The organism is Shewanella sp. ECSMB14101 (assembly GCF_000773485.1).
Taxonomy (GTDB): Bacteria; Pseudomonadota; Gammaproteobacteria; order Enterobacterales; family Shewanellaceae; genus Shewanella; species Shewanella marisflavi.
Genome location: NZ_JSFF01000023.1, coordinates 1 through 56149, shown reverse-complemented (window position 1 = coordinate 56149; position 56149 = coordinate 1). Strand labels below are relative to the sequence as shown.

Annotated in this window: 58 protein-coding genes (1 of these 58 cut by a window edge); 32 read left to right on the top strand and 26 right to left on the bottom strand. The window is 52.3% G+C overall.

The features are described 5' to 3' along the window. Window positions 1-508, top strand: partial view of an LTA synthase family protein gene (locus NY07_RS15645; protein ID WP_033540293.1) — the end only. Its footprint begins 1457 nt before the window's first position; only the last 508 of its 1965 coding nucleotides appear in the window; its start codon lies off the left edge, out of view; its stop codon occupies window positions 506-508. Here NY07_RS15645 and NY07_RS15640 read toward each other — a convergent pair. Both NY07_RS15640 and bioH read right to left on the bottom strand, forming a co-directional pair. Beyond that, complete coding sequence (locus NY07_RS15640; RefSeq protein WP_033540292.1) at window positions 501-992, bottom strand: hypothetical protein; 492 nt, start codon at window positions 990-992, stop codon at window positions 501-503. The genes NY07_RS15645 and NY07_RS15640 overlap by 8 nt on opposite strands. A 58-nt stretch (window positions 993-1050) precedes the next feature. Next, window positions 1051-1830, bottom strand: coding sequence for a pimeloyl-ACP methyl ester esterase BioH (gene bioH / locus NY07_RS15635; protein WP_033540291.1), 780 nt, complete (start codon window positions 1828-1830; stop codon window positions 1051-1053). Between the two features lie 32 nt (window positions 1831-1862). Here bioH and NY07_RS15630 point away from each other — a divergent pair, with 32 nt between their 5' ends. Next, the gene (locus NY07_RS15630; RefSeq protein WP_052125804.1) at window positions 1863-2621 is read left to right on the top strand and encodes a ComF family protein; all 759 of its coding nucleotides are present in this window, start codon (window positions 1863-1865) and stop codon (window positions 2619-2621) included. Here the strand turns inward: NY07_RS15630 and NY07_RS15625 are convergent. The 8 genes from NY07_RS15625 to hslR all read right to left on the bottom strand — a co-directional run bounded on the left by NY07_RS15625 (window position 2618) and on the right by hslR (window position 10580). Beyond that, window positions 2618-3100, bottom strand: a complete 483-nt coding sequence (locus NY07_RS15625; protein WP_033540290.1) for an MgtC/SapB family protein — start codon at window positions 3098-3100, stop codon at window positions 2618-2620. The genes NY07_RS15630 and NY07_RS15625 overlap by 4 nt on opposite strands. A 136-nt stretch (window positions 3101-3236) precedes the next feature. Continuing rightward, window positions 3237-3443 carry a helix-turn-helix transcriptional regulator gene (locus NY07_RS15620; RefSeq protein WP_033540289.1) on the bottom strand — a complete coding sequence of 69 codons (207 nt, stop codon included), beginning with the start codon at window positions 3441-3443 and terminating at the stop codon, window positions 3237-3239. After that, a complete protein-coding gene (locus NY07_RS15615) occupies window positions 3440-3865 on the bottom strand; it encodes a hypothetical protein (RefSeq protein ID WP_033540288.1) in 426 nt (141 codons plus the stop codon). The genes NY07_RS15620 and NY07_RS15615 overlap by 4 nt, the downstream gene beginning before the upstream one ends. 169 nt (window positions 3866-4034) lie before the next feature. Further along, window positions 4035-5258 (bottom strand): dicarboxylate/amino acid:cation symporter, encoded by a 1224-nt coding sequence (locus NY07_RS15610; protein WP_033540287.1) that lies wholly within the window; start codon window positions 5256-5258, stop codon window positions 4035-4037. Window positions 5259-5561: 303 nt separating this feature from the next. Beyond that, window positions 5562-7373: a hypothetical protein gene (locus NY07_RS15605; RefSeq protein ID WP_033540286.1), complete on the bottom strand. Its 1812-nt coding sequence runs from the start codon at window positions 7371-7373 to the stop codon at window positions 5562-5564. A gap of 209 nt (window positions 7374-7582) precedes the next feature. Then, complete coding sequence (locus NY07_RS15600; protein WP_033540285.1) at window positions 7583-9124, bottom strand: phosphoenolpyruvate carboxykinase; 1542 nt, start codon at window positions 9122-9124, stop codon at window positions 7583-7585. A gap of 189 nt (window positions 9125-9313) precedes the next feature. Continuing rightward, window positions 9314-10174, bottom strand: a complete 861-nt coding sequence (hslO, locus tag NY07_RS15595) for an Hsp33 family molecular chaperone HslO (RefSeq protein ID WP_033540284.1) — start codon at window positions 10172-10174, stop codon at window positions 9314-9316. Between the two features lie 13 nt (window positions 10175-10187). Continuing rightward, window positions 10188-10580, bottom strand: coding sequence for a ribosome-associated heat shock protein Hsp15 (gene hslR / locus NY07_RS15590; RefSeq protein ID WP_033540283.1), 393 nt, complete (start codon window positions 10578-10580; stop codon window positions 10188-10190). Window positions 10581-10840: 260 nt separating this feature from the next. On the opposite strand from hslR, the gene gspC reads away from it, so the two are divergent. The 12 genes from gspC (at window position 10841) to NY07_RS15530 (ending at window position 22461) form a co-directional block, all read left to right on the top strand. Further along, complete coding sequence (gene gspC, locus NY07_RS15585) at window positions 10841-11758, top strand: type II secretion system protein GspC (protein ID WP_033540282.1); 918 nt, start codon at window positions 10841-10843, stop codon at window positions 11756-11758. A 23-nt stretch (window positions 11759-11781) separates the two neighbouring features. Next, window positions 11782-13896: a type II secretion system secretin GspD gene (gene gspD, locus NY07_RS15580; RefSeq protein WP_033540281.1), complete on the top strand. Its 2115-nt coding sequence runs from the start codon at window positions 11782-11784 to the stop codon at window positions 13894-13896. Beyond that, window positions 13889-15460, top strand: a complete 1572-nt coding sequence (gspE, locus tag NY07_RS15575) for a type II secretion system ATPase GspE (RefSeq protein ID WP_033540280.1) — start codon at window positions 13889-13891, stop codon at window positions 15458-15460. Before gspD ends, gspE begins: the two co-directional genes overlap by 8 nt. Window positions 15461-15462: 2 nt before the next feature. Continuing rightward, the gene (gspF, locus tag NY07_RS15570; RefSeq protein WP_033540279.1) at window positions 15463-16683 is read left to right on the top strand and encodes a type II secretion system inner membrane protein GspF; all 1221 of its coding nucleotides are present in this window, start codon (window positions 15463-15465) and stop codon (window positions 16681-16683) included. A 71-nt stretch (window positions 16684-16754) separates the two neighbouring features. Continuing rightward, on the top strand, window positions 16755-17189 hold the full coding sequence (gene gspG / locus NY07_RS15565; protein ID WP_011867410.1) for a type II secretion system major pseudopilin GspG: 435 nt from the start codon (window positions 16755-16757) through the stop codon (window positions 17187-17189). A gap of 20 nt (window positions 17190-17209) precedes the next feature. Then, window positions 17210-17791, top strand: a complete 582-nt coding sequence (gene gspH, locus NY07_RS15560; RefSeq protein ID WP_033540278.1) for a type II secretion system minor pseudopilin GspH — start codon at window positions 17210-17212, stop codon at window positions 17789-17791. Beyond that, window positions 17784-18188, top strand: a complete 405-nt coding sequence (gspI, locus tag NY07_RS15555) for a type II secretion system minor pseudopilin GspI (RefSeq protein WP_081953852.1) — start codon at window positions 17784-17786, stop codon at window positions 18186-18188. The genes gspH and gspI overlap by 8 nt, the downstream gene beginning before the upstream one ends. Then, complete coding sequence (gene gspJ, locus NY07_RS15550; RefSeq protein ID WP_033540277.1) at window positions 18169-18930, top strand: type II secretion system minor pseudopilin GspJ; 762 nt, start codon at window positions 18169-18171, stop codon at window positions 18928-18930. The genes gspI and gspJ overlap by 20 nt, the downstream gene beginning before the upstream one ends. Window position 18931: 1 nt before the next feature. Then, window positions 18932-19921, top strand: a complete 990-nt coding sequence (gene gspK, locus NY07_RS15545) for a type II secretion system minor pseudopilin GspK (RefSeq protein WP_033540318.1) — start codon at window positions 18932-18934, stop codon at window positions 19919-19921. Between the two features lie 86 nt (window positions 19922-20007). Beyond that, on the top strand, window positions 20008-21198 hold the full coding sequence (gene gspL, locus NY07_RS15540) for a type II secretion system protein GspL (protein WP_033540276.1): 1191 nt from the start codon (window positions 20008-20010) through the stop codon (window positions 21196-21198). A gap of 1 nt (window position 21199) precedes the next feature. Further along, window positions 21200-21676, top strand: coding sequence for a type II secretion system protein M (locus tag NY07_RS15535; RefSeq protein ID WP_033540275.1), 477 nt, complete (start codon window positions 21200-21202; stop codon window positions 21674-21676). A gap of 23 nt (window positions 21677-21699) precedes the next feature. Then, window positions 21700-22461 (top strand): type II secretion system protein N, encoded by a 762-nt coding sequence (locus tag NY07_RS15530; protein ID WP_033540274.1) that lies wholly within the window; start codon window positions 21700-21702, stop codon window positions 22459-22461. Between the two features lie 69 nt (window positions 22462-22530). On the opposite strand, the gene NY07_RS15525 is transcribed toward NY07_RS15530, so the two are convergent. Together NY07_RS15525 and rsmD are read right to left on the bottom strand one after the other, a co-directional pair. Then, entirely contained in the window at window positions 22531-22818 is a 288-nt protein-coding gene (locus NY07_RS15525; protein WP_033540273.1) for a DUF1145 domain-containing protein, read from the bottom strand. Beyond that, complete coding sequence (gene rsmD, locus NY07_RS15520; protein WP_033540272.1) at window positions 22815-23405, bottom strand: 16S rRNA (guanine(966)-N(2))-methyltransferase RsmD; 591 nt, start codon at window positions 23403-23405, stop codon at window positions 22815-22817. The genes NY07_RS15525 and rsmD overlap by 4 nt, the downstream gene beginning before the upstream one ends. A 249-nt stretch (window positions 23406-23654) precedes the next feature. On the opposite strand from rsmD, the gene ftsY reads away from it, so the two are divergent. From ftsY to rpoH, 4 genes are all read left to right on the top strand, one after another. After that, the gene (gene ftsY, locus NY07_RS15515; protein WP_033540271.1) at window positions 23655-25247 is read left to right on the top strand and encodes a signal recognition particle-docking protein FtsY; all 1593 of its coding nucleotides are present in this window, start codon (window positions 23655-23657) and stop codon (window positions 25245-25247) included. A gap of 93 nt (window positions 25248-25340) precedes the next feature. Next, a complete protein-coding gene (gene ftsE, locus NY07_RS15510; RefSeq protein WP_033540270.1) occupies window positions 25341-26030 on the top strand; it encodes a cell division ATP-binding protein FtsE in 690 nt (229 codons plus the stop codon). Window positions 26031-26044: 14 nt separating this feature from the next. Further along, window positions 26045-27010 carry a permease-like cell division protein FtsX gene (gene ftsX, locus NY07_RS15505; protein WP_033540269.1) on the top strand — a complete coding sequence of 322 codons (966 nt, stop codon included), beginning with the start codon at window positions 26045-26047 and terminating at the stop codon, window positions 27008-27010. Window positions 27011-27266: 256 nt separating this feature from the next. Next, the gene (gene rpoH / locus NY07_RS15500; RefSeq protein ID WP_033540268.1) at window positions 27267-28124 is read left to right on the top strand and encodes an RNA polymerase sigma factor RpoH; all 858 of its coding nucleotides are present in this window, start codon (window positions 27267-27269) and stop codon (window positions 28122-28124) included. Window positions 28125-28150: 26 nt separating this feature from the next. Here the strand turns inward: rpoH and menE are convergent, their stop codons facing one another. The 5 genes from menE to NY07_RS15475 all read right to left on the bottom strand — a co-directional run bounded on the left by menE (window position 28151) and on the right by NY07_RS15475 (window position 33652). After that, window positions 28151-29575, bottom strand: coding sequence for an o-succinylbenzoate--CoA ligase (gene menE / locus NY07_RS15495; RefSeq protein ID WP_052125802.1), 1425 nt, complete (start codon window positions 29573-29575; stop codon window positions 28151-28153). Beyond that, complete coding sequence (gene menC / locus NY07_RS15490; protein WP_033540266.1) at window positions 29572-30630, bottom strand: o-succinylbenzoate synthase; 1059 nt, start codon at window positions 30628-30630, stop codon at window positions 29572-29574. Before menC ends, menE begins: the two co-directional genes overlap by 4 nt. Further along, window positions 30627-31412: a 2-succinyl-6-hydroxy-2,4-cyclohexadiene-1-carboxylate synthase gene (gene menH / locus NY07_RS15485; RefSeq protein WP_033540265.1), complete on the bottom strand. Its 786-nt coding sequence runs from the start codon at window positions 31410-31412 to the stop codon at window positions 30627-30629. The genes menC and menH overlap by 4 nt, the downstream gene beginning before the upstream one ends. Beyond that, window positions 31412-33115 (bottom strand): 2-succinyl-5-enolpyruvyl-6-hydroxy-3-cyclohexene-1-carboxylic-acid synthase, encoded by a 1704-nt coding sequence (gene menD, locus NY07_RS15480; RefSeq protein ID WP_033540264.1) that lies wholly within the window; start codon window positions 33113-33115, stop codon window positions 31412-31414. The genes menH and menD overlap by 1 nt, the downstream gene beginning before the upstream one ends. Before the next feature lie 108 nt (window positions 33116-33223). Beyond that, window positions 33224-33652 (bottom strand): Lrp/AsnC family transcriptional regulator, encoded by a 429-nt coding sequence (locus tag NY07_RS15475; protein ID WP_033540263.1) that lies wholly within the window; start codon window positions 33650-33652, stop codon window positions 33224-33226. 169 nt (window positions 33653-33821) lie between these two features. On the opposite strand from NY07_RS15475, the gene yjeH reads away from it, so the two are divergent. Next, the gene (yjeH, locus tag NY07_RS15470) at window positions 33822-35075 is read left to right on the top strand and encodes an L-methionine/branched-chain amino acid transporter (protein ID WP_033540262.1); all 1254 of its coding nucleotides are present in this window, start codon (window positions 33822-33824) and stop codon (window positions 35073-35075) included. A gap of 54 nt (window positions 35076-35129) precedes the next feature. On the opposite strand, the gene NY07_RS15465 is transcribed toward yjeH, so the two are convergent. Next, window positions 35130-35750 (bottom strand): energy transducer TonB, encoded by a 621-nt coding sequence (locus NY07_RS15465; protein ID WP_033540261.1) that lies wholly within the window; start codon window positions 35748-35750, stop codon window positions 35130-35132. A gap of 223 nt (window positions 35751-35973) precedes the next feature. On the opposite strand from NY07_RS15465, the gene NY07_RS15460 reads away from it, so the two are divergent. Continuing rightward, on the top strand, window positions 35974-36738 hold the full coding sequence (locus tag NY07_RS15460; protein ID WP_235363947.1) for a class I SAM-dependent methyltransferase: 765 nt from the start codon (window positions 35974-35976) through the stop codon (window positions 36736-36738). A gap of 11 nt (window positions 36739-36749) precedes the next feature. Here the strand turns inward: NY07_RS15460 and NY07_RS15455 are convergent, their stop codons facing one another. Together NY07_RS15455 and NY07_RS15450 are read right to left on the bottom strand one after the other, a co-directional pair. Beyond that, window positions 36750-37202: a tellurite resistance TerB family protein gene (locus NY07_RS15455; protein ID WP_033540260.1), complete on the bottom strand. Its 453-nt coding sequence runs from the start codon at window positions 37200-37202 to the stop codon at window positions 36750-36752. A 90-nt stretch (window positions 37203-37292) separates the two neighbouring features. Next, window positions 37293-37811: a DUF2780 domain-containing protein gene (locus NY07_RS15450; RefSeq protein WP_033540259.1), complete on the bottom strand. Its 519-nt coding sequence runs from the start codon at window positions 37809-37811 to the stop codon at window positions 37293-37295. Between the two features lie 164 nt (window positions 37812-37975). On the opposite strand from NY07_RS15450, the gene NY07_RS15445 reads away from it, so the two are divergent. The 3 genes from NY07_RS15445 (at window position 37976) to NY07_RS15435 (ending at window position 41537) form a co-directional block, all read left to right on the top strand. After that, window positions 37976-38689: a hypothetical protein gene (locus NY07_RS15445; protein WP_033540258.1), complete on the top strand. Its 714-nt coding sequence runs from the start codon at window positions 37976-37978 to the stop codon at window positions 38687-38689. Between the two features lie 55 nt (window positions 38690-38744). Beyond that, entirely contained in the window at window positions 38745-40163 is a 1419-nt protein-coding gene (locus NY07_RS15440; RefSeq protein ID WP_081953851.1) for a tetratricopeptide repeat protein, read from the top strand. Between the two features lie 75 nt (window positions 40164-40238). Next, window positions 40239-41537, top strand: a complete 1299-nt coding sequence (locus tag NY07_RS15435) for a DUF885 domain-containing protein (RefSeq protein ID WP_235363946.1) — start codon at window positions 40239-40241, stop codon at window positions 41535-41537. A 74-nt stretch (window positions 41538-41611) separates the two neighbouring features. Here NY07_RS15435 and NY07_RS15430 read toward each other — a convergent pair whose 3' ends face one another. Continuing rightward, window positions 41612-41962 (bottom strand): hypothetical protein, encoded by a 351-nt coding sequence (locus NY07_RS15430; RefSeq protein WP_033540255.1) that lies wholly within the window; start codon window positions 41960-41962, stop codon window positions 41612-41614. A 212-nt stretch (window positions 41963-42174) separates the two neighbouring features. After that, a complete protein-coding gene (locus NY07_RS15425; protein ID WP_033540254.1) occupies window positions 42175-43137 on the bottom strand; it encodes a LysR family transcriptional regulator in 963 nt (320 codons plus the stop codon). A gap of 111 nt (window positions 43138-43248) precedes the next feature. Here NY07_RS15425 and NY07_RS15420 point away from each other — a divergent pair, with 111 nt between their 5' ends. Next, window positions 43249-44451 (top strand): multidrug effflux MFS transporter, encoded by a 1203-nt coding sequence (locus NY07_RS15420; protein ID WP_033540253.1) that lies wholly within the window; start codon window positions 43249-43251, stop codon window positions 44449-44451. Between the two features lie 79 nt (window positions 44452-44530). Here NY07_RS15420 and NY07_RS15415 read toward each other — a convergent pair whose 3' ends face one another. Beyond that, on the bottom strand, window positions 44531-45484 hold the full coding sequence (locus NY07_RS15415) for an outer membrane beta-barrel protein (RefSeq protein WP_052125798.1): 954 nt from the start codon (window positions 45482-45484) through the stop codon (window positions 44531-44533). A 223-nt stretch (window positions 45485-45707) separates the two neighbouring features. Between NY07_RS15415 and NY07_RS15410 the strand changes: the two genes are divergently transcribed. Then, window positions 45708-46310, top strand: a complete 603-nt coding sequence (locus NY07_RS15410; protein ID WP_033540252.1) for a tRNA-uridine aminocarboxypropyltransferase — start codon at window positions 45708-45710, stop codon at window positions 46308-46310. A gap of 187 nt (window positions 46311-46497) precedes the next feature. Here the strand turns inward: NY07_RS15410 and NY07_RS15405 are convergent, their stop codons facing one another. Next, window positions 46498-48603 (bottom strand): putative bifunctional diguanylate cyclase/phosphodiesterase, encoded by a 2106-nt coding sequence (locus tag NY07_RS15405; RefSeq protein ID WP_033540251.1) that lies wholly within the window; start codon window positions 48601-48603, stop codon window positions 46498-46500. Window positions 48604-48854: 251 nt separating this feature from the next. Between NY07_RS15405 and NY07_RS15400 the strand changes: the two genes are divergently transcribed. Further along, entirely contained in the window at window positions 48855-49196 is a 342-nt protein-coding gene (locus NY07_RS15400) for a hypothetical protein (RefSeq protein ID WP_033540250.1), read from the top strand. Between the two features lie 17 nt (window positions 49197-49213). Then, window positions 49214-49858 carry a class I SAM-dependent methyltransferase gene (locus tag NY07_RS15395; RefSeq protein ID WP_033540249.1) on the top strand — a complete coding sequence of 215 codons (645 nt, stop codon included), beginning with the start codon at window positions 49214-49216 and terminating at the stop codon, window positions 49856-49858. Here the strand turns inward: NY07_RS15395 and NY07_RS15390 are convergent. After that, complete coding sequence (locus NY07_RS15390; RefSeq protein WP_033540248.1) at window positions 49855-50565, bottom strand: flagellar brake domain-containing protein; 711 nt, start codon at window positions 50563-50565, stop codon at window positions 49855-49857. The genes NY07_RS15395 and NY07_RS15390 overlap by 4 nt on opposite strands. Window positions 50566-50940: 375 nt before the next feature. Between NY07_RS15390 and NY07_RS15385 the strand changes: the two genes are divergently transcribed. The 4 genes from NY07_RS15385 (at window position 50941) to NY07_RS15370 (ending at window position 54932) form a co-directional block, all read left to right on the top strand. Next, window positions 50941-52272: a M16 family metallopeptidase gene (locus NY07_RS15385; RefSeq protein WP_033540247.1), complete on the top strand. Its 1332-nt coding sequence runs from the start codon at window positions 50941-50943 to the stop codon at window positions 52270-52272. Between the two features lie 53 nt (window positions 52273-52325). Further along, a complete protein-coding gene (locus NY07_RS15380; RefSeq protein WP_373681784.1) occupies window positions 52326-53714 on the top strand; it encodes a M16 family metallopeptidase in 1389 nt (462 codons plus the stop codon). Between the two features lie 155 nt (window positions 53715-53869). Next, complete coding sequence (locus NY07_RS15375) at window positions 53870-54433, top strand: hypothetical protein (RefSeq protein WP_033540245.1); 564 nt, start codon at window positions 53870-53872, stop codon at window positions 54431-54433. Next, window positions 54417-54932, top strand: a complete 516-nt coding sequence (locus NY07_RS15370; RefSeq protein ID WP_033540244.1) for a hypothetical protein — start codon at window positions 54417-54419, stop codon at window positions 54930-54932. Before NY07_RS15375 ends, NY07_RS15370 begins: the two co-directional genes overlap by 17 nt. Here the strand turns inward: NY07_RS15370 and trmL are convergent. Next, window positions 54929-55393 carry a tRNA (uridine(34)/cytosine(34)/5-carboxymethylaminomethyluridine(34)-2'-O)-methyltransferase TrmL gene (trmL, locus tag NY07_RS15365; protein ID WP_033540243.1) on the bottom strand — a complete coding sequence of 155 codons (465 nt, stop codon included), beginning with the start codon at window positions 55391-55393 and terminating at the stop codon, window positions 54929-54931. The two genes, NY07_RS15370 and trmL, sit on opposite strands and share 4 nt — an antisense overlap. A gap of 432 nt (window positions 55394-55825) precedes the next feature. Between trmL and NY07_RS15360 the strand changes: the two genes are divergently transcribed. After that, complete coding sequence (locus tag NY07_RS15360) at window positions 55826-56137, top strand: GNAT family N-acetyltransferase (protein ID WP_052125793.1); 312 nt, start codon at window positions 55826-55828, stop codon at window positions 56135-56137. Window positions 56138-56149 lie beyond the last annotated feature (12 nt).

Below are 56149 nucleotides of genomic sequence, written 5' to 3'. Positions count from 1 at the left end.
ACTCGCTAAGCAGTCCAGCTACTGGAAAGATACCCTGTTTGTGGTGGTGGCCGACCATGAGAGCCGTGTCGGCGGTGCATCGCTAGTGTCTGTTGAGCAGTTTAGGATCCCGGCGATCATTCTGGGGGATGATATTGCCCCTAAGATGGACCAGCGAGTGGTGAGCCAGATAGATTTGGGGCCGACGCTTTTATCGTTAATGGGGATATCGGGCAGCTATCCTATGCTAGGGCGAGATCTGACCCAGGTGGATGACAACTGGCCTGGCAGAGCCCTGATGCAATATGACAAGAACATGGCCTATCTGCGTGGCGATGATATGGTGATCCTCCAACCCGAGCGTGAGCCTACTGGTTATGTATATGACTTTGAGAGCAAGACGCTTACCCATAGCCCTCAAAGCGATGAGATGAAGCAGATGGCCCTGTCATGGGCGCTGTGGGGGAGCATGGCTTATCAGCAGCAGCTATATCAAACGCCGCAGCAGCAGGTAGCATCGATTAAATAAAGGTGGATAACTCAGGCTCTCCCTTAGGGAGAGTTTGGGTTTGATAGAAGTTGGCGACATGGGCCGACACACTCTGATAGAAGCTGGTGGCCTGATTGTCGAATCGAGTCTTGGGTTTCTGCGATTCCTGTGGTGATTCAGCCTGTGGCAAGCGTATGTCACGACGGGCCAGCGCAGGTTTCATGATCAAAGGCCGAATGATGCCCGCACCTTGTTTCGCCTGTTGCTGTTGTTGCTGACCTTCCTGCTGATGTTGGCCCTGACCCTGCTGTTTGGCCTGAACTTTTTCGTTGAGCCTAGCTTGTACATTGGCCTGATCGGCAGCGCGCTCGTTCTGCGGGTTAAAGGGGCGCTCTTCGTTGCTCTTGGCCATCTGAGGCGCAGGAATAATAGGCGGGCGTTGCTGACTTTCTACCCGTGCGCTATCGGTCGCGGCGTTGGTCGTCGCGATCGGCACTTGCGGATAGTTGGTCACCACTAACATAGAAAACTCCTAGACGGTTGCCTAAATAATAACCAAAAAGTGTTATGAATTAAAGTGATTATTCTTTAAGCGTCTGCAACCAAGTCTCTACCCCTTCGACAAACTCGCCTTTATGGGAAAAGAAGGGCGCGTGAGAAGCCTTGGGCAAGATAAGATCTTTATATAGCTCGGTATTCACCGGCATCAGCGGCTGTACCCGGCGAGACACCAAGCCATCTAAACGCCCCCATACTCTCAGCCAAGGCTGTTGAATTTCTTCGAGTTGCGGCCTGAGGTCCACCTCTTTGAGCATCTGCAAGCCAGCGCGCAGCGCGCTAGCATCCGGCAGCGGTTTGGCCATTACCAGATCCCTAAGCTGCTTGATATCCTGTTTAGCGGTTTCGCTACCCATGGCTTGTATGGCCAGGAATCGCTCGATCATCTTACCGAGATCTTGCTCCAGCTGATCGCCAAATTGCCCCAGAATCTGTGGCGGAATACCTGGCCAGCCTTCGGTATCACGCGCCATAAAGCAGGGAGAGGAGGCTATGGTGAGTAGTGCGTTGATACGCTCTGGATAGCGCACAGCCGCACGGGTAGCGATAAGCCCGCCGAGGGACCAGCCAGCCCAGATCGCCTGCTCAGGTACCTGCTCCATGATGTGATCGACCCAGGTATCCAGTTCACCCCCGATGGCGGGGCTGTCACCGAAGCCCGGCAGGTCGATGCAAATCAGTTGGTGATCGGCAATTGCGTGGTGTAGGGGGTTAAAGACGGCGCTGTTAACCCCCCAACCATGGAGCATGACGATGGGACGGCCTTGGCCTATAGTTTCAATGTGCAAGGATTGCTGACTCACAAAGATGCCTCTAACGGTCGGATACAAGTTAAATGGATAGAACTCATCTGAATTTATCGCGTTGGCACTGGCTCGGCGCCAGGCTGAAACGCCTGCTGGCGGCTAGTCTACCCAATCGTTGTATGATGTGCCATCAAAGGGTGGTCTTGCCACAGCGTGGGATCTGTTTAACCTGCCTGCACGCGGGCCTGTACGCTTCCCCAAGCTGCTTGGGCTGTGGCCGGCTTATTAGCGTGCAAACCTGCTATTGCGGTGCCTGCATGAAAAGCCTGCCAATTAAAGTGGTTGCCCCCGCCAGTTATCATGATGGGCTGGGTGAGGCGGTGGCGGCTATAAAATATCAGGGGCAGCTGGCTGGCCTGACGCCTTTGGTGAATGCTTTAGTGCAGCGAATACAGGCACTGGTAGAGATAGAGGCAATAACCCTGCCGCAGGTGTTAGTGCCTGTGCCTCTGCATCCTAAACGTTTGCGTGAACGGGGTTTTAATCAGGCTTATTTGATTGCCAGTGAGCTGGGTCAGGCACTGTCACTGCCTGTCTTGCCCCATGCACTAGCGCGGATCTGCGATACTCAGCCTCAGGCTGGCTTAACTGGCAAGCAGCGGCGGCGTAACTTAGCGGGCGCGTTTAGCTTGATGGAAGATTTTGATTATCAGCGCATCGCCCTGATAGATGATGTGGTGACCACAGGCACTACGGTCAGTGAAATCACCAAGTTGTTTGAGCGCCGCTATATTCAGGTACAGGTGTGGTGCCTGGCAAGAGCCGAGGCACCACACCTAAATGATTAATAGCCGTTGCGACGCCAGTTACGGTATTTGGTATGTACCCCGCGGGTAAAGAGCGAGGAGTATTCCTCCAGCAGATCGACCCCGTAGAGAATGGCGACCACCAGGAGCGATAGCTTGATCCCCACAAAAGGATCGATCACCGCAATACAGACACCTATGGCGGCCAAGGCCCAGATGGCGGCGGCAGAGGTGACCCCTACCACGACACCCTCTTTCGCCAGCATGACACCTGCCCCGAGAAAACCTATGCCTGTCACTACCTGACCTATGATGCGCGAGGGATCTGATACCGAGGTGGCGACGGTCATGGAGGCGGTGATGAAGATATAGGTACCCAGCACAATCAGAGAAGAGGTGCGTATACCCACGGGTTTGCCCCTGAGTTGGCGCTCCAGGCCTATGATGAGGCCGCAGAGTACGGCGCTGCCGAGTTCGCGCCAGCTAAAGGGATCGATAGCTACCCAAGCATCAAAGTTCATGGTTTGGTCCTAGTTCAACAGTTTGGTGCAGAGGGCTTACGGGCGGGATAACGTCTTGGGCGGATCTGCGGGTCAATTTTCGGCGAGTGTCGATCTAAAAGGCCCCTGAGTCAATAGGGGCCAGAAGAAAAAATGCTCAGGCTTCAGCGCGGGTTTCATCCTCAAAGATTGCTTCGATGGGAAGCTGAAACAGACGGGCAATTTTAAAGGCTAGCGGTAGGCTGGGATCGTACTTACCCTTCTCGATAGCGTTGACCGTTTGTCTCGATACATCCAGCAGACCTGCGAGATCGGCTTGAGTCCAGTTCCGCTCGGCGCGCAGGGGTTTTAGTCGGTTTTTCATCTGTAGTTGAGCCTCCCTATAATGATGCCCAGCATATAGGTTAACGCCAGCAGTACCACCAGGTAGGCGGCCTTGAGATCCGGTAGCAGATCCGCCAGATCCAGAATCGAATAGATGGAGAAGCCTATGATGCTGACGCCAACAGCTAAGGCGAGGGCATCGAGTTGTATCTTGCGCTCCATCTCATCAAGCTGGCGTAAAAAGCGCTTAAACGCCAGTAACATCCAGATGCCTAAGACGCTGTGAACTAGCAGGCAGGTGGCCAGTATCCAGTTTGAGGTCAGATAGTCTTGGTGCGCCAGCCAAGAGGTGCCGCCCAGGCTGAGTGCCCACAATAGCGCGAGTAAGTTAACCCGGTTGGCATTCTTGATATCCCTTAACGGCAATCCTTTTGAGCAGATGGCGTCGATGATCTGTTTCATGTGCAGTTCCTCTCGCTTGATTAAAATGTCAAACACCCTTTACACATCAAGTTAAGTCAAAAAATAACCAAGGTCAAGCTTACTTTACATAAAGTTTGGTTTATTTGACTTTGCCCAGCAGGCAAGAGATGAAAAAAAGGTGCCCATTGGGGCACCTTAGTGAGAGCATTTAGTTGTGACTGTATTTATCGAGGATCACGGCGCACGCGGCGTCTCCGGTGATATTGAGCGAGGTGCGGATCATGTCGAACACCCTGTCCAGGGCAAACAGCAGTGGCAGTCCATCGATGGGGATACCGGCGGCCAGTAGCACAGCGACGACCAGGAATGACGGGCCTGGCACCCCTGCCTGACCTATGGCGCCCAGAGTCGAGGTGAAGATGATCGCCACATAGGCGCCGAGGCTGAGATCGATACCGTACATCTGAGCAAAGAAGATAGCCACCAGACCGTAATAGATGGCGTTGCCACTCATGTTAATGGTGGCGCCTAGTGGTAGCACGAAGGAGGCGGTAGGTTTAGACACGCCCAGTTCCTCTTCACAGGTCTCCATGGTCACCGGTAGGGTCGCCATGGAGGAGGCGGTAGAGAGCGCCATCACCTGAGGTTTCTTCATGACACTGATAAATTTCCTGGCGCTCACATTAGAGAACAGCTGCACCAGCAGCGGGAAGAAGAGAAAGCCAAATAGTAAGATGCCGAAGACGAACACGGCAAATAACTTGAACACCACTTCTAAGGCATCGAAGCCGAAAGTACCGACCGAATCGGCCATCAGGCCGAACACCCCGATAGGGGCGATCACCATGACGCAGTTGATCATCCAGACGAAGGCATCGACTATGGTGTTAAGCGCCGCCAGGATAGGCTTGCTGCCTTCTCCCTTCACCTTGGTCAGGGCGATACCGAAGAAGATGCTAAATACCAAGATCTGCAAAATATTGCCGCCGGTGAGAGACTCGAACACATTGGTGGGGATCATACCGATAAAGGTATCCATCACACCGGGCAGAGCGCCTTGCTCTTCGGTCACTTTCATCAGGCCGCTGGCGCTGTGGGCGGTGAAATCGACGCCCTTGCCGGGTTGGAACAGGTTACCCAGTAGCAGTGCCAAGGAGACGGCCACGCCCGAGGTGAGGATGAAGAAACCAAAGGTGCCTATACCTATTTTGCCCGCCGAGGGGCTGTCACCCAGGCTGGCGGCGCCCGAGATGATGGAGACCAGCACCAGAGGGATAACCAGCATCTTGATCAGATGGATGAATATGGTGCCCAGCGGTGCAAATATGCTGGCCTCTTCGCCCATGATAAAACCGACGGCAGCGCCGATAATCATGGCGATCACCACTTGCACCCCGATATTGCCTAATAGCCTACTTGTCTTGGTTTTCACCTTTGCCTCGTCTTATCTGTGTTTTGCTTGTGGAATGAGTATAGTCTTGCAGGCGCGCAGCGTAGCACGGGCGAGGGGAGGAGTCTGTGAATTGGGGCTTATCCCGAGGATAAAGCCTAGGCACTCATTACAAGCATGAGGTCTAAGCATTAGGTTTAAGTATTGGGCGTGAACGGCGGGATTTTGAGGGGGATAGCCTGGTTCGGCCAAACCGCTCAGGGAACAATTTGTGGAAAGAGAAAGAGAAAGAGAAAGAGGATGGGGTTCACCATCCTCTTTGCTTGTTTAGCCGACTCACCCGGCTTAAGGTTGTTGCCCTTTGACGACCGCCTCCAGGTGTTGGTGGAAGCGTTGGTTGAAGTTGTCTTCATTGCCGTCGAAGCTGAGGCTGAGGTAATCGCCGAGCTTGCCGCTGTAGTCGGTGGCCTCGTAGACACTGACTTCGATGAGCGTATCTTCTTGGATCAGATAGTTATCGACAGACACAAATTCGGCATAGGCGGCTGGCAGGTCTATCTGCTTCACACGCAGAACAGGTTCATCGCTTGGACTGGTGCTCAGCGACCATTGATAAGTCGTGACCTCTCCCGTGATGTTGAGTTTGATGGTCTGGTTCTCTTCATCGATCACTACGTCGTCTGGGTAGAAGGCAGGCCAGAAGAGGCGAGCGACATCTGCCGTGGTTAAAAGCTCTGGATCTTGATGGCTTGGCATGGGCCAGGTGGCGAACTCACCCCGTACACGACACATCACGTCCGCAGCCTGCTTTCCCCGGTAGCGATACACCTGGCTTGGCCAATTGAGCTCGGCCAGCTTGAGTGCTGGTGGCGTGGTGCTGAGAATGGCCTGCCACTCCTCGCCTGTGCCTGAGTATTTAGTGAATTCGATTGTGATAGGGACCGAGGTGCCGCTGTACACTGTGTGTAGTGTGTTGTCTTTGTACTTGATCTCCGGCGGCTGATAGTCTTTGTCGCCTTCGATAACCCATTGTTTTAATTCACCGTTCCAGCACTCCTCTGCAGTGTCAGTTCCTTCGCGATCATCGAATACCCGGCCATTGACCTTGCCTTCGACGATAGAACCTACGAAGGTGAGATCGGGCGTGCCATAGGTGAGGGTAAAGAGGCTCTGCAATGTGGAGGGGGCCAGGGTGAAGTTGCTATGCAGCTGGTCGTCTTCAAAGAAATGGTTGTTGATCACCTGCCAATCGGCGTCCGACATGATCTTCTCATCGATTGGCGTCTCGATATAGCCTTGGGCGATCAGCGCATTGTTGACTAGAAAGCGCACCGCCATGGGGTCGCTGGCTAAATATTCCTGAGTGCTTGTGCCACTGGCTTCTACCAGGGCCCTTAGTTGATCCCGGGTCATCGACATGATGTCGTCCACGGCCAGCACATCGCTGAGCTGCTCGCCGATCAGCGCCTCTAGATGGCGGTGCAGTTGGTAGGTGTCGACAAACTCAGGAGCCAGAGATTGCTCGGCGCTGAGTTTATAGGGATTCCCCTCGCGTTCGTAGATAGTCAGTAGCATGGCGGCGAGCAGGGTGCGCTGGGTTGCGATATCAAGGGATGTGGTACCAGCGGCGCGCATGCGTGCGACGCGCTGATACTCTAAGTGAGTCATAGGGTTGAGAGCGCCGCCGTGTTCTTGCAATGCGATCAGCTTGCCTTCTCCTTCCGTGGAGATGATGGTTTGAGTGCTATCTGATTCACCTTGCTCGCTTGAGGTATTGGCATTTAAGAGGTCGGTGCGAAACGCAGCCTTGAGTAGGGCTGGCTTGCTACTGGCCTCAGCTGCCTGTTGCCAGCTGGCGACTAGCTCATAGACGGGCATTTCTACGTCACTTTCCCAGTCGATCTGATACTGACCTTCTGCATCCGCGACTGTGCTGGGCTCATCATTATCACAACTGGCATTTTGGTTAAGGTCCACGCAGACCTCGGCGCCGGCTACTGCGCCCTGATACACCACAGTGCCGATCACTTGATGGTCGAAGCTAGTGGGGGGCGGTGTGCCGCCGTCAGTGGGAGTGTCTGAATCCTTATTGGAGCCGCCGCAGGCACTGAGTAGGCAGGTGCCGAGCAGCAGAGAGCTAAGGTGAGTAAAACGCATATTTGTGTCCTTACAAATATTAACAATGAAAAGGACCCGACAACGACAACTTAGCCAAGGTCCAATACGGCTGAAAGGACATTATCTATGGCTTTGATTAAATTACCATTACCCGAACGGGTAGGTTAGGGCGACTGGGCTTACTGATTCGTGGGCAATAAAAAATGGCCCCGAAGGGCCATTGATTTCTAAGCGGTTAGACCTAGGGCTTAAGCTTTAGGACCTGCCTGCTTGATGGCGTCAGACACGTCGTACTTGGTAAAGTTTGCGGCAAACTCTTCGGCCAGCTGCTGAGCATACTTAGCGTACTCAGCCTTATCGGCCCAGGTATTAACCGGGTTCAGCAGCTTGCTGTCAACGCCAGACACGGCCACAGGCACGTCAAGGTTTAGCTTGTCGATGTGGACAGTTTCAACATCTTTCAGCTCGCCGCTAACGATGGCATCGACGATGGCGCGGGTCGTTGGGATGTCGAATCGCTTACCTACACCGTGTGGGCCGCCAGTCCAGCCAGTGTTGACCAGGTAGACCTGGCTACCGAATGACTCGATACGCTTCATCAGTAGCTCGGCGTAAACGCCAGCCGGACGTGGGAAGAAAGGCGCGCCGAAACAAGTCGAGAAAGTTGACTGAATCGCCGAGGTAGAGCCCATCTCGGTCGAACCCACTTTAGCCGTATAGCCAGAGAGGAAGTGATAGGCCGCCTGCTCTTTGCTGAGCTTAGACACAGGAGGCAATACGCCAGACACGTCGCAGGTCAGGAAGACCACGGCATTTGGCTCGGCGCCACGGTTATCTTCCTTACGTTGAGCGATATGCTCTAGCGGGTAAGCCGCGCGACTGTTTTCGGTCAGTTCTGTGTTGCTGTAGTCAGGAACGCGGTTCTCGTCCAGAGTGACGTTTTCCAGCACAGTACCGAAACGGATAGCATCCCAGATAACAGGTTCGTTCTTCTGGCTCAGATCAATACACTTGGCGTAGCAACCGCCTTCGATATTGAAGACACCGCCAGGTGCCCAACCATGCTCGTCATCACCAATAAGGAAACACTTAGGATCGGCTGACAGTGTGGTTTTGCCTGTGCCTGACAGGCCGAAGAATAGGGTGGTGTCGCCTTCGTTGCCGACGTTAGCTGAGCAGTGCATTGGCAGCACGCCTTTGGCTGGTAGCAGGAAGTTTTGTACCGAGAACATAGACTTCTTCATTTCGCCGGCGTATTTCAGACCTGCCAGCAGCACCTTGCGATCGGCAAAGTTGATGATCACGGTAGCATCTGAGTTGGTGCCATCACGGGCAGGATCACACTCGAAACCCGGCGCGTTCATGATCTGCCAAACGGGTTTGTTGGCGACGTTGAACTGCTCAGGTACGATAAACAGGTTGCGGGCGAAGAGTTGATGCCAGGCGGTTTCTGTTTTGACTTCAATGGGTTGGTAATGTTCAGGATCGGCACCCACTTCCAGTTCAGAAACAAAGGTCTCCTTGTCGGCCAGGTAGGTTGCAACGCGATCCCACAGGGCATTAAAGGCATCCATGGCGAACGGCTTGTTGACCGAACCCCAATCGATATCGTTTTCGCTGCTCGCTTCTTTCACGATAAAGCGGTCGTTAGGTGAACGTCCTGTGCGCTCGCCAGTTTTTGCCACTAATGCACCATTCGCCGTCAGCTCTCCTTCGCCGCGTGCGAGTGCAAACTCAACTAGTTGTGCTGTAGAGGGATTTTTATGAGTTTGCTTAGATCCATCCGCCATCTGTAAGGTCTCCATCATTCGAGTAGGGTTGGCTGGTCTGTGCCAGCTTGTTATTTTTTTGTCTGCATGTTAGGCAGAGCTCGATTGTAACTTAAGCGGAATTGAATGTGTGAGGAAGATCTCGAAAATTGCGAAAAAAAGAGGATGCGCACAGGCATCCTCTTAATCTAGCGAAATAAAGTCGCTGGCTTACTGCTTGGTATCCGACGTCGGGGCGTTTTTGAATAGGGCCTCAACATCGATGGAGTCGAAGCTGTAGCTGCTATTACAGTATTCGCAGCCCATTTCAATCTTACCCTGCTCGGCTAAGATAGCATCCAGCTCAGCTTTGGTGACGGTGCGCAGGGCCTGGCCACTTCGCTCACGTGAGCAGGTGCAGGAGAAGGTGACTTCGATAGGATCGAACAGGCGTACCTCTTCCTGATGGTATAGGCGGTGTAGCACTTCGGTGGCTTCCAGCTCAAACAGCTCTTCGGCCTTGATGGTGCTAGTTAGCTGTTCCAGGTGCTCGAACTCTTCATTGTGCTCATTTTCACCCGGCAGAACCTGTAGCAACATGCCGGCAGCTTGCTTGCCATTGGCAAATAGACGGATGGCGGTAGGCAGCTGTTCAGACTGGAGGAAGTATTGCTCCAGACACTCGGCCAGGGTTTCCTTCTCCAGCGCCACCACACCTTGATAACGCTCGCCGTTGCTCGGGGTCAGGGTGATCACCATGTGGCCTTGGCCCATCAGCTGTTGCAGGGTGGCATCTTTGGCGACTTCGCCTTCCCAACGTGCAACGCCGCGCAGCTGCTGCAGGTTGTTGCCATTAATCACCGCCAGAGAGACGGGACCATTGCCTTGCACCTGAATACTGATGTCGCCATCAAGCTTAAGCGTAGCCGTGAGTAAAGAGGTGGCCGCCATCAGCTCGCCCAGCAGGCACTGAATCGCTTCTGGGTAGGTGTGGGCCGACAAGATCTCCTGATAGCTCTTCTCTAGCTGTACGATTTGTCCGCGCACATCGGCGTTGTCGAATAGGTAACGGTTTAAGATATCTTTACTCATTTGTGTCTCACAGTTAGCTTTCTTTAAAGCGTATTAGTTGGCGACGTTGCTTCTTGTCTGGCTTGGTATCCGGCGCAGGATTGTTCAGCACATTCAAGCGTCTTGCCTCGGCATAGGTCTCACGTTTGGCTATGCTTTCTGGCGTCTCTTCATATAAGGTTTGGGCGATCACCGCCTTTTGGCGCTGCTCTGATAATTTTTTTATGACGATCTCTTTTTCGTCATATCCTTGTCTTAGTCTAACCACGGCATCGACTTCAGCCATCTTACTCGATTTGGTGCGCTGACCATTGTAGTGCACCTTACCGCCATTGATCATCTCTTTGGCGATAGCACGAGTTTTGTAGAAACGGGCTGCCCATAACCATTTGTCGAGCCTAACCGCGATTTGTTGTTCCGAGGTCATGGTGATTAGGTCTCCTTAAGTGTATAAAGATGTGCAAGTTCACAGCCTGAATATTTAGTCCATACTTATGCTTGGCAAACCGCTGAGATAGCGACAGACTTCACACCCTTTTTAGGCGCGTAAAGTTAGCATAAATCGCCTCTAGAGGCCAATAAAGAGACTGTTATGGGCTTGTTGCGATTAGCTGTGTAGGTTAGCATGAGCCACAGATTGGAAATTATTATAATCAGATTAGAGACCTGACTGAGGGTCCACAAAATATGGATTTATTAGACAAAGTAATATCTAAGGCAGCTGCGATCCCGCATAAGCCACTGAGTTCGGCCGCCTTCTGGCTCGGTTTGATTATCGCTATCTATCTTTTGGCGCAGATCACATGGAAGTTGGTTCCCGTTGCCGAAACCCCACAAAAATGGCAACCCACGCCTGTAGCCAGTAGCGGGTCGTCGTCGCAGGTAAATGTTTCCAGGCTGCAAGCCTTAGGTCTTTTTGGTCAGGCGGATCCCAATACGGATAAGCCTAAACCAGTCGTGGAAGAGAAAATTACCGATGCGCCTAAGACCTCATTGTCTATCCAACTCACCGGCGTGGTCGCTTCAACAGCCGAGCAGAAAGGGCTGGCGGTGATCGAGTCTGGTGGCAGTCAAAATACCTATAGCCTAGGTGACAAGATTAAAGGTACTTCGGCGTCACTGAAAGAGGTGTATGCCGATCGCATTATTATCTCCAACAGTGGCCGATACGAGACCCTGATGCTCGACGGGCTTAAGTATGAGACCCAAGGCGAAGCCAATACCCTGTTGCAAGAGGCGCGCTCCTCTCGCGATGTGCGTACCATAGATAATCGCAGCAATAGTGACGTTTCAAGAGAGATAGAAGAGTCGCGCGATGCTTTGCTGGATGATCCCAGTAAGCTCACCGACTACCTGGCGATTTCACCTGTTAACGCCGGTGGCGAATTGCAGGGATACCGTTTGAATCCGGGTAAGGACAGAGAATTATTTGAACAAGCTGGCTTTAAGGCCAACGATTTAGCAAAATCAATGAACGGCTATGATCTGACAGATATGAGCCAAGCATTGGAAGTGATGGCCCAGTTGCCAGAATTGACCGAGATTTCTTTGATGGTAGAAAGAGAAGGTCAGCTGGTCGAGATCATGTTTAGTTTGCCGCAATAAAAAGGGTTTAGGGGAAGTCATTAATGAATAATAAGAAAATACGCCGCAATCTTATCGCGAGCGTCGTGATGGGGGCCTCGTTACTGGCACCACAACTGGCGTGGTCGGAACAATATGCGGCTAATTTCAAGGGCACAGACATTCAGGAATTTATCAATATTGTTGGTAAAAACCTGAATCGAACTATCATAGTCGACCCAACCGTGCGCGGTAAAATTAACGTCCGCAGCTATGATCTGCTCAATGATGAGCAGTATTACCAGTTCTTCCTCAATGTGTTGCAGGTTTATGGCTACGCCGTCGTCGAGATGGATAACAACATCATCAAGGTGATCAAGGACAAAGACGCCAAGACCTCGGCCATTCGCGTTGCCGATGACCAGGCGCCAGGCCTGGGTGACGAGATGGTCACCCGTATCGTCGCCCTGTATAACACAGAGGCTAAACAGCTCGCTCCCTTACTGCGTCAGCTTAACGATAACGCCGGTGGCGGTAACGTAGTTAACTATGACCCCTCTAACGTCCTGATGATTTCGGGCCGCGCAGCCGTGGTAAACAAGCTGGTAGAGATCGTTCGCCGCGTCGATAAGCAGGGTGATACGGAGGTGCAAGTGGTGCCGCTGGAATATGCCTCTGCGGGCGAAATGGTGCGCATCATAGATACCCTGTATCGTTCAACGGCAAACCAATCGCAACTGCCGGGCCAGGCACCTAAAGTGGTCGCCGATGAGCGTACCAACGCCGTTATCGTCAGTGGTGATGAGAAGAGTCGCCAGCGCGTGGTCAGCCTGATCAAGAAATTGGATGCCGAGCAGGCAACAACAGGCAATACTAAGGTTCGCTATCTGCGTTACGCCAAGGCCGAAGATCTGGTGGAAGTGTTAACCGGGTTTGCCGAGAAACTGGCTAATGACCAAGATGGCGGTCAGGCACAGGGCGGGCGCAGCAAGCGCCGCAATGAAATTAACATCATGGCTCATCCAGACACCAACGCCCTGGTGATCAGCGCCGAGCCCGATCAGATGCGTACTATTGAAAGCGTGATTAATCAGCTGGATATTCGCAGGGCGCAGGTATTGGTTGAAGCCATTATCGTAGAAGTGTCAGAGGGTGATGATGTCGGTTTCGGTATCCAGTGGGCCACAGAGGCCGGTGGTGGTACCCAGTTTAATAACCTAGGCCCGACTATCGGTGAGATCGGTGCCGGTATCTGGCAGGCTCAAGATCAAGATGGCACTAAGGTTTGTACCGAAAATGGTACATGTACCGAAAACCCAACCCAGAAGGGTGATATCACTCTGCTAGCCCAAGCGCTGGGCAAGGTTAACGGTATGGCCTGGGGTGTGGCCATGGGCGATTTTGGCGCCCTGATTCAAGCCGTTTCCAGCGATACTAAGTCGAACGTACTGGCAACGCCTTCGATTACCACACTGGACAACCAGGAAGCGTCCTTCATAGTAGGTGATGAAGTGCCAATCCTCACAGGTAGTCAAAACTCCAGCAATGGTAACAGCAACCCCTTCCAGACGGTTGAGCGTAAGGAAGTCGGTGTGAAGTTAAAGGTGGTGCCACAGATCAACGAAGGCACTACGGTTAAATTAACCATTGAGCAAGAAGTCTCAGGCATTAACGGTAAGACAGGGGTCGATGTGACCTTTGCTACTCGTCGCCTGACTACCACTGTGATGGCCGATTCGGGCCAGATCGTGGTGCTCGGTGGTCTGATTAATGAAGAAGTACAGGAGAGTGTGCAGAAGGTACCTTTCCTGGGTGATATCCCAATCTTAGGTCACCTATTTAAGTCATCATCTAGCGGCAAGAAGAAGAAAAACCTTATGGTCTTCATCAAGCCGACCATTATTCGTGATGGCGTGACCATGGAAGGTATTGCCGGTCGTAAGTACAACTACTTCAGAGCCTTGCAGCTACAGCAGCAGGAGCGTGGTGTGAACCTGATGCCGAACACTAACGTGCCGGTATTGGAAGAGTGGAGCCAGGAAGAGTACTTGCCACCAGAAGTTAATGATGTGCTGCAGCGATACAAGGATCGCAAAGGGTTAGAGACCAAGATGCGTGAAACTGACCCTGCGCTGAGACAAATTAACGAAAACAAGCAGCAAGATAAGACTGATGAGTGATATTCAAGCCACACAGAACGAGGATCTGGCCCAGGTAACGAGTGAGCTCGGGCTGGCCTCGGAGGCCGAATCAGATGAGGTGTTTCACTCAACGAGTCGCGATCGCTTACCCTTTGCCTTTGCTCACCGATTCGAGTTGGTGCTGGAAAAGGGCGAAGATGAGCTTCTGACGCTCTACCATACGGTTAATACGCCTATCGATGCCATGCTGGAGGTGCGTCGTTACACTGGGCAAGAGCTGGCATTGGCAGAGCTTGAACCATCTGTGTTCGAGGCCAAGCTGACTCAGGTCTATCAGGCCAACTCTTCCGAGGCGCAGCAGCTGATGGAAGATATCGGCAACGAGATGGATCTGTTCACTCTGGCAGAAGAGCTACCTCAGACAGAAGATCTGCTCGAAGGCGATGACGATGCGCCTATCATCAAGCTGATCAATGCACTCCTGTCGGAAGCGATCAAAGAGGAAGCCTCGGATATTCATATCGAGACTTACGAGAAGCAGCTGGTGGTGCGATTCCGTGTCGACGGCGTGCTCAAAGAAGTACTCAAGCCCAATCGTAAGCTATCTTCGCTGCTGGTTTCCCGTATCAAGGTTATGGCGCGTCTGGATATCGCCGAGAAGCGCGTGCCCCAAGATGGCCGTATCTCGCTGCGTATTGCCGGACGTGCGGTCGACGTGCGTGTTTCCACCATGCCATCTAGCCATGGTGAGCGTGTGGTGCTGCGTCTACTGGATAAGAACGCCGGTAACTTAGATCTCAAACAATTAGGGATGACAGATGAGATTCGCCATCAGTTCGATGAACTGATCCGCAAGCCTCACGGTATCATCTTGGTGACGGGTCCTACCGGCTCGGGTAAGAGTACCACTCTGTATGCGGGTCTGACCGAGATCAACTCCATCGACACCAACATCCTAACCGTCGAAGACCCTATCGAGTATGAGCTGGCGGGTATAGGTCAGACTCAGGTGAATACCAAGGTCGATATGACCTTCGCCAGAGGGTTGAGAGCGATTCTGCGTCAAGACCCGGATGTGGTGATGATTGGTGAGATCCGTGACCTGGAAACGGCACAGATCGCCGTACAGGCATCACTTACCGGTCACTTGGTGATCTCTACTCTGCATACCAATACCGCCTCGGGTGCCATTACTCGTCTACAAGATATGGGCGTGGAGCCCTTCCTGGTGTCCTCGAGTCTGCTCGGGGTGCTGGCGCAGCGCCTTATCCGTACCTTGTGTCCTCATTGTAAGAGTGCGCACACGCCAGATCTGCGTGAGCGTGAGCTTTTGGGGATCAGCGAAGATGAGCCTTGTACTATTTACCGTGCGACGGGTTGTTCGGCCTGTGGCAATAACGGCTATCGTGGCCGAACCGGCATTCACGAACTGCTGTTGGTGGACGATTACGTCCGCGAGCTGATCCACACCGGACGCGGCGAATTAGCCATCGAGAAACATATTCGTAAGACGGTACCAAGCATTCGCCATGACGGTATGAGTAAAGTCCTTGCCGGGGTTACTACGCTGGAAGAAGTGTTACGCGTCACTCGTGAGGAGTAGCCATGCCAGCATTTGAGTACAAGGCGTTAAACGCCAAAGGCAAGCAGCAGAAAGGGGTTGTCGAAGCCGACACGGCTCGTCATGCCAGGGGGCAATTGCGCGAGCTGCGTCTGATGCCACTAGAGATCACCCCTGTGGTGGAGAAAGAGGCGAAGGCGAAAAGCGCTGGCTTTAGCTTTAAGCGCGGCATCTCTGTTGCCGAACTCGCCTTAATCACCCGCCAAATCGCGACTTTGGTCGCCGCCGGTCTACCGGTGGAAGAGGCGCTCAAGGCCGTAGGTCAGCAGTGTGAGAAAGATCGCCTCGCCAGCATGGTGATGGCGGTGCGCTCTCGTGTTGTCGAGGGTTATAGTCTGGCCGATTCTATGGCCGAATTCCCCCACATTTTCGATGATCTGTATCGCGCCATGGTCGCGTCCGGTGAGAAGTCGGGCCATCTCGAGGTGGTGCTTAACCGCCTCGCCGACTACACAGAACGACGCCAGCAGCTTAAGAGCAAGATGACTCAGGCGATGATCTACCCTATTGTGCTGACCTTGGTTGCCATCTGTGTGATTGCCATCTTATTGGCCGCCGTGGTGCCCCAGGTTGTGGGACAATTTGAACATATGGGGCAGGAACTGCCCTGGACCACACAGTTTTTGATCGCGGCATCAGATTTTGTGCGTGATTATGGTCTGATTGTCATTGGGGTGCTTATTGCGCTTGCCGTGGGTGCCAAGCAGTTACTGCGCAGCGCGGCGAATCGGATGAAGTTCGATACGGCCATATTAAAGATGCCTGTGATTGGCCGGGTGAGTAAGGGGCTGAATACGGCGCGATTTGCTCGCACCTTGAGTATTCTTACCGCCAGTTCGGTGCCCCTGCTCGATGCCATGCGTATCGCCAGCGAAGTCTTGATGAATGTCAGGGTTCGCGCGGCGGTTGAAGAGGCTACGGCCAGGGTACGTGAAGGCACAAGTTTAGGAGCCGCGCTGGCCAATACTAAACTTTTTCCCGCCATGATGCTCTATATGATCAGCTCGGGTGAAAAGAGTGGTCAGCTGGAGCAGATGCTTGAGCGCGCCGCCGACAACCAAGACAGAGAATTTGAGTCAAACGTCAACATCGCCCTTGGAGTGTTCGAACCTATGCTGGTCGTCAGCATGGCCGCGGTCGTTCTGTTTATCGTCTTGGCGATCCTACAGCCGATCTTAGAACTGAATAACATGATTAGCGGTTAACGCCACGGCGTTAATGGCCAACAGCCGTCCTAACCCTAAACGTTAGGGCATTTTTTATAGAGGAAGTATTAATGCAAGCAAGAAACAAGCAAAAAGGTTTTACCCTATTAGAAGTTATGGTGGTTATCGTTATTTTAGGGATCCTTGCTTCTATGGTTGTGCCTAACCTTATGGGCAACAAAGATAAAGCCGATATTCAAAAGGCGGTATCAGACATTGTTGCGCTGGAAAATGCCTTGGACATGTATCGTTTGGACAACAGCGTCTACCCTACCACTGAGCAGGGATTGGAAGCGCTGGTTCAGAAGCCGACTATTTCACCTGAGCCTCGCAACTACCGCGCTGACGGTTATGTTAAGCGTCTTCCACAGGATCCATGGCGCAACGACTACCTGCTACTGAGCCCAGGTGAGCAGGGTAAGATCGATATTTTCAGCGCAGGGCCTGACGGTCAGCCAGGTACCGAAGATGATATCGGTAACTGGAACCTGCAAGATTTCCAATAAGCCTTAAGCAGAGTCTGTCGATGCGCGGCGTCCGCCAAAGCGGTTTTACCTTGCTAGAGGTCTTGCTGGTCGTCTTGCTAATGGGATTGGCTGCCGCCGCGGTGACCTATACCACTAGCGGTGCCGATCAGCATAAGACGCTGGAGCGCACCGCGCGTCAGTTTATCGCGGCGAGCGAACTTGTGTTGGATGAAACCATATTGAGTGGTCGTTTTATCGGTATCGTTATCGATAAGCAGCACTATGAGTTTGTTTATTATGACGAAGGCAAATGGAAGCCGCTGCAGCAAGATCGTCTGCTGGCTGCCAAACAGATGGATCCTGGCGTCGAGATGCATCTTGTGCTCGATGGTTTGCCTTTAACCCAAGACGATGAAGAAGATGATGAGTCCTGGTTCGATGAGCCGCTTATCGAGCCCAGTGACGAAGAGAAGAAAAAGTTTCCTGAACCCCAGGTCATGCTGTTTCCCAGTGGCGAGATGAGCGCTTTTGAGCTGACCTTTGTGACTAAAGATGAGCGCGGTCAAGAGATTGAGGCGCTGGTAGTGGGTGATGCCTTAGGCCGCCTGAGACTCGGCAGAGAGGATGGGTTCGATGATTAAGCCGATGCCAAATCGAAGCCTTTTGGCCAGGCGCCGTGCCACAGGTATGACACTGCTTGAGGTGATCGTCGCCCTTATGGTGTTTGCTATCGCTGCCGTTTCGATTACCAAAAGCTTGGGCGAACAGATGGCCAATATGCCCATTCTTGAGGAGCGTACCCTGGCGCAGTGGGTGGCCAGTAATCAGATGGTGGACGCCAGATTAGAAAAGAAGTTTCCCGATCTGGGGCGTAAAGATGGCAGCACTGAGCTGGCGGGCAAAGAGTGGTATTGGCGTAAAGAGGTGGTGAAAACCACAGATGATAATTTTCGTATGATACGCATCAGTGTCAGTGATGATGAGCGTTATAACCGCATCATCGCCCAAGTGAGTAGCTATGTACTCAAGAATGATTAAGGCTACTCGCGGTTTCACCCTGCTGGAGATGCTGATCGCCATCGCCATCTTTGCCATGTTGGGGCTGGCGGCGAACGCTGTGCTTAGCACTGTAATGAAAAACGATGAAGTCACTGCCGAGTTTGCCCAGAGACTGAAGTCGATGCAACAGGGGTTTGGCGCATTAGAGCGTGACTTTGGTCAGATGGTGGCACGTACACCGCGCCTGCTCGAAGGCGGACGTGGCTCGACCGTAATACAGACAGGTAACGATCTGTTTGATTCGGAATCAGAGGCTATCGTTTTTTTCCGTATCGGCTGGTTAAACCCAGATGGTCTGTTGCCACGGGGCAGTTTACAGTCTGTGGCCTATGTGGTGCAGGACAATAATCTCGAGCGTTGGTATTTTCCTTATCCCGAGCCGGAATTTGGTGCCGATCCGATCAAGACAGTGGTGATTAAGAATGTGCTGTCGGTGGAGTATTCCTTCTTTGTTGAGGATAAATGGCAGCGTAAATTCGATGGTGCCAGCCTACCGCAGGCGATCGCCATGGAGATCGAGGTGGAAGGCATGGGTAAGGTGCAGCGTAAGTTCCTGCTCCCCCTTGGTGCCACATTAGCTGCTAATAGCGACGAGGAAAATAACAACTCGGGCAACAATAGCGGTAACAACAATAATAACGGCGGCAATAACGGCGGCAGCAATAACACCGGTGGCGGTAAAGGTGATGGATCGGGTGGCGAAGACGATGGTGACCAATAACATGCTAAGAAAACAGCGCGGCGTGGCGCTGATAGTCGTGCTATTGATCGTGGCCATGATTGCCGTGATTGCCACCAATATTAATAGTCGGAATCAGATCTCGGTGCGCCGCACCATCAACTTGGCGCAATATGATCAGGCATATTGGTATGCCATCTCAGCCGAAGAGCTGGCGAAGAAGGTGCTAAAGCAAGACTTAGAGGATGCCGATGAGGGCAAGGTTCACCTGCAGCAATATTGGGCTCAGGCCGACGTGGTATTTCCTGCAGAGCAGGGAGAGATAGGCGGGCGTATCACAGATATGCAGTCGTGTTTCAATCTCAATGCCTTATCTATTGAGACTAATGAGGTGGAAAACGGCCAGCCTAAGCTGCCTTTGGCGGCAATACAGTTTAAGGGCTTATTGGTGGCGCTTGGCATGGATGATTTTTCAGCTGAACGCCTGACCCATACGCTAAAAGATTATATCGATGAAGATACGGTTGCGAGTCCCTTCGGTGCCGAAGATGCTGACTATGAGTCGCGCACTGTACCTTATCGTGCTGCTAATACCTTGATGAGTCATCGCAGCGAACTGCGTGCGGTGCTTGGCTATAGCCAGGATGTCTACCTTAAGTTAGCGCCTTATATTTGTGCTATCCCCGGCTATGATCGCCAGGTGTTGAACGTAAATACTATCGAGGTAGAGCAGGCCGCGCTGTTGGCGGGGATGTTTGACAATAAGATCAGCGTGGGTGAGGCGGAAAGCATCATTAACCAGCGCCCCGGTGACGGCTATGAGACGATAGAAGACTTCTGGTCTAACGGTTCTATTGCAGGGTTACGTCAGGAAAAGAACTTGTCGTCGAGCTTTAGCTTGAAGAGTAACTATTTTCTACTAGAGGCGGGTGCTAAGGTTGATAGTGCCGTCTTTAGAATGCAAAGTGTATTACGTGTGGGCGGTAACAACCAGCTGGACGTCTTGACCCGTCAATATGGCGGCCAAAAATAATCACCTGGGTGGACCTCTGGTTCGGCCGGGCCAAATAAAGGACAAGCTCATCGAGAGCAACTTCATGAGACTTGTGGAGAAAGACATTGAGTGAAAGATTATTTATCCGATTAGGAAGAAGCGCAGAGCAAAGCTGCTCTTGGCTGGTATGGTCGGAGCAGGAGCAGGAGATCATCGCTTCGGGAGAGTTGAGCGACGCTCAAGGCTTGTCGACGCTGACTGAACGCGCCGGTAACCGTCCGGTCGATATTCTGGTGCCTGCTTCAGCCATTACCCTGACATCTGTGCAGCTACCGGAAAAAGGTCAGCGCCAGGCGCTGAAAGCACTGCCTTTCATGCTGGAAGAGAACCTGGCCGAAAATGTCGATGAATTGCATTTCGTCACAGGTCCCCGTGATGGTGAATCTTTGAGTGTTGCCGTGGTGGCCCACGAGCAGATGCAGACTTGGCTGTCTTGGCTGAGCGAGGCCGGTATCAAGGCGCGTCAATTGGTGCCCGATTGCCTGGCGTTGCCGCTTCAGGAATGCCAATGGGCGGCGATGAAGTTTGGCTCTGATTACCTGCTGCGCACCAGTGCTGGCAGTGGTGTTAGCCTGGATGCCGCTTGGTTCCAGGCCGCATTGCCTAAGCTCGCCGTGAGACAAGAAGAGACTCCGATTACTCTGGCCAATTACAGTGATTTAGAGATCCAAGGTGTCGAGGTGAAACCCCTGCCGCTGGATCTGCCTATGTTGGTGTTGGCCAAAGGGATCCTAAATGCGCCACTTAATCTACTCAGCGGCATCTATACGCCTAAGCGAGAATACAGTAAGCACCTTATGGTGTGGCGCAATGCGGCGATCGTCGTCTTGGTGGCCTTGGTGTTGGCCCTGGTCAATAAGGGACTGAACATTCATCATATGAATGTCGAGCGTGAAGCGTTGCAGCAGCAAACGGCCGATATCTTTAAACAGGTGATGGGTAGCTCGCGAATCGTTAACGTTCGCTCGCAGATGGAGAGTCAGCTACGTACCCTGCAAGGTGCCGGTGGCGGTGTGGCCTTCTTTACCATGCTGGACGATATGGCCGAGGGCTTTAATAAGGTTCCTGATTTAAAGCCAACCAGCTTGCGCTTTGACAGTGGCCGCAATGAACTGCGGATGCAGATCACCGCTAAGAGTTATGCTCAGATCGAAGAGTTTAAAGAGATTATTTCAACTCGTTTCAATGTGGATTCGGGTGCCATGAACAGTGGCGAAGATGAAGTGACCAGTACCTTAACCCTAAGGAGCAAGTAAGATGGATAACATTAAGACGTGGTGGAATGGCTTAGTGTTACGCGAGCAACAGCTCGTGGCAGCTTGTGCCTTAGTATTGGTGCTGGGCATCTTATATTGGGGGATCTGGACACCCATTAGCCAGGCCGAAGCCGATGCCGAGCGTAATTTAACGGCTCAAGAGAGCACCTTGAATTACGTCAAGCAGACGGCGAATAAGATTATTGGCCTCAAGCAAGCCGGTGGTCAGAAGGGATTTTCCGGCAGCCTCAGTGCTGTGGTGACTCAGAGTGCTAAAAACTATGGCCTGGAGATCACCCGCATGCAGCCCCAGGGCAATAAAATTCAGATTTGGATGGACGAGGTGCCCTTCGATTCGCTACTCGATTATCTGAGCGATCTGGTGCAGCAGAAAGGCTTGTCATTGGAGAGTATCGATCTGGCCGAGGGCGAAACTCAAGGTTTCGTGAATGTGCGTCGTATCCAGTTCTCGCAGTAAAACAGCAGTATTAAGGTGTTCTAGTGAGTGTAGTGAAAAAAATCGTTATTGGTGTTCTCGCCTATCTGGTGTTTTTGGTCGCCCTTTTTCCGGCGAGTCTGGCGATAAAATTGGCTCCCTTGCCTAAACAGGTAAGTGTTTCAGGGATCTCTGGCACCATCTGGTCGGGTGAAATCGACACCTTAGTGTTACAAAAGCGTCGCTTAGAACAGGTGAGTTGGCAGCTGAGTCCCTGGGGACTGCTGATGGGTAAGGCTAATATCGACTTTGTGATAGGTAGTCGCGCCACAGCGGTGAACGGTAAGGGCTTTGTGAGCCTCTCAATGTCAGGTATCGATGCGACGGGCGTGCGTTTCGATGCGCCGAGTGATTTCTTGGTGGGCAATACTCGTCTGCCATTTCGTACCCAGGTAGACGGTAATTTCAGCCTGATGTTGCAATCACTAGAACAGGGAGCGCCCTGGTGTCAGCAGCTAACGGGTAAAGTCTTTGCTCAGCAGCTCAAGGTGAGCAATCAATTCGGCAAGTATCCACTGGGTGACGTTGCGGTGGCGCTCAGTTGTGTTGATGGCAATATCAAGGTGCAGACAGACGATAGCATGAACGTCTTGGGCTTAAGTGGTCATGCGTTGCTAAAAGCCGATAGTCTGGTACAGGTGACCGCTAAGATCAAAGAAACCGCGGCGCAGCCTGATGATCTGAAACAAGCGCTGAGCTTTTTAGGTAAGCGTGACAGCCAGGGATATTATCCGATCAATTATCAGGGACGAGTCCCTGGGTTATAAGCTTGAGAATATTGTAAGCTTGAGAATAGGATTGTAAAAGCCCCCGCAAGGGGGCTTTTTTGTGGAGCATTATTGGCCTTGTGGGGCTGTCTGGTTCATTACCCTTTGGCGATAGTCCAGCAGGCTAAAGACACCGAAGCACATGACGCTAAGGTAGTTCGCGTAGGTGATGGCCATCAATGGCTTAAACAGGGTGCGAAAGATCAGCGTCTGAATGCTATGCATAATGAGAGTGACCAACAGCAGTATGGTCAGCAGGGTACCTATATTGCCTTCAACGGGCACAAACAGGTTGTAGAGCATTACGCCCCAGGCAAACAGTGTGATGGCCTTACCACCTAGTATCATCAATTTCATTGGTTTTCCTCTGGCTTCTCTACTTGAAACAGGCGAAAGGTCACCTGACCGGCTTTCTTCTCTTTTAGGGGGATCCAATTAGAGGGGAGCCTTAAAGGAGGATGCTCGCTCTCGGTCTCAACATAGACAAGCGCATCGTCATTTAACCAGCATTGCGCGATGAGGCCATCGATACAGGCCTGTGCCAGCCCTTTGCGAAAAGGGGGATCGATAAAGATAATGTCAAATCCCTCAGTGGGTGGCGTCTTAAGTTGCGCCAAGGTATCGCCTTGTACTACATCGGCGCAATCACACTTTAAGGTCGCTAGATTTTGCTTGAGCTGCTTAGCGGCGCTGGCTTGTAGCTCGAATACCTTGGCGTATTTGGCGTAGCGAGAAAGGGCCTCGAAGCAAAGCGCACCGCTACCTCCGAAGCAGTCCAAGACTCGTGCGCCCGGTAGATCGCTGGCCAGCCAATTAAACAGGGTTTCTCTGACTCTATCTGTGGTGGGACGTAGCCCTTCGAGATCGTGAATAGGGAGTCGTCTGGAGCGCCACTGTCCGGCGATGATCCTCACCTGTCCGCTTGCGGGTCGATTTCTTGCCATTTTCTACCTGTATATTTGTGGATTCATTTAGCGACAATTTGGCCTCACCGGATTAAGTGATAGACTGTTGCGCTAAATTAAGGCTGCTATTTTAACGTAAAGCACGAGAAAAAGGTGCAAAGCCAGAGAGTTTAGGCAAAAAATGCAGCGCTTTTCCGCGTCACAAGTCTAACTATCTGGTTATAATGACGGGCGCAAAACGACTTTATAGCGAATTTTAAATCAGTTAGTTGAGTACTGGTATTACACATGGCAAAAAAAGGTTTTTTTTCTTGGTTCCGCAAAGATAAATCACAGCAGGAAGCGGCGGCGCCAGAAGTAGAAGTTTCGACCCAGTCGGAAACCGAACAGGCGAGTCACGAAGCCGAGCTGGCTGAGCAGGCTCGTCTGGAAGCAGAGCAGGCCGAGCAGGCACGTCTGGAAGCAGAGCAGGCCGAACAGGAACGTCTGGCAGCAGAACAAGCTGAGCAGGCACGTTTAGCGGCAGAGCAAGCCCATCTCGAAGCAGAGAGTGAGCGTCTGGCAGCAGAGCAGGCCGAACAGGCACGTCTGGAAGCAGAGCAAGCCGAGCAGGCACGTATGGCTGCAGAGCAGGCCGAGCAGGCACGTCTGGCTGCAGAGCAGGCCGAACAGGCGCGTTTAGCGGCAGAGCAAGCCGAGCAGGCACGTCTGGCTGCAGAACAGGCCGAACAGGAACGTTTGGCGGCAGAGCAAGCTGAGCAGGCACGTCTGGAAGCAGAGCAGGCCGAGCAGGAGCGTCTGGAAGCAGAGCAGGAGCGTTTGGCTGCAGAGCAAGCCCATCTCGAAGCAGAGAGTGAGCGTCTGGCGGCAGAACAAGCCGAGCAAGCAGAGCAGGCCAATCTTGAGGCTCAACAGGAAAAGCAGCCTGAGCCACAACAGAAACCGACAAAAGAGGGTTTCTTTGCCAGACTCAAACGCGGACTTAAGCGCACCAGTGAAAATATCGGTAGCGGATTCATCGGCCTGTTCAAGGGCAAGAAGATAGATGATGAGCTGTTTGAAGAGCTGGAAGAGCAGCTGTTGATCGCCGATGTTGGCGTAGAAACGACCAGTCGCCTGATCGCCAAGCTGACCGAGCAGGCCAGTCGTCGCCAGCTAAAAGATGGTGAGGCGCTGTACGAGCTGATGCGCGAAGAGATGCAAAAGACGCTGGAACCTGTGAGTATCCCTCTGGTGCCGGAAAACAGCGAAGGGCCATTTGTGATCCTTATGGTTGGCGTGAATGGCGTGGGTAAGACCACGACTATCGGCAAGCTGGCCAAGCAGTATCAGCAGCAAGGCAAGTCTGTGATGTTAGCGGCGGGTGATACTTTCCGCGCCGCAGCGGTCGAGCAGCTGCAGGTTTGGGGTCAACGTAACGATATTCCTGTGATTGCTCAGCATACGGGGGCCGATAGTGCTTCTGTGCTGTTTGATGCGCTACAGGCCGCGCGTGCCCGTAATATTGATATCCTTATCGCCGACACAGCTGGACGCCTGCAAAACAAAGCGCATCTGATGGATGAGCTGAAGAAAGTCGTGCGGGTGATGAAGAAGCAAGATGAGAGTGCCCCACACGAGGTAATGTTGACCCTGGATGCGAGTACGGGTCAGAATGCCATCAGTCAGGCGCAGCTGTTTAAAGAGGCGGTTGGCGTAACAGGCATCACCATGAGCAAGCTCGACGGTACGGCCAAGGGCGGGGTTATCTTTGCCATTGCCGATAAGTTTGGTATACCTATCAGACATATAGGTGTGGGTGAGCAGATCGATGATTTAAGAACTTTCGATGCGAAAGACTTTGTCGATGCCCTGTTTAGTCAAGAGGAAGAAGCCAAGTAAGCGGACGCCTATATACCCAAGGCCAGCAAGGTTCCTACATGGGGCTGGCCTATAATAATAACGCATAAATGCAACATCTAAGATTGGGTACTTATGATTCGATTTGAGCAGGTTAGCAAAATTTATCCAGGTGGACAGAAAGCCCTCACCGATGTGAGTTTTCATTTAAAGCGTGGAGAGATGGCGTTTTTAACCGGCCACTCAGGTGCTGGCAAGAGTACCCTGCTTAAGTTGATCACTGTGATAGAGCGAGCCAATGCCGGTTGCGTCTCCATCAATGGCCATGATATCGCCAACATCAGGCCCAAAGATGTGCCCTTCCTGCGCCGCGATATCGGCATGATTTTCCAAAACCACCATCTGCTGATGGATCGCACTGTGTTTGATAATATCGCGCTCCCCTTGGTGATCGAAGGGTTTGCTTTGCATGAGATTAAAAAGCGAGTGATGGCGGCGCTGGATATGGTGGGGCTATATGGTAAAGAGCGTCACTATCCCATCATGTTGTCGGGCGGCGAGCAGCAACGTGTCGGCATCGCCCGCGCCATTGTGAATAAACCCCCTCTGCTGCTGGCCGATGAGCCAACAGGTAACTTGGACCCCAAGTTATCCATGGATATTCTGCGTCTGTTCGAGACCTTTAATGATGCCGGGACTACCGTGCTGATCGCCACCCATGACTTGGGCTTAATTGCCAGAATGCGTTACCGTACCCTGACCCTGAAGCAAGGGCGCATCTTGGGTGGTGACGAGCTGGCTACCGCTAACGTCTTTAGTGAATAATTGAGGAGACTCAGATGAATCAGCAACCTCAATTGGTACGCAGTAAATTGCCGATCAGTGGCCGTATTGTGATGTTTTTTATTCGTCATATTCAACATGCTATGGCTAGCATGGGTGAGCTGTGGCGCAACCCTATCTCATCGCTAATGACCATGGCGGTACTCGGCGTCAGCCTGAGTCTACCCGCCGCGCTGCAGGTGTTGGTTAAGAACGCCGAGACCATCACGCAATCTTGGAACAGCGCCGCCGAGATCTCTCTGTTTATCGACGAGGGCCGCAGCGAGCGCAGCATACAAAGCCTGATCAGCCGTATTAGCGCCTATTCTGAGGTCAGTGCCGTTAGCTATATCGATCGTGACAAGGCGTTAGAGGAGTTTCAGCGTCTTTCAGGCTTTGGCGAGGCGCTTGCCTATCTGGATGAAAATCCGCTGCCTGCGGTGATCACAGTAACCCCAAGTATCAAATACGCTAGCCCTAATGGCGCCCGAGAGCTGCTGAAGAAGCTGGAGTTGGAACCTGAGGTGAGCTTCGGTCGTCTGGATATCGAGTGGCTCGAGCGTCTACAGGCCGTTGTCAGACTGCTTGAGCGAACCGTCATGGCGATTGCCGCCTTACTGGTGTTGGCCGTGGTGCTGGTAATAGGTAACACTATTCGCCTGGCTATTATGAATCGCCGCACCGAGATCGAGGTGATGAAGCTGGTGGGCGCCACCGAGAGCTTTATTCAGCGCCCCTTCCTTTATACTGGTATCTGGTTTGGGGTGATTGGCGGCGTGCTGGCCTGGGTGATCATCAATTTGTTAGTCTGGTATCTCGATGGCGCACTGGCGAGTCTGCTAGGCCTCTATGGTAGTACGCTGAAGATGCAGTCGCTGACACTGATTGAGCTGGGTGAATTGATACTGCTAGCCTCGTTTTTGGGCTGGTTGGGTTCATACTTATCAGTGAGACAGCACCTTAGAGCCATTGAGCCTTCTTAGTCCCTTTTCTAAGCGCTTTTTTAAGCTTGTTTGCTGGATTTATGAACTAATTTTCACTTGTAATGTCTATAGAATCGGGTGAAATTAAAACCAGTTCAGTTTCGAGTGTTGACATAGACTGTCAGATAGTTAATAGTTCATCAGCTTGTCCCTGGGCGTACCCACCTTTCACGATACCCCCACGGAACGCCGCTTTTATGCGGTGCTGAGCACTCAAAGTGTTAAACACATGCAAGATAAGAAGTTAGGAGCGTTAATGACGAATCAAACGCAATCAATGGCACTAATGGTACCTCAAAGCAGCAGTAGCATAGAGGCTTATATCCATTCTGCGCACAACATTCCAATGTTGGAGGCGAATGAGGAATATGAGCTGGCGAAGCGTCTGCAGGAGACCGGTGACATTCAGGCTGCGAAGCAGTTGATTATGTCTCATCTTCGTTTCGTAATTCATGTCGCCAAAGGTTATTCGGGTTATGGTCTGCCACAGGCTGATCTTATCCAAGAAGGTAATATTGGTTTGATGAAGGCGGTAAAACGCTTTGATCCCGATGTGGGTGTGCGTCTTGTCTCGTTTGCCGTACATTGGATTAAAGCCGAGATCCACGAATACGTGTTGAAAAACTGGCGTATCGTTAAGGTCGCAACCACCAAGGCACAGCGTAAGCTGTTCTTCAATCTGCGAAAGGCCAAGAAGCGTTTGGGCTGGTTTAGCGATGAAGAGGTGACCATGGTTGCCGAAAACCTGGGTGTATCTAAGAGCGACGTGACCGAAATGGAGTCGCGTATGGCAGCTCAGGATCCCGCTTTCGATCTGGCTAGCGATAATGATGATGACCAAGATTATGCACCTGTGCATTACCTTGAGGACCACTCATCGGACATCGCTTCTCAGGTGGAAAACGACAACTTTGAAGCCGATAACCAAACTCGTCTTCTGGCGGCCATCAAGACCCTTGATGAGCGTAGTCAGCATATTCTACAGGCGCGTTGGTTGGACGAAGAGAAGACCACGCTGCAAGAGCTGGCGGCAACTTATCAAGTCTCTGCCGAACGAATCAGGCAGCTTGAAAAGAACGCCATGAATAAGCTTAAAGGCCGCATGGAAATGTAACGGCGAAAGCTAAAAAAAACCTGCTATTAAGCAGGTTTTTTTATGTCTAATCCATAGCGCTGCGCCGCGGCTTGTATCACCTGTTTGCGCTGTAGCTTAAGCCCGGTTTGCTCGACCTCTGGCCAAGGGTAATAACGGCGGGGACGCTTGAAGCGGGCAATATGTTGGCAGAGAAACGCATCGAGTTGTGCTGTGGGCGGGCAGCTGCCCTTGATAAGCGCCGCCGGTAACAGGCCAAACTCTTTGTCCTGCATGGCAAAGACCAAGGCTTCCTCTATGCCAGGGTAACGCCGCAGCACAACCTCTATCTCCTCGGGCTGTATATTCTCGCCCCCACAGATAAACATATTGTCGGTGCGACCCAGAATGAGTAACTCTCCGGCGGCATTCCACCTGCCGCGATCTTGGGTGCAAAACCAACCATCTTGTTCCAGTGGTTTGGCTATCGTCTCTGGCGACTCATCATCCAGGTAACCGAGAAACAGTGTTTCCCCCCGTACATAGATCACCTCATCGACAATCTTAAGTTGGCGCCCAGGTAGCGGCGTACCGCAACTGCCTTGCGCGTTTGCCCTGGCCGTGGTGATCTGCGAGCTCATTTCTGTCATGCCATAGCTGGTATAGGCGGGGATCCCCAGAGGCTCGAGCCGGGCGATTAGCTGTTCATCGATGGCGCCGCCACCCAGCAGCAGCGCCTTGAGGCCCTTAAGGGTCTCGGGTGCGTCATTAAGCAATCTGAGTAGCTGAGTTGCCACCAAGGAGAGGTGAGTCAGTGGTCGTGCCTTAAGTTGCTCTGCCAAGGAGAGCTCAGGGGCAGGCAGTGTGAGGGCCGCCCCCGCCAAGGCGCAGCGATTGACTATAGCCAGGCCGCCGATATGAAACATTGGCAGTGATAGGAGCCAGTTATCTCCCTGCGTCAGGGGGATGAGCTGAGTCGAACCTTGGGCGCTGGCGATATGATTGTTCAGGCAGTGCACGGCGGCCTTGGGCATACCACTGCTACCCGAGGTGAGTATGATATTGCAGGGCTTGCTTGGGTCTATTGCCTGTGGCTTGCTCTGTAAATGGTGCTCAAATGTCAGCGACAAACTGGCTTGCGGTAATAGGGCCTGATAGGCCTTGTCTGCCCAGAAATGACAGAACTGATAGCGATTGGCCAGAGCGGCGATCTGAGCCTTAGGAAATTTGGGATTCAGCGGGCAGAAGATGGCGCCGAGATCCACACAGGCCCAGTACAGCACTACCATGGCCAGAGAGTTTTGATCTACACAGGCCAATTTGTCGCCTTTACCAAGGCCCAATTGGGCTAGCTGCTCTGCGCAGCCTAATACCTGCTGACTGAGTTCCTGATAGCTGATGGCTTGATAGCTCCCCTCTCGCCAGCAGTATATCGCGACGCTATCTGGATGCTGAGCTGCACTCAGGTGCAGCGGTGAACAGTCTTGCTTCAAACCGCCTCCCGGTTGACTTGCTTTAGGCAGATAAGGTTTTCCAGGGTCAGGCAGCGGGTCTTGCCGGTCGAGACCAGAAGGTCCGCGCTAAAGGCACTTAGGGTATCGAGACCTGGTATCTCATCTGGAGTAAGCGCCTCGCTCAAGGCTTGCAGGGCTGTAATACCCAAGCTGGCTTCTAAACTGGCACTTAAGATCACCCTGACACCGGCCTCATGAGCTTGTTGGGTCAATTGCTGCAGTCGGGGCAGCGAGCCGAGCAGCATGGGTTTGACAATCAGCGCGGCCAATCCTGCTTGCATAGCAAATTGATAGTTAGGATCGTTGAGGCTTTCGTCGAGGGCGAAACCCACTCCCAGGGCTTGAAAGAGTAAGCTGTTATCTTGGCGCTCTATGCAAGGCTCTTCGATATATTCGATTGCAGCTAACGGCAGGCAGGCGAGAAAGTCGATAGCCTGGGACAGAGTAAAACAGCGGTTAGCATCTAATCTGAGCTTTAGATCGGGGCGGATTGCCAGCACTCTGTGGATCATGGCGATCTCCTGCTCCATGGAGGTCTGGCCCACCTTAATTTTGACCGAGTGGGTCGAGGCATCGAGCGCCTTGATGCGGGCATCTAATACCTGAGGCGGCTCGTCTTGCGCCTGATAGATCAGTGGAATGGCTCGTCGTCCCTGCCGCGCTGGGCGCAATCTGTCTGTGAGTTTGGCATGTAGCAGTGATAGCCCAAAAGCGATGGAGGGCAGGCTTGTCTGTTCAGAACGGGTTATTAACTGCTCGATATCGCTTGTGATCAGCTCATCGAGCATAGGTGTCAGCTCTTCGATAACCTCAGCGAGTGTCTCCTGACTAAAACCTTTCAGCGGCTGCTCATCAACGTCTTGACCGCTCAGTGGAGAGATCTCCACTTCGGCGCTAACGAGGGTTTGCCCATCGTCCTGGGCTGAGGCTCTAAGTACTAGCCCCTGGCGACTGTCGATACGTTGTTTACCCACTGGAAGCAGTTTATCCAGAGGGATCTGATAGCGATAGAGGCTAAGGTGCATGAGTTTCATGAGTGTGTCCTGAGCTTGGCGATAAGGCTATCGCAGAAGGCCTCTGGCTGAGCCAGATGCACGTTGTGACCCGCTTGGTCAAATAGAGTGAGCGAGATAGGCTGATGCGACTGCCATGACTGCGCCAGGGTGAGAAATTTATTGTCCATTTTTCCGGCATAGTAATGCCATTCTATGGTTGTTTGCTTAGGCATATGCGACAAATTGGCTTGATTACCCAGAGAGGTCGGCAGATAGATACTTGCCAGTGCCTTAGGGTTATTAGTTGCCCTAGCTTGGATCAGGGCCTGTCTCTCACTGTCGTTCAGTGTGGCAAATACCCCTTGTCGATACCAAAGGTCGAGAAATTCGACCAAGGGCTGGGACAAGAGCCGCGTTTGCCACTGACTGTCTTGCTTAAGGCGCTCAGTTCGCGCCTGCTCGCTGTCTAATCCTGGGTGGCAGGATTCCAGGTTGATGCTTAACAAGCGCGCAGGAGCGCTGGCGGCTAAGTGCAGGGCAATACGCCCTCCTAGCGAGTAGCCCAGCAGGTGAAAGCGTTTGACCTCGAGCTTGTCCAGCGCTTCTAAGATCTGCTCAACTACCAGGTCAAAACCTGTGGTCTGTGACGTTTCAGCTAGCGCTGGGCTGTCGCCATGGCCAGGCAGATCCACTGCGATGCAATGGAAATGGCGGCTTAGCCTTGGCATCAGGAGTTGCCAGTCAGTTTTACTGCCCAGAAAGCCATGCAGCAAGACTAGCGCTGGCAGTTCTGCCTTACCCATGGTGCGATAGGCCAGCATCAGCTTTGCTTTATCCAGCTGGCAAGGCGGGCAATCTGTTCACTGGCTTGATCTTGCGCCACGCAGACCTCAATAACGGAGGCGCCCCGATAGTCGAGCGCGTCGCGATAAGCTTCGTTAAAGCTCAATAGATCTTCTACCCTGTTGTAGGGCAGGCCGAACATGGCGGCGCCATAGCCAAACTCTAAACCGTGGGCAAGGCGATAGTAGTTGCTACGTAGTTTCTCGTCGGGCACTGGTAACAGATTGAAAATATTGCCGCCGTCGTTATTGAGTATGACGATGACAAAGGGACCTTGCTGCTTTGCTGCTAATGCCAGCGAGTTGAGATCGTGTAGCTGGGACAGATCCCCTATGATCAGGGTTGTCGCTTGGCCTTTGTGCGCCGCAATACCGCAGGCGGTAGCGAGTAGACCGTCGATGCCGGAGGCGCCTCGATTGGTGTAGATGCTGGGCGCCGAGGCTGTTATCGGGGCGAACATATCATAGAGGCGCACCGGTAGGCTGTTGCCGATAAAGAGTTGTTGCTCGCCCTGGTTGGCGACGGCGCGCACCACCTGCGCCTCACCAAATTCGGCGTCGTCTATCTGTTGCTGGAACAGGGTAGCCAGCTGCTCGTTAGCCTCTATTAGCTGCACAGCCCAATTCGCCTCAGAGGATCTGGGCCAGGGCAGTTGCGTAAAGTTGGCAAGGGGGCTTACCCAGATCTGCTTAGCGCTATGGCTAGGATCGAGGCGGGTCTGCTCGGGCAGAACCTGCCAGTAGCGTTTCCATTTTTGCTCGTTTAAGTAACTGATTAGGCGTTTCGACAACAGGCGGCCGCCAAAGACCAGCACAGTATCGGCGGCTTGCAGCAAGGCCTTGGCTTTAGGTTGCAGCAGGAGTTGGTCTATATTGCCGATGGCCGCGCCATGTTGCCTGAGTTGGGATTGGGCATCGGTCAGCAGCGGCCAACCCAGTTTCTGTGCCAGTTCGACCAGCTGCTCAGGATGCTCGTGTGGCGCTAGAGTGCCCGCAACTATCACCCCTTTACCGTGAACGAAACGCGCCAAGGCATCGGGCGCGGGTGAACTGATGAGTTTGGCCTCAGCATAGTGATTGTAGGGATTTACGCTATGTTGCCAGTTGCCCAGAGGGCTGAGGTACTGGGTAAAGTCGGCGCTCATTGAACTCGGGTATAGCGGCTCGCGATACATGCAGTTGACGTGCACCGGCCGTTTGGCGTTGGCAACAGACTCATCCAGTAGGGTCAGTAGCGCCTGGGGGGGGATCGCCAGATCTGGTGTCGGCAGGTTTACCTGTTTGGCGTAGTCGGCAAAGATCGCCGGTTGTACTATTGCCTGGTTGGCGCCGCAACCCAAAAGCTCTGGCGGTCGGTCACCGGATAAGACGATCAGGGGGACCTGTGTCAGCCAGGCTTCGACGATAGCAGGGTAGAGGTTAGCCACTGCGGTACCCGAGGTGGTAATAATGGCCACAGGGGCACGACTGGCCTTGGCCAGTCCCAGTGCGAGGAAGCCCAGGCCTCGCTCGTCGAAGTGTAAATGTTGTTTGAGTTTGCTTTGCTTGGCTGCCGCCAGTGTCAGAGGGGTAGAGCGGGAGCCGGGTGCCATGCAGACATGCTGTACCCCAAGGCGTGCTAGCTCTTCGAGAATAAGTGAGCCCCAAAGAAGATTTAATTCGGCGGTTTTTTCAATCTGCATAATGGCTTAATCAATGAAAGAGTTAAGGTTAGTCTATCGCTAAGCGTATCCTAAAGGAAACCAGACGGCCAAACTGTTAGCCATGTTCAGGCTTAGGTAATCGCTGCGTTAGCCACGATTGTCGATCCATTCGCTCATTACCACATGGGTTTTGAGTTTGATGATGTCGGTTTGGGCGTCGATATATTCGCGGATCTCGTGTAACCGTCGCATCGAATCGGCCTGCACATAAACCAGCAGATCCATGTCGCCCGTGATGCCGCGGCAGGTGATCACCTCGGGGATCGACTGAAACACATGCACCACATCGGCACAGCGGGGGCAGCGGTGCTGGATTTCGAAGTAGGCAGAAACGCCCTCTTTTTGCGATTCGCTCAGTAGCACTTGGTAGCCACGAATAATACCAGTCTGTTCCAGTTTCTTGATCCGTTCGGAGACGGCGCTGCGTGACAGGCTGACGGCGTCAGCTATGCTGGAAACACTCTGCCTGGCGTCTTGCCGCAGGGCGCTGATGATGGCCTTATCAAACTTATCCAAGGTATCCTCTCTTGTCTCTGCCAAAGTCTCTGACCGACAAAGTGTCGGTATATTTCGATAATTCCGTCAAAGTGTCGGTATAGATGCTCCTTTCGGCGGAAATCTTTGACAGACTGTTTTACGCGCTAAGTCTATACTAACCCCATTAATAACCCTAACAGAACCTAAGATGGAACAGAATCACGGTACGATCGGCCGCTGGCAAGGCGCCGGATTGATGGCCACCACTTTGCTTGGCACAGGCGTGTTTATTCTGCCTGAAATGACCATAGCCACCGCCGGCAGCGGCGCTTTGCTTGCCTGGATCTTGCTGACGCTCGCCATTATTCCCGTGACTCTGGTCTTTGCGCGACTGGCGGGGGTGTTTCCCCATGCCGCCGGCCCAGCCTATTTTGTCGAGAAAGCCTTTGGCCGAACGGCGGGACGTACCACAGGTCTTATCTTCCTCTTAGTGGTGCCCATAGGCACGCCTGCGGCGATCTTGATGACCTTTCAATTTATCAATGCCTTGGTGCCGCTGGTGGGCTGGCAGCAGTTGATGACTGAGCTAGCCTTGTTGTTGCTGTTATTGGGCTTAAACCTCAAGGGGATACAGGTCTCAGCCAAGTTACAGTTTGCTCTCACCCTGGCCATCGTCTCTGTGGTGGTGATCTTGTTTGGTGCCGGCGGTGCAAAATTGGGAGATTTGGAATTGGCCACGCCCCATGCCGGTAGCGATATGAGTCTGGTGATGGCTGCCGCCGGTATCGCCTTCTGGAGTTTTCTGGGTATCGAGGCGATGACACACCTGTCGAATGATTTTAAGCGCCCCGAAAAGGATATGCTGCCGGCGATGATCATAGGCACAGTGCTTGTTGGGCTAGTGTATGTGACCTGCACGCTCATGCTCTTGTTTGTCCCTAAGGGCGAGGGCTTGGCTATGGTGGCCGCATTCGATCATCTACTGGGGGGGTATGGTGCCCAGGTGATAGGTATTTTGGGGATAGCCGGCGGCTTGGCGACAGTGAATGTCTACACCGCCAGTGTGGCGAGATTGATCTGGAGCTTTAGCCGTGAAGGGGTATTACCGCGCTATTTCGACAAGCTTAACCAGCACAGAGTGCCGGTGCGAGCCTTGGTGGCCGTGTTGCTCACCATGGCGCTGGTGATCTGTCTGACCTATCTGCTCGGCCAAGAGCTGGAGCACTTGATCGCCTGGACCAATGGGGTGTTCGTGCTTATCTATCTGGTTTCTATGCTGGCGGCGGCAAAGCTACTGAGTAAGCGCTATCTGCCGCTGGTGATCATGGGGGTTATCTTCTGCCTGGCGATGGCCGTGGCGCTGGGCGCGAGCATGCTCTATGCCCTGCTGTTGGTGTTGGTACTGGCACCGTTACTCTGGTGGCAGAAGACCCATCTTGTGCGTAAGCAGGCTTACCCTTAGGGAGCTTGTTAGCAGGGAGTTATCGCTATACTCCCTGCTCGATTTTCCTAGCGCTTAAATCTGTTGATCCAGCTTAAAGTCGAGCCTTACCTGTTGCCTGGTTTGCGCCATCACCCGACCCTCTTCCATCCTAGGTTTATATTTCCATTTCTTTAATGCATCTATGGCCGCCTGGTTAAAGATCCGCTTAGGTTTAGCCTGAATCACCTTGATATTCTCCACCGACCCACTTGCTGAGATATCAAATTCCAGTAGTACGTAGCCCTCTTTGCCCTCTTGCGCGGCTGGTATGGGATACTGAGGCGATACCTGAATGATAGGCAGGGCATCACTGCTGTTGTCTAACTCGCGTGTCTCCTGACTTACCGGGTTCACCTTGGGCATGTCTATGACGCCTGGTGTCAGCCCTGTCTCACTGGTTTCGCTCTTTTCAAAGCCCTTTATATTCCTTGGCGGCTGAATCGGTTCTTGTTGAGGCTCGATGACGGTTTGGTGCTGTTTCTCTTCTGGTGGTTGCTCCTCGAAGGAGAAGTTGAGATCAGGCGTTGCAATAACATATTCATCACTGGGCTGCTGGTTATCGATCAGCTTGGCCATGAAAGCGAATAGAGCCAGGGTGATGACACCACCTAGGACGGCGATAAAGGTTCGTTTTAACAGTGCAGTTTGTTTCATAAAGCTTCCTTACCTTATTCTCTTTGCCACAAACCAGACAGCCTATTTGTAAGCAAATGTAAACGACAGACTTATAGGCTTATCACCCTTTTTTAGCTTTGGCTAATAAAAAGTCAATCTCCAGTTAAATTAAGATATTTTTGATTACATTTTAGTAACCAGTGGTTTACATCTTGCGGGTATGCTGGTTCGAAATATAAGTTAATGTGTGGGGGGAGTAAGTATGCAGCATTTGAATCTTGCGATGTTGTGCCTGATGGGAGGTATGGTGTTGGGAAACGTGAACAGTTGTTTTGCTCAGGGGGAGGCTGCGGCGATCAATGCTGCGGTTGATAGCCAGGAGAGATTGGCCCGTGACAAGGGGCGTGATGCGAGTCGGCATCCTCGTGAGATCCTAAGCTTTTTCGAGGTCGCTCCAGGCCAAAGGATATTAGATCTTTTCTCCGGTGGTGGCTACTACAGTGAACTCCTGTCTCGAGTCGTGGGTGAGCAGGGGAGTGTATTGGTACACAACAACCAGGCCTATCTGCCGTTTGCCAAGGAGGATCTGGCCGAGCGACGATATCAGGAGCGTCTGCCCAATGCCGAAGTGATTATCAGCGAAGCCGACGATCTGCAATTGCCTGAGGCAAGCTTTGACAGGATCTTCTTTATCTTAGGCTTCCACGACACCTATTATGATGAGCCTGGTTGGCCAGCCATCGACAGGGAAAGACTCTTAAACCAGATGTTTACCAGTCTCAAGCCAGGCGGCCTGGTCGCGATTATCGATCATGATGCACAGGTTGGCAGTGATACCAGCACGGCCCATGAACTGCATCGACTGGCTAGGGCTCATGTGGTGAGCGCTATGGAAGCAGCTGGATTTAAGCTACTGGGGAGTTTGGACCTGCTGGAAAATCCAGAAGATAAGCTCACTGTGTCGGCCTTTGATCAAGCTGTGCGCGGCAAGACAAGTCGCTATGTGCTTAAGTTTGCTAAGCCCTAAAGGGGGAATTGTTAGCGCGTCTTGTTGATCGTGGCGTTTCTGAGCTGGATCAGTTCGCTGTGTTTGAGGTAGAGGAGCTCTGCCGTGCGGCGGATGATCTGATCCTCATAGCGGCAGAGGTTGCCATCGGCATAGGCGAGGGTCCACATTGCCAGAATTAGCTGTTGTTTCTGCTCCAGACTGCATTGGTCGTTGATCTCTTTGGTGAACTCATACAGTGAAGTGGCATTGCCCTGTGCCTGTTTGGCTTCTTGCACCAAGGATTGTGCTTCCAATGGGGTGAGCGACAGCGCCGAGGTCAAAAGTTCAGGCAGTAAGGCGGCTTCCTGTTCATCTATGGTTTGATCGGCATAGACGACCTCCAGCAGCAGACTGGCGGCAGCCAACTGAAGATGCTTGGCCTTCTCCTCGGGGGATTCCGAGTGAGTCTGGGCGGTGAGAAACTGTTTAAGCTTGGCGATCATCACTCGTACCTTTTTGACTGAGATAGGGATTTAGAGTGCCAGAGTGACAGAGAGTTCATCCGATACAGATGAACTCTTTTTCATGGAGAGTTAGAGTATAGCCCCCAGGCCCTGCATCAGCAGATCTGTGGTACCGGCGCCAGCATTGGCGTCGAGATAGCCTTTCACTATATCCACCATGGGCATAGCCAGCTCTTTGGAAATACCGAGTTTTTCGAAAGAGTCATACACCTTGGCGCCGCCTTGAAGTGAGCTGCCCAGATCGCCAGCCTTAGACAATAAGCCTGACATGCCTGAATCGCTATCGAGTTGTGGCGCAGCGGATAGCAGACCATCGATACCGGGTATCGCCTCGGCGATAGGGCCAAAGCTGTCACCGCCCAGAGTGGTTTTGGCTAACGAAAGCAGGCTGCCGAGTCCACCTTCCGCCTGGTTCTGGTTTAAGCCGAGTTGAGACATGACCGACCCAACCAGATCGTTGTTTTGTGTCTGGGTCGCAGTCGGCTGGCTCTGTTCCTGCTTGGTGAGATCGTCAAACCAGCCTGCCGATGCCGGGCTGCTAAGCAGTAAAGTACCAATGATAAAGGAGCTGATAGTGGAAAATTTCATGAATCGCCATCCTCTGGTGATAAGTGCTAAATTTAAGGCTCATTCTAGCCTAGGCGGGCGTTAATTTTGTATCTATTTTTAGACATCTGTTGTGCATTAGCGCTGAAATTTCGGTATCCTGTCGCACTTACAAGTTGGTTTATAACTATCTAATGGAAAGTCACATGTCATTGTCAGCGATTTTGACCGAAGCTTATAACTTCTTTCGTAATCATATTCGCCAATTAGCTATCTTAACAGTGCCTATTTTGTTTGTTCAGGTGGGCATTCAGATGTGGTTGGGGATGGAGATCAATAACGCCGATCTGGAAAATCCTCAGTTTGGCGTGCCCCATATGGTCGCTATGATGGTGCTATTGCTGGTGTTTTCACTCTTGATCGCCGCTCTGACTCTGTTTATGGAGGTGCGATCTCACGGTCACGAGCCCTCGACTGGTCAGGTCATTAAGACCAGTGTGAGCTTTGTTCCGCCGCTGCTGTTGGCTGGTGTCTTTTCTGGTTTGGCGATTTTGGCGCCCGTGATGCTATTTGCGGCATTTGGCCCTCTTTGGTTGGTGGGCCTGGTGATCAGTATTTACGTCTTTGCCCGTCTGGCCTATGTCAATTTTATGGTGGTGGTTGAGCGCCTGACACCGCTTGAAGCGATTAAGGGGAGCTTTAGATTTAGTGGCCCTATCGCCTTTAAAACCTTGCTGGTACTCATGCTATATATTCCGATCTCGCTGATCGGTGGCACCCTGTCTAGCCTGGCACAGAACGGGGGCTTCCCTCTGATGCTGGTGGTCGAAGTGCTAGTGGCCTTCTTTGGGCTATTCGTTAACGTTGCTCTGTTTCGTCTTTATATGGTGTCACGCCCAAGTATTGATGAGCAGGTGTAAGCCCAGTTATTTCACTGCATATAACCGATAAATAGATACCCACGGAGTCCTCACCTTGCTTAGCGATATCGAACTGGTTAGCCAATTTTCTCGCGACTTAGGTGAAGACTATCGTGTGGCCAAGAACTATGTGCGAGACGTGCCGACCCAGGCACTGTTACATGTCCGTAGCTTTACCCATAAGTTGACCGATAAGCTGGCTTCATCTCAGCAGTTGGTGTTCGACAGCCCTAATCTTTACGACCGCATCGAAACCCTCAACCGTCAGCGCGTGATCAATGTCAGGGTGACCCGGGCATTGCACCGTTTGCGCGGCGATGGTAACCGCGGCGCTCACCCTGAGAAATATCACCTCACCCAAGAGGCGTTGCAGCAACTGGCTGAAAAGGCAATTGAGCGCCTGGTTAAACTGGTGGAAGAGCTTTATCCCATGTTCTGTGATGGCGAGGCACCTGAATATCAATTTGAGCCTTTCGATGCCTTTGCCGGGCGGGATCTCTGTTATCGCGCCGTGATGGAGAACGATCCCCAGGCGCAATATTTGGTGGGGATGTCACTCAAGACAAAGGCGTTGATGCAGAAGGAGCAGGAGCAGGCGCTGCGTGATGAGGCTGATGCCGAGCCTAAGCTTGATAGCGAAGCAAGCTTTAAGCAGGCGGCCCATTGGTTTGCCCTGGCTGCCCCTTATCTGCCTGAGGCTCAGCACGAACATGGGGTGAGTTTACTGCACGGCTATGCGGGCGAGGTTGATGCCGCGGCCGGAGAGAGTGCCATTATTGCCGCTGCCAAGGCGGGTGTGGTTAATGCCATGGCACTGCTGGGGTATTTCTATCTGGTCGGTGGTGAGCAGATCAGTGTCGATACCCAACTGGCTTATCGCTACCTTCAGGCCGCCGCCGATCGCGAGCAGTCTGAGGCGATGGCGAATCTGGGCGTGCTCTATTATCAACAGGCCAACTATGCTCAGGCCTATCACTACATCTCCAGTGCCGCTCAGGCGGGTTTTCCCCATGCACAATATCATCTTGCCCTGATGTTGGCGCGCGGCGAAGGGTGTCAGCCCGATCCCCTAGCGAGCGAGCAGTGGATGGCCGAGGCCGCCGAGCAGGGACAACTCGATGCCATGCTGCATTGTGCCCAGCAGATGCTGAACAATGAGAATGCCCTGGGTAATGATTTTTCCTTGGCCGAGCGCTATCTGAGAGAAGCGGTGAAATATGGTCACAGCGTGCCGGCCATGATAGAGCTGAGCATCGCCCTGGCCGATGGCATCTTAGGTCGTATCGATGTGGTAGGCTCGGCGGCGCTACTCAAGATGGCCCGGCAGCGTGGCAACGCCCGCGAAAAAGAGGTGATAGCCCCCTTGTGGGAGTCGCTGACCCTGCAGATAGATAAGGTATTGGCGGTCACTCAGGCCCCCGATGAACTAAAAGCCCTGCAGCGTGCTCGCGAGCTTTTGAGCGATCCCGAATAACCCCTTTCTCATTGCATACAATATTCATTTGTGGCTTAATGAGCGCCTCTGTTTCTCAGCTGGTGTGGAGTCTCTGTGTCTCATCCTCAAACGGCCGCTTGTGTCATCTGCCATCAAACCTCTGCTGCGGCCCAGTGCGCTACCTCTAACAGGACGCTCAACGCCTTAGCCGAAGGCTATATCAAACTCGTCTTGGCGATAGGCTGTCATCAACCTCTTTATGTCGACGCCTATTATGGTCCCGCTGACTGGCAAGCCCAGGCGAGCCTTAGGCCGCTTACTGAACTGGTCGCTGACTGTGCTTCGTTAAGGGCGGAGTGTGACAAGGTAAGCAAGGGGTTAGATTGTCAGGCGCTCATCCAGCGACATCGCTTTTTAACCAAACAACTGACCTCTGTGGCAAGTTATTTAACCGGACTCATGGGGGAGTCGCTGAGTTTCGATCAGGAATCTTTGGCTCTCTATGATGCTAAAGCGCCTAAGCATCAGCTGAGTCACTTTAGTGAGACCCTTGCCGAGCTCGATAGGCTATTGCCGGGTGAGGGGAGTCTGACTTCAAGGTTTGAAGCGTACCGGCGCCCGTTTATCGTGCCGTTTGACAAGGTGCCTCAGGTCTTTACCGCCGCGGTGGAGCAGGCTAGAGCGGTGACGCGGCAACATATTGTGCTGCCGGAAGAGGAGCGCTTTAGGGTGGAGTTCGTCAAGGATAAGATCTGGACTGCCTACAACTGGTATCAGGGTGACTACACGAGTCTTATCCAGCTCAATCAAGACCATCCCTTGTATCTGGAGCGGGCAATGGAGCTGGCCAGCCACGAAGGCTATCCGGGGCATCATCTGTTTAACCTGCTGCAAGAACGGGATCTGGTTATGGGCCTGGGTTGGATGGAATATGCTGTTTACCCGCTTTACAGCCCTATCTCATTTCTCTCTGAGGGCAGTGCCAACTATGGATTGTCACTCTTGATGTCCAAGGCAGAAATTATTGCCTTCGAGCGGGAGGTGTTAATGCCTTTGGCGGGTATTGAGGGCGATATTCACCACTATCATAGGGTGATGGATGCCTACAAAGGCTTAGCCCATATGGATGAATTGGTGTGCCGGCAGTTTATCGACGGTGAAATCGATGCTGATCAGGCGGCGCAAACGTTAGTGGAGTTTGGTTTGTATAGCAGTGCTAAGGCGGCGCAGCGGGTAGACTTCTACCGCTCTAATCGCAGCTATGTGATTAACTATCACTTTGGCGAGGCCAGTGTCGGGGAATATGTGACGGGTCAGGCCCGTGACACAGCACAGGCCTGGAGGGTATTTGCCGCCCTATTGGCCAGACCAAGGGCGGCGAGTGAGATTATACCAATCCTAGTAAATAGCTGATCATCCTAGCTTGTTTAAACGCTCGATAACTGCGTTTATCCGACGCTATTTCTGACCACTTACTGTGATTGGTATTATTCGTTAGGGTCGTGCTCGAAGGTACGTCCCTGACGTGGGGCCTGGGTTTGACCGAAGGGCGATGCGGTGTCAAATGACCGCGCCGAATATCCCTTTTGGTCAAAACCTGCTGTACGCTCGCCAAAGGCGGCGTTCCCCTGCTGGCGAAACTTTGCCAGCTGGCGCTTAAGAAAGACCCGGCCAAACAGGCTCAGGATAATAAAGCTTAAGGCGCCGACGAGAATGACAAAGGGAAGCGCTAGCAAGACCAATGTCATGACGACTAAACCGATTGCGAAGGCCATCCAGCCTTTAGTACCCGAGAACCTATGCTGAAAAGGCGTCTGTTGAAATTGATGATAAATCATAGTTTCTCCCTAAGGGCCGTCTAACTTTCAGGTTGAATTTCTGTTCGATATGCCCTGCATTAATGGCTCGATTGTGCACATACAGCCCAGCGAGATCACGTTAAATTCGTTTAATCTAAGCCGTAAAATGTTACTGAATGTCTCCGTGGCTACCCAAGCATCATAACCAGTTCAAGGTTAACCTAAGCTGAACCAAGCGCCGATTTACGGCATTAGTCTTGATGAAATGCCTGGGCAACACTCTTGCAGATGGTTTCGCGTATCCACTTATGTCCTGGCTCGTCGTTATTGCGCTCATGCCATAGCAATACATAGGCCAGGGAGTGGAAATCGAAGGGCAGGGGCAACTCCTCCAGGGCGTAGAGTTTGCGGGCATGGGCCGCAAAACTGGAGGGTAAGGTAAAGATCAGATCGCTATGAGCGCAGACACTGGCGGCGCCATAGAAATCGGGTACTGTGGTGCTCAGGTGGCGACGCTTACCCGATTTAGCCAGAAAGTAGTCCAGTGCCCACCACTCATTGCCCTCGCAGCGTACCTGTACATGGGACATCTCCAGATAGATATCCAGATCCCATCGATGATTTCTGATGGCTGGCAGCATGGGATGATCCTGGCGAACCAGACAGACCTGATAGTCGGTAAACAGCGTCTGATGAGCTATCCCTTCAGGTAGCCGGTCGATGATGAGATCCGACTGCGGATTGATATCCCGTCCAGTAATACCGAAATCTATCTGCCCCTTCTGTAGCGAGGAGAGGGATTTCTCCATCCAAAGATAGGAGTCCAACCTGAGGTTGGGGGCATTATTGAGCAGGGGCCCGATAAAGTAGGGGATCAGCGTCTCATAGGCACTCTCGACCATGGCAAAAGAGAACTGGCGCCGACTGCTGGCGGGATTGAAGCTCGGCGGCTGGGTCAGCAGATAGAGTCCCTGCAACATGTCGGGCAGCTGCTGGCCAAGATAGGCGGCATGGGCCGTGGGTTTAAGGCCGTGTGCGGTGCGTATAAAGAGTGGGTCGCCTAAGGTATCACGCAGACGGTTGAGGCTCTTACTCAGGGCGGATTGGCTTAGATGCAGGCGGCTGGCGGCGCGGGTAACGCTGCGCTCTTCCAGTAGGACTTGCAGCATGACCAAGAGGTTTAGATCGATTCGGGCCAGGTTGTCGAGATTCATAATGATATTCCTTAAAGGAAATTAGCTTTTGAAATTATACCATTTCTGTTCATAACTAGGCTGGTCTAAAATGCTCCCTATTACCTTAACCCCTATGTAAATTAGAGAAATATGCGTCGAAACCTGTTACCCATACTCATGTTAATGGTGGTCTTGAGCCCCCTTGCCATCGACATCTATCTGCCCTCAATGCCAGTCATGGCGGCTGAATTTGCCGTGTCTGCTAGTCAGGTGCAATCGACGCTAGTGCTGTTTTTGTTTGCCATGGGGGTCGGTCAGGTGTTGATAGGCCCACTGGCGGATCGCTATGGTCGTCGCCCTATTGCATTGGGTGGTCTGCTGCTCTATATCGCCAGCAGTCTATTGGCCGTGGTAGCGATGGAGTTTCATTGGCTGCAACTGGCCCGCGTGCTACAAGGCTTAGCCGCCTGCTCAACCTCTATCGTGGTCTTTAGTGCCGTCAGAGATTGCTTTACGCCTAAAGAAGGTGCTCGTTATTACAGTTATCTGAATGGGGTGATCTGTGTGATCCCGGCGTTGGCACCCACCCTAGGCGGCCTGTTGGCGCTGCAGTTTGGCTGGCGTTCTACCTTCGTGTTTATGACGCTGTACGCCATCATTATCATGATCATCGTCGGCTATCGCCTGCCGGAGACCCGCCCCGCGAATACCGTGACCGAAGGGCCGCTCTATCGCTGGTCACGCTATAAGCCTGTGCTGATCGATCCGCACTTTATGTTCTACGCCTTTGCCTGTATGGCTGGTATGGCGGCAATTCTCGCCTATGTTTCCTACTCGCCTGTGTGGCTTATCGAGACAATAGGCGTGTCCGAGCTGACCTTCAGCGGTCTGTTTGGTCTCAACGCTTTAGTGAACATCGCAGCCTGTTTTGCCGCGCCAGTGGTGATTCAGAAGCTGGGTAACCGTCCGACAGTGATCCTAGCGCTAAGCACCATGTTGGTCTCTGCCCTATTGCAACTTGGGGTACAGTGGGCTGGCCCGCAGACAGGACTGGCGGCGGCCTTTGGTTTTATGTTGCCTATGATGCTGCTGTGTATCGGCTTTGCCCTGCTGCTCGGCCCGGCGACCAGTATGGCATTGGCAGGCTTTGGTGAGCGCGCCGGTACGGCCACCGCCATGCTTGGCTTTATCCAGATGAGTGGCGCCTCTATTTTGGCAGGACTGGTGCAGCAGACATCGCTCACCGCTCCCTACGCCGTGGTCGTCGTCATGGGTGGCTTGGCAAGCCTGTTGTTGGTCGCCATGAACATGGGCCGACTAGATGCCTGGCACCAAGAGCGTCACGCTCACTGATAGCCGTAATCCAATTCATTAGTAACACCCTTTTAGCCTGCATTAGTGACCTCAATGCAGGCTTTTTTTTCGCCTGATGTTAGAAGCGGGCGTTTACCCCTATGCCGATAAGAAAATCATCGGCGAAATCTTCATCGGAAAATCGCTTTACCCCAGCGAAGTTGGCGGCGAAGTGGTTGGAGATCTGCCACCAATACTGTGTCGATAGGCTAAACAGGTTGATGCTGTCCTCAAAGGTATTTGTGTTAATACCATTATCTGGGGTGAGCCACTGGATTTTTGCATCGCTATTTAACCAAGTATAACCGGCGCCAACAGACCAGGCTGGGGTGATATACCAGTCTGCGCTCAGGCTCACTTGAGTCGTGTCATTGTGATAACCAGCCACTTCTAATTGTGAACTTATGGTATTACTGGTTTCCAGTTGGCCATATTCTATTTGGGCCTTGAAATCTAAGCCTGTGGTGGATTGCAGCGGAAAGTAGCTACGGATATGGGCGCCGTATAGATCGCTGTCTTTATCGAATGTAATAACTTCTGCAGTGCTTAGATTCCAAGAGTCTGAGTTGCCTTGATATTGATAATAGATGGCGACTTCGGAGCTATCGTTAAAATAATAGCCAAGGTTTATGCCATAGCCGGTTTCATCTTCATCTATTGGAGAACTTAAAAACTCACTGCTATCTACGTTGAGATAGAGATAATTGGCGCCAATAAACCAATTTGAGGCCATCACATATCGGCCATCTACACTGTATCTCACCGTATCGTCATAGGCGTTGGTCTGGGCATACATACCGCCGAGATAGGAGCTTTGTGCTAAAAATCCGGCTAAAGCATGGGGGGCATTGTTATTTTTCACCGGCTCAAAATAGAAACGGTAGTCAAGATTCCACAGACCGTCTTCGAAGTTATCGGTATCGGTACCGAAGCTCACATTGGCTTCATGTTGGAAGGTGTTAACGGCTTCACCGGCAAATACCTGTGTGGTTAAACCTAAGAGAAGGGGGAGTGTGAGTAGCTGCTTTTTCATTTTTCTTCCTTGTTGTCATGATGAAGGCTGCATCCATGCTGTGATAACACTCTGCTGCCCGTTATAATCTTGCTGGTATACGAGCTGTTGCCCGGTAGCGGATTATATTTGTTAAGTAATTGTTGTGTAAAGGTTTGATTTTTATGCGTCAGTTCCAGAGCAAGCCGCCTTTTGCGTTAGTTAGGTTAGTATTCAGCGCCTACCCATTAATATTGAGGATCTTGTGAGCCGTCCTGTTTGTCCCAAATGCCAATACCCTGTGAATGCCTGCCTGTGCGAGCACATTCGGCCGCTGTCGACCCATGTCGAGCTGATTGTGTTGCAACACCCGAGTGAGGTGTCACATGCCAAGAACAGTGTAAAGCTGATGCAAGCCGTGATGGGGGATAGATTGCGACTGGTGGTAGGGGAGACGCCGACGGATTTTACCGACTTGAGGACCTACCTTAAGGCCCAGACCCGGCCAGTGTTGTTGCTCTACCCGAGTGAAACCAGTCAGCCGCTAGAGTCACCTGAGAATAACCATGAAGCGATCTTGCTGCTGCTCGACGGTACTTGGCGAAAAGCTTTTAAGCTGCTTAAGTTAAATCCCTGGTTGGCCGAGTATCCTGCGGTGCATCTGGATCTCGACGCCCCGTCTAAATACACCATACGCAAAGCCAAACGCGATGATAGCCTGTCCACCCTTGAGGCGGCGGCATTGGCCATTGAAACCTTGGAACCAAGCTGTGATGTGTCACCGCTCACCGATGCCTTAGCGGCCTTGGTACGGCAAAGACTCGATGCTATGCCGCCAGAGGTGAGGCAAAGGTATCTCCAGAAATAGGCAATGGTAAAACTGTGAAGCAGATATAAATTGGCAGATCAGCCTATGGCATAGATCACGATAATGTTAGGTAATTTAGGGTTTAATAGTCTTAGTCACCCTTGATAGGGTGGTCAGATAGCTGTGTCAGTTTACTGTCCATGCAGGGAGGCAGTATTGCCCTAGAGGTGCTGACACAGTTATCGGTTCAATGGGCCATGAAGTTTGCCTTGGTGAACTGCCCCGCCGCTGCCGGATATCCATAGAAATACCCTTGTGCAAACCCTTTACCCATGCCTGACAGTATCTGTTTCTGTTCCAGGGTCTCGACGCCTTCAACCACGAATTGAATATTAAGTGCCTGGGCGAGTTGGATCATTGCCTGACAGAGCTCTCTTCCTTGAGGCTCGTTGAGCCGTTCGGCGAAGCCCGCATCTATCTTCAGCGTGTCTATAGGCAGATTCCCCAGCTTGCTAAGAGACGATAGCCCCGCGCCAAAATCATCGATGGCGATACGCACGCCCAGCGCCTTTAGCTGGCTTAGGGTCTGTTTAACTCGCATGGGTTGGCGCAGTAGCGCCGACTCAGTGATCTCCAGTACCAGGTTGCAGGCGGGCAGGTGGCTCAACGCCAGCGCGTGTTTGACCTGTTGGACAAAATCGGGATGTTCGAGCTGGGTTGCCGACACATTCACGCAGGCCTGTAGTGGCTTTTTCAGCTCATCTTGCCATTTGGCGACTTGAGTACAGGCAGTGGTGAGTACCCACTGACCTATATTGATCAACAAGCCCGTCTCTTCCAGCAGAGGCACGAAATCGCAGGCCTCTATGATCTCGCCATCGCTCTTGTGCCAACGCAGCAGGGCTTCGACGCCAATCACCTGGTTACCCTCAAGATCCACAATCACCTGATAGGCCAGTTGGAACTGATTCAGGCTAAAGGCATGGCGCAGGTCGTTGATGGTCTTGAGTCTATGCTGAGCATCTTTGTGCATCTTGTTGTCATAGAAGAGCACATGATTAGGGCTCTTCTTGGCACAATACATGGCGGTATCGGCACAGCTGAGCAGCTGAGCAGCTTGATCGCTATGGGTTGGGAATAGCGCGATGCCAACACTGGTGCCCAGATAAAATTTCTGACCGTTGATCTCAAAGGGAGCATCAAAAATGGCGAGCAACTGCTGGGAGACGGCCTCTATCTCGTCAACATTGTGGTAATCGGTTAAGACTAAAGTGAACTCATCGCCACCGAGCCTGGCGATATGAGCCTTATCGATACAGCTGGCTTCGAGGCGGGCGGCCACCAGTTGCAGTACTTTGTCGCCGGTGGCATGGCCGAAGCAATCATTCACATTTTTAAAGCCGTTGAGATCCATAAACATCACGGCGCCCAGCTTACCTGTCTGCTGTTTGACCTCGGAAAGGGCTTGATCCAGATGCAGCTTGAGCTGATGTCGATTGGGCAGGCCTGTTAGGGTATCCACCATGGCTTGCTCTGTCAGGCGTGACTCCAGGCGTTTCTTGGCGCTGATGTCGCTGAACAGGGTGACATAATAGATCTCACCATCGATCTGTATCTTGTGGCAACTCTTCCAGGCGGGAAATTGGCTGCCGTCTGAGCGGGTTTTAGTGGTTTCTCCCTGCCAGCTGCCTCTATCTTCCAGGCTCTGTAGGAAGTCGCTGTGACATTGGCTGGCATCGCTAAAGCCCTGTAGCTCGTCTGGTCCTTTGTGGAGCAGCTGATCGGCACTATAGCCACAGATGCGGCACATAGCTTTATTAACCGTGATGATCTCATGTTTGTCATTACTGATGTAAACCGCCTCGGCGCTATCTTCCAGTATGCTGGAGATCAGTTGTGCAGGTAGGCGCTCGAAGCCGTTAGAGATGTTGTTCCGCCGCTTGGCGCGTCTGTCGGCGGGGTCGAAACGGGCCAGAATGACCTCTGCATCGCCTAGCTTGGCAGGTAGCATGCTGACCAAGGTGGGTAATTCGCTACCCAGCTGGCTCATATGCAGCCAGTTGATGCTGATGTGCTCACCTTGATGGACTCGCTCAATTAACTGCTGCGCACGTTCTATGCTGTTGATGCCATTTGACTGAATGCGCGGAGAGAAGTCATAGGGTGTGGCATTGATAAAGCTGTCCAGCTGGGTTTGAAAATAATCCAGGGTGCCTTGGTTGGCGCCTATGAAGGAGTGGCCCTTGAGGATAGCTAAGAAAGCAGAGTCGTCCTCACGCCAACGTTCGAGTTGCCGCTGAGTCTGAGGCTGTGCGCTGCTTAGCTGCGCCAATAAAGTTAACCAAGGGCCCATAGGGTGCTCCATGAGATAGGGCAATGAGACGTTAATTTACAGTGGCTTAAGTGATAGCCTCATTATAGGTATGGTTAAAAGTACCGCGAATCAGGAGCAGACTCAAACCTAAGGATAGGTTTTTGCGCTATTTTTAATGCTTTTTTATGACGTTTCGCACGCCTAAGCGTGTGTGGAAAGGTTTTTCGACGTTGTGATGACGATAGTGCTAAAATCGGCTCACACCTCTCGATTAGTTAAGGATAACTGTCATGATTAACGCCATGATGCCCCGTCTTGCCTTGGTATTACTGGTCGGCTTGAGTCTGAATCTCGCCGCCAAAGAACATAAGCGCCTCAGCCCGACTGCCGAGGAGGCCAGCGAGATTGCACGCCAAACCGAGGCCGAGCAACTTGAGAAAGCCAGGGAGGCGGCTAAAGACACCCAGACACGGGAAAAGGAAGTGCTCAAGCGCCAGCAATCGGGTGAATGGCAAGAGTCGCAACGGGAGAAAGCCCAGCGACAGTTTAATGAGCGTGAAAGCCGAGAGGCTAAATATTTAAAAGACGCGATCGATGCGGCGGCGCAAGATCGAAAAATTCCTAAACCCTAACTCTAATTGGATGCTGCGTGAGTCTTTGCCCCCTTTGTCATAGTGAACACTTAAGTTTATTTCATCGCGATAAACACAGAGAATACCTGATCTGCGGCCAGTGCCAGCTGGTGAGTGTTCCTGAACAATACCGTTTAAGCGCCGAGGATGAGAAGGCGTTTTATGATCATCATGAAAACGACAGTGAAGATGCCGGCTATCGGCGTTTCCTGGGGCGTACCTGGCTTCCCCTGCTTGAGCGCTTGACCCCTGCCCATAAGGGGTTGGATTTTGGCTGTGGCCCTGGCCCCACCATAAGTGTCATGGCCGATGAGGTGGGCATTGTCATGGATAATTACGATCTCTACTACTTCCCCCATGAGGCGTTGCTCGAGAAGCAATATGACTTTATCACCATGACAGAGGTGATTGAGCATGTGGCAGATGCGCAAGGTTTGCTTGCCCGCCTTGACGCCATGATGAAGCCCGGTAGCTGCTTAGCTGTGATGACCAAGCGAGTGCTGAGTCAGGCGGCTTTTGCTCATTGGCATTACAAGCAGGATCTGACCCATATCTGTTTCTATAGCCAGGCGACCTTTGAGTGGGTCGCCAAGCAGCTCAATTGGCAATTAGAAGTCATAGACAAAGATGTCGTCTTTTTTACCAAGGCTCAAATCGGCTAGCTTTTGGGTTGCTGCATCAGGTGGTTGATGATCACCTTTTGCGCAAAGCCCTGCTGATCTTCCTCCATATGCGCGTCATCTAAGGTAAATCCATATTGGAACTGCTGCCGTCCCACGCCCGGTGGCTGAATGTTTTTCAGTATGATGGGCACACTTAGGGTTTCTTCAGACTGGGTAAGCTTGACCTGTAACAGATAGGTCTTGTTGAGCGTGCCGCCTTCTATTTCATTGCCTATATAGGCGCCCCCCTTGATTGAGATATCCTGTAAAAATCCGCTTGAACAGAGAAGTGGCGACTCGCTCTCTGCCTGCTGTTCATGTATCGAGGCGGGTACATTGACCGGGATGCGGCTATGTTGCCTCAGCGCCACACTCTGAAGCGTCTTAGGGTATTTCACTACTAACCAGCGACCGGCGTGGTTAAGCAGGGTTTTGATTTGACTGCGAAAGGCCAAAATGTTGGCTTCCGGGTCGTCGCTGTTGATTAGGCGCACCACAACCCCCTGGCCCTGGGTGATGTACTCCTGGGCGGCCTGCCAATATTTGTCTTGTCCTAAGGCGAGGATAATGGCGTTGTCGGGATCGATGCCGATGAGCCGGGTTCTGAGTCTAATGGGTCTGAGCGGTGTGAGTATCTGCAGCTGGGCTTCCGTGTTGCAGTTGATGCGATTAAGGTAAGCCAAGTCAATTTCTGTGGCTGACGGCAAGGTGAATTCTCCCTTGGGTTAATGTGGCCATGCTTTTTTCTTAGCATGGCACAAAAGCAATAAGTTACAATTCTCTTTGGCGATAATTGCTACAACAGGCTTGATCTTATTTATAATTTCACCTCTTATACGAATCACAGTAAGTAAGTGATCAGAAATTGCGTAAGAAAAACGCTTGAGAACAAGGCAGAATTTTTTGATAGCTAGTGATGCTACTATCAAAAATACTAACGCCGTTTTCGAGCGTTTTAACAAGCTAGGATGAGCAGTTATTTACTACGATTGGTATTTAGGTTTCAAATAGCGAGGGCATTTGCCTTGGCGGTCCTCGATACCGAGATAAATTCTATCTGCTCACGAATGAGGGAACGACAGATGATGCGAAAGATAATCGCACTGTGCCTAACCATAGGGGGATTACTCTCCGCAATGGGGGCGCAGGCTACTCAGGCTGAAGATATAAAGAGCTTCACCTTAGATAACGGCATGAAAATTATGGTGCTCGAAGATGCATCTATCCCCAATGCCAATATGTACCTGTTTTGGAAGGTGGGCTCTCGCAACGAGGTTCCTGGCATTACCGGTATCTCACACTTTTTCGAACATATGATGTTTAATGGCTCGAAAAAATATGGTCCTAAGATGTTCGACCGCACCATGGAAGCGGCAGGCGGTGCCAATAACGCCTACACCACAGAAAACTTAACCGTCTATACCAACTGGTTCCCGGCTAATGCGCTGGAAACCATCTTCGATCTCGAGGCCGATCGTATTGCCAATCTGGATATCAATGCAGAGATGGTGGAGAGTGAGCGTGGAGTGGTGGCATCTGAGCGCACCACAGGGCTGGAAAACTCCAACTGGCGTACTTTGCAAGAAGAGATCAAAGGCGCAGCCTTTCGCGCGCACCCTTACAGCTGGTCTGTTATAGGCCATGAGTCAGACATTGCCGCCTGGACCCTAGAAGATCTGGTGCAGTATCACAAGACCTACTATGCCCCGAACAATGCCGTGGTGGTGATCGCCGGTGATGTGAAGCTCAATGAGGTGAAGGCGTTAGCCAACCAATACTTTGCGCCTATTCCTGCTCAGACCCCACCTCGCGAGGTGAAGACGGTTGAGCCGCTGCAGAAGGGTGAACGTCGCGTCTTCGTGCAAAAGGCGTCGGTGAGCACGCCCAACGTGATGCTGGCCTTCCATGTACCGGCAACTTCACACCAGGATTACTACGCCCTGGATCTACTCTCTTCTATCCTCACCACAGGCAATAGTTCACGCCTCTATCAAGGGCTGGTGGAGAAGCAAGTCGCCATTGAGGTGGAGACCTATATGCCGATGAGTTTCGACCCGAACCTCTTCTATGTCATGGGCGTGGCCAATCCTGGTATCACAGCCAAAGAGCTTGAGACAGGCATGATAGGCGAGATCAATCGTATCGCCCGTGAAGGCGTGACTCAGGATGAGCTGGAGAAGGTGAAAAACATCAAGTTGATGAATTTCTACCGAACCATGGAAACCATCAATGGCAAGGCCAATACCCTGGGTACCTATGAGCTCTATTTCGGCAGCTTTGAGAAACTATTTAATGCGCCAGAAGCCTATAGCAAGGTGACCCCAGAAGATATTCAGCGCGTCGCGCAAACTTATTTACGCCGCGCCAACCGTACCGTTGGCGTGTTAGCGGCCACAGAGGAGAGTGACCAATGAAGACCCTATTGACTCAATTCCCTCAAAGCCTTGCTAAGCTGGGCACGGCCGCCATGATGGCCGGAGCGCTCACCTTGGCTGGCTGTGCGACGACGCCGAGCCAGACTGTCGATACCGGCAGCTTTAGCATGCCGGCTTACGAGCAGTATCAACTGGCCAATGGCATGACAGTCTATCTGATGCCACAAACCGAGGTGCCGCTCATCACTGTCAGCGCCGTGGTGCGCGCCGGCGCAGTCAACGACACGACTTCTGGGGTAGCCAGCATGACGGCTAAATCCCTGCTGCTGGGTGCTAACGGCAAGAGTAAGTCAGATATCGAGCAGATGGTCGATTTCCTGGGGGCCTCAATTGCCGCCGATGCGGGCAAAGAGGGTAGCTTTATCGATGTCGACTTTATGGCAAAAGATACCGATAAGCTGCTACCGCTGGTGCGGGATCTGCTGCGCAGCCCAGATTTCGACGCCAACGAATTCGACAAGTTACGCCAGCGCGAAATGGCGGGCCTGGCTCAGGAAAAAGAGAGTCCTCGAGTGGTGATCCACCGCTACTTCGACAAGCTGGTGTTTGGCGATCACCCTTATGGTAATCCGGCATCGGGCAACCGGGATTCACTGGCAGAGCTGACGGTTAATCAACTGCGCGCCTTTCATATGAGTTACTACCAGCCGCAAAATATCGCCTTCTCTGTGGTCGGCGATTTCAAGCCAAGTGAGATGAAGGCTAAGCTCGACAAGCTGTTTGGCGACTGGCAGAACGGCGAGGCGATCACCAAGCAAGATCTGGCCAAGGGACAACCTCAGCTAGATGCCAGCAAGGTACTGCTGGTCAACAAGGGTGATGCCATCGAAACCACTTTCCTGATCGGCGGTAAAGGCATTAGCCGCAACAACCCTGATTACGTGGGGCTACAGGTGGTAAACACCATCTTAGGTGGCCGCTTTACCTCTTGGCTTAACGATGAGCTGCGGGTGAATGCCGGTTTGACCTATGGTGCCCGCTCAGCCTTTACCCCGTATTCTCAAGGGGGCGTGTTCAGAATCAGTACCTTTACCAAGAGTGACACCACCAAGGAGGCGATCGATCTGGCACTGAAGACCTATGCACGTCTGTGGCAGACGGGGATAGACCAGGCGACGCTGGATTCGGCCAAGGCTTACGTTAAGGGACAGTTCCCACCTAAGTTTGAGACCAGTGCGCAACTTGCTGGGCTCTTGTCGAGCATGTACCTCTATGGCTTCGACGACAGCTTTATCAACGACTTCCAAAAGAATGTCGACGGTCTGACCCTGACGGAAACTCAGCGTCTGGTGCAAAGCTACTTCCCGCAGGATAAGCTGCAATATGTGTTGATAGGTAATGCCGACAAGATAGGCACTATTGCCGCCGAATATGGTGAAGTGAAGCAGGTGGATATCGGTGCGGTTGGGTTCGCCCAATAGCCGATAGTTCATTAGGCTGAATGGATAAAGGCTCGCGGGTTACCCCCTGCGGGCCTTTTTATTGAGTGGCAAATCCCGCTGGTGAGTGCTCGCATTTCTACAGGCTTTCATCTAGGGTTAATAAAACCTTAGCTTAGTCATACTGGGAGATATGAATGGAATCTCGTGTCGAACCTACCTCGCCTGCACAACGCCCAGAGCAGGCTTGTGACCATACCGATTGGTGTCACCTGCAAGAAACCACTAAGCTGCTCCTGTTAGCGACGGCGCAGATCGAGCTATCGCTAACCGATGGCGACCATAATGTTACAGGTCTGGGGCAGCTGTTTACTGAGATGGCGGCGCATTTAACTCAAGTCAATGGCCATCTGCATAGCAAGGGCGATACTCCGAGTGATATCCTGGCTCACAGTGATAACCTTGTGCAGGCGATCGACAGCGGCGTGCAGGCTTTTCAGTTTTACGATCGCATCTCCCAGCGGCTCAGTCATGTGATCACCGCCTTAAGCCTGATGGAAGGCATGTTGGGAGATGAGAAGCGGCGTCAATCGCCTTCGGCTTGGCAGGCGTTACAGACTGAGATCCAGGCGCATTATTCGCTCGACTGTGAGCGCGAGATGTTTGAGGCGTTATTGCGAGGCGTGCCGATGCATGAGGCACTTCAAGGTTACAGAGATAATCACCTACACCAAACTAAACAAGATGTTGAACTGTTTTAGACGACTTTTTTTGCTGTGCGCCCTGTTAGCGACGCCTATGGCGGTGGCCGATAAGATCGCCCTGTCGCCTTTCTGTCAGGCTTTAGCGGGCGAGTGGCAGGGAGAGGCGTCTCGGCCCCAAGGGCAAATCAAACCGGTACAGGTCGAGGGGATCTGCAGCGCCGACAGGCGTCAGCTGATGCTCTCGGTGAGCCAACATGCCAGCCATCCACTGAGCGAGACCTGGTGGTTTCGTGAAGGTGATGGCGAGATCAAGCTAACCTACTTTAATGGCGTGGATGCCGACAAGATCCTCTACTTTAGCCTGTACCGCGAAGGGGCGGGATTTTCACTTTTGGGCAAAGGGATAGTGCAGCAGCGCCCGGCGATGATCCGTCTTAATTTCACGCCTCAAGGGCGCGGCTGGTTATGGCTACAGAAGGTGCAATATCTGGATCAGGACGATGACGACTATCAAGTCTATCGCGGCATCGCCCTCAATCCCATAGCTCAGGGTTAACAGGCGCCCGGATAGCCGAGTTGACGCCAGGCTTCATAGCTGATGATGGCGACCGAGTTCGACAGGTTCAGACTGCGGCTGCTGGCGGCCATGGGGATGCGCAGGCGTTGGCTGGTGGGAATCGATTCGATTATCTCCATCGGCAGGCCGCGAGTCTCTGGACCAAACAGCAAGACATCATCCTTCTCAAAAGCGATTTCGCTGTGAGGGCGACTGCCCTTAGTGGTACAGGCCATGATGCGTTTACCCGCCATGGCGCTAAGAAAACTCTCAAAGTCTTTATGGCGAGTGACTCGGGTCAGATCGCTATAGTCCAGCCCGGCGCGGCGCAGCTTTTTCTCTTCAAGATCGAAACCTAAAGGCTCGATAAGGTGTAGCTGGCAGCCATTGTTGGCGCACAGGCGAATGATATTGCCGGTATTGGGGGCAATCTCTGGCTCATAGAGGGCGATATGAAACATCTTGGCGTACCTTTGAACGGATGAGCGGCGATTATAAGGGAAATGGTGATGGGGGAAAACCGCCCTTTTGCCGTGGGAAGTTGCCCGCTCCAAATGAGACGCCGGATTGTTGGTTGAAGCATTTGGTGGCGTTGATGTTTGCTGAGGCTTTGATGGCCAAATCTTCCCCTGTTATTTATCGCCTTCCCGGAGGGAATGCCAAAAAATGTCGGGCACATTTTGGTCTTGTTTCGTAAGCTCTCTGGCGTATCTGTACTGGATTAAGTCATCTCTTCGATTTGGCTGCATTCAGTGCCAGCAGGCTTTCCTGTTGGTTTGTTTAAGTGAATGCTGATAAGTTCATTGTATTACAGACAGTTAAGACTTGGCGTGCTCCTCGGCTCGCTAAGAAAAACCTACATGCGTTCTATATAAAGGTTAGGTGTACTAGGTATGAGCATCAATTTCCGGCCGTTTAATAAGAGTGACAATCATTATTTGAGAGTGATCGATCTTTATAAAGAGGCATTTCCCGGTGCGCAGCGCATACCTAGGTTTCTGCTTCGTTTTAAACTAAGAAAGGGTAAGAAAGGCTTTAGCGTACTTTATGATGGAGAAGAGTGGATTGGTCTTCTCTATCTCACTCAATACAGGGATATTGTATTTGTACAATTCTTGGCTATATCGGAATCAATCCGCTCTAGGGGCTATGGAAGTAAGGTCATGGATGCTTTGGGGGCTCTGTACTGTAGGATCCCCTCATAATTCATACCCCCA

What these genes read in the sequence shown, in the direction of transcription:
- gspI (WP_081953852.1), top strand. Translation starts at nt 17,784, where the DNA reads ATGATTAAGCCGATGCCAAATCGAAGCCTTTTGGCCAGGCGCCGTGCC.
- NY07_RS15380 (WP_373681784.1), top strand. Translation starts at nt 52,326, where the DNA reads ATGATGGCCGGAGCGCTCACCTTGGCTGGCTGTGCGACGACGCCGAGC.
- NY07_RS15615 (WP_033540288.1), bottom strand. Translation starts at nt 3,865, where the DNA reads ATGAAACAGATCATCGACGCCATCTGCTCAAAAGGATTGCCGTTAAGG.
- NY07_RS15535 (WP_033540275.1), top strand. Translation starts at nt 21,200, where the DNA reads ATGGATAACATTAAGACGTGGTGGAATGGCTTAGTGTTACGCGAGCAA.
- rsmD (WP_033540272.1), bottom strand. Translation starts at nt 23,405, where the DNA reads ATGGCAAGAAATCGACCCGCAAGCGGACAGGTGAGGATCATCGCCGGA.
- yjeH (WP_033540262.1), top strand. Translation starts at nt 33,822, where the DNA reads ATGGAACAGAATCACGGTACGATCGGCCGCTGGCAAGGCGCCGGATTG.
- menC (WP_033540266.1), bottom strand. Translation starts at nt 30,630, where the DNA reads ATGAAACTCATGCACCTTAGCCTCTATCGCTATCAGATCCCTCTGGAT.
- NY07_RS15415 (WP_052125798.1), bottom strand. Translation starts at nt 45,484, where the DNA reads ATGAAAAAGCAGCTACTCACACTCCCCCTTCTCTTAGGTTTAACCACA.
- rpoH (WP_033540268.1), top strand. Translation starts at nt 27,267, where the DNA reads ATGACGAATCAAACGCAATCAATGGCACTAATGGTACCTCAAAGCAGC.
- gspH (WP_033540278.1), top strand. Translation starts at nt 17,210, where the DNA reads ATGCGCGGCGTCCGCCAAAGCGGTTTTACCTTGCTAGAGGTCTTGCTG.
- NY07_RS15640 (WP_033540292.1), bottom strand. Translation starts at nt 992, where the DNA reads ATGTTAGTGGTGACCAACTATCCGCAAGTGCCGATCGCGACGACCAAC.
- gspC (WP_033540282.1), top strand. Translation starts at nt 10,841, where the DNA reads ATGGATTTATTAGACAAAGTAATATCTAAGGCAGCTGCGATCCCGCAT.
- NY07_RS15385 (WP_033540247.1), top strand. Translation starts at nt 50,941, where the DNA reads ATGATGCGAAAGATAATCGCACTGTGCCTAACCATAGGGGGATTACTC.
- NY07_RS15375 (WP_033540245.1), top strand. Translation starts at nt 53,870, where the DNA reads ATGGAATCTCGTGTCGAACCTACCTCGCCTGCACAACGCCCAGAGCAG.
- gspF (WP_033540279.1), top strand. Translation starts at nt 15,463, where the DNA reads ATGCCAGCATTTGAGTACAAGGCGTTAAACGCCAAAGGCAAGCAGCAG.
- NY07_RS15400 (WP_033540250.1), top strand. Translation starts at nt 48,855, where the DNA reads ATGATTAACGCCATGATGCCCCGTCTTGCCTTGGTATTACTGGTCGGC.
- NY07_RS15605 (WP_033540286.1), bottom strand. Translation starts at nt 7,373, where the DNA reads ATGCGTTTTACTCACCTTAGCTCTCTGCTGCTCGGCACCTGCCTACTC.
- hslO (WP_033540284.1), bottom strand. Translation starts at nt 10,174, where the DNA reads ATGAGTAAAGATATCTTAAACCGTTACCTATTCGACAACGCCGATGTG.
- NY07_RS15465 (WP_033540261.1), bottom strand. Translation starts at nt 35,750, where the DNA reads ATGAAACAAACTGCACTGTTAAAACGAACCTTTATCGCCGTCCTAGGT.
- NY07_RS15450 (WP_033540259.1), bottom strand. Translation starts at nt 37,811, where the DNA reads ATGAAATTTTCCACTATCAGCTCCTTTATCATTGGTACTTTACTGCTT.
- gspK (WP_033540318.1), top strand. Translation starts at nt 18,932, where the DNA reads ATGCTAAGAAAACAGCGCGGCGTGGCGCTGATAGTCGTGCTATTGATC.
- menH (WP_033540265.1), bottom strand. Translation starts at nt 31,412, where the DNA reads ATGCTGGCCTATCGCACCATGGGTAAGGCAGAACTGCCAGCGCTAGTC.
- NY07_RS15405 (WP_033540251.1), bottom strand. Translation starts at nt 48,603, where the DNA reads ATGGGCCCTTGGTTAACTTTATTGGCGCAGCTAAGCAGCGCACAGCCT.
- menD (WP_033540264.1), bottom strand. Translation starts at nt 33,115, where the DNA reads ATGCAGATTGAAAAAACCGCCGAATTAAATCTTCTTTGGGGCTCACTT.
- ftsE (WP_033540270.1), top strand. Translation starts at nt 25,341, where the DNA reads ATGATTCGATTTGAGCAGGTTAGCAAAATTTATCCAGGTGGACAGAAA.
- NY07_RS15370 (WP_033540244.1), top strand. Translation starts at nt 54,417, where the DNA reads ATGTTGAACTGTTTTAGACGACTTTTTTTGCTGTGCGCCCTGTTAGCG.
- trmL (WP_033540243.1), bottom strand. Translation starts at nt 55,393, where the DNA reads ATGTTTCATATCGCCCTCTATGAGCCAGAGATTGCCCCCAATACCGGC.
- ftsY (WP_033540271.1), top strand. Translation starts at nt 23,655, where the DNA reads ATGGCAAAAAAAGGTTTTTTTTCTTGGTTCCGCAAAGATAAATCACAG.
- ftsX (WP_033540269.1), top strand. Translation starts at nt 26,045, where the DNA reads ATGAATCAGCAACCTCAATTGGTACGCAGTAAATTGCCGATCAGTGGC.
- NY07_RS15620 (WP_033540289.1), bottom strand. Translation starts at nt 3,443, where the DNA reads ATGAAAAACCGACTAAAACCCCTGCGCGCCGAGCGGAACTGGACTCAA.
- NY07_RS15600 (WP_033540285.1), bottom strand. Translation starts at nt 9,124, where the DNA reads ATGGCGGATGGATCTAAGCAAACTCATAAAAATCCCTCTACAGCACAA.
- NY07_RS15360 (WP_052125793.1), top strand. Translation starts at nt 55,826, where the DNA reads ATGAGCATCAATTTCCGGCCGTTTAATAAGAGTGACAATCATTATTTG.
- NY07_RS15630 (WP_052125804.1), top strand. Translation starts at nt 1,863, where the DNA reads ATGGATAGAACTCATCTGAATTTATCGCGTTGGCACTGGCTCGGCGCC.
- NY07_RS15525 (WP_033540273.1), bottom strand. Translation starts at nt 22,818, where the DNA reads ATGAAATTGATGATACTAGGTGGTAAGGCCATCACACTGTTTGCCTGG.
- gspE (WP_033540280.1), top strand. Translation starts at nt 13,889, where the DNA reads ATGAGTGATATTCAAGCCACACAGAACGAGGATCTGGCCCAGGTAACG.
- NY07_RS15455 (WP_033540260.1), bottom strand. Translation starts at nt 37,202, where the DNA reads ATGATCGCCAAGCTTAAACAGTTTCTCACCGCCCAGACTCACTCGGAA.
- gspG (WP_011867410.1), top strand. Translation starts at nt 16,755, where the DNA reads ATGCAAGCAAGAAACAAGCAAAAAGGTTTTACCCTATTAGAAGTTATG.
- NY07_RS15425 (WP_033540254.1), bottom strand. Translation starts at nt 43,137, where the DNA reads ATGAATCTCGACAACCTGGCCCGAATCGATCTAAACCTCTTGGTCATG.
- NY07_RS15460 (WP_235363947.1), top strand. Translation starts at nt 35,974, where the DNA reads ATGCAGCATTTGAATCTTGCGATGTTGTGCCTGATGGGAGGTATGGTG.
- NY07_RS15445 (WP_033540258.1), top strand. Translation starts at nt 37,976, where the DNA reads ATGTCATTGTCAGCGATTTTGACCGAAGCTTATAACTTCTTTCGTAAT.
- NY07_RS15625 (WP_033540290.1), bottom strand. Translation starts at nt 3,100, where the DNA reads ATGAACTTTGATGCTTGGGTAGCTATCGATCCCTTTAGCTGGCGCGAA.
- gspD (WP_033540281.1), top strand. Translation starts at nt 11,782, where the DNA reads ATGAATAATAAGAAAATACGCCGCAATCTTATCGCGAGCGTCGTGATG.
- gspJ (WP_033540277.1), top strand. Translation starts at nt 18,169, where the DNA reads ATGTACTCAAGAATGATTAAGGCTACTCGCGGTTTCACCCTGCTGGAG.
- NY07_RS15420 (WP_033540253.1), top strand. Translation starts at nt 43,249, where the DNA reads ATGCGTCGAAACCTGTTACCCATACTCATGTTAATGGTGGTCTTGAGC.
- NY07_RS15430 (WP_033540255.1), bottom strand. Translation starts at nt 41,962, where the DNA reads ATGATTTATCATCAATTTCAACAGACGCCTTTTCAGCATAGGTTCTCG.
- hslR (WP_033540283.1), bottom strand. Translation starts at nt 10,580, where the DNA reads ATGACCTCGGAACAACAAATCGCGGTTAGGCTCGACAAATGGTTATGG.